Source organism: Microcoleus sp. B5-D4 (assembly GCF_036705145.1).
Lineage (GTDB): Bacteria > Cyanobacteriota > Cyanobacteriia > Cyanobacteriales > Microcoleaceae > Microcoleus.
In genome coordinates this window covers 1-57,671 of sequence record NZ_JAUBTV010000030.1, presented here as the reverse complement: position 1 = coordinate 57,671, position 57,671 = coordinate 1, and the positions used below count along the sequence as shown (strand labels likewise).

The following is a 57,671-nucleotide window of genomic DNA, read 5'->3' as shown; positions in this document are numbered from 1 at the left end:
TGCGATCGCCCTGCTGCACCGCATTCACCGTTTCAAAACCTTGAATAACGTTGCCAAAAACAGCATAATTACCATCCAAAAATGGCAAATCATCCAAAGCAAAATAAAACTGCGAAGAAGCCGAATTCAAAGCATTAGAACGAGCCATTGCCACAGCCCCGCGAGTGTGCGGCAACTGCGGCGTCTGGGTTACAACTTGGTTGTAAACAGGTTGCGCGGCCCCTTGTGGCTTAATTTCCAAAGGAATAAAACGCCCCTGATTGGTATCCGGGTCAATAAAATTACCCGTTCCCAATTGACTGGCTGGAATTGTCGTATCTCTGCTGCGCGGATCGCCTCCTTGCACCACAAAAGGCTCTGGCTGGCGCACAACTCGGTGAAACATCACCCCGTCGTAAATGCCACGTTCCACTAAGTCAACAAAATTTCCCCCAGTAATCGGGGCATTAGTGCCGTCTACTTCGATCGTAACGGGTTGACCGTTAATTACCTGGACTACTATAGCTTTGCCTGTTAACGGGAGTGCAGCGCTCATGGGTAAATTGCTATTTGAGTGAGTGATCTGTGGGTTTTAGAAGCAATCCGCGAATTGCCCCTACCCATTTAATCAGAAAACTGTAAACTTGTCTTAAGTACAGTTCTACTTCTAAATTTATGATGTCCCGTCGCAAGTTTTTTAGCACTTTATTGGCAATTTGTCTAGTTTTTCTAAGTTTCAATTTTGCCACACCTGCATTTGCCCTCGGTGGCAAGCTTCCGACGGTAAATCAACCAGCGCCGGATTTTAGTTTGCCGACAAACAGCGGCGACGGACAAGTCTCCCTGTCGGATTATCGCGGTAAGTGGCTGGTAGTCTATTTTTATCCGAAAGACTTTACATCGGGATGTACGATCGAAGCGCGGAGATTTCAGCAAGACTTGCCGAAATACTTGGCAAAGAATACTCAAATTATCGGCATTAGCGCTGATGATGTCGATTCCCACGCGGAATTTTGCGATTCCGAGGGTTTGAAGTTTCCGCTGTTAGCTGATACCGACGGTAAAGTGAGTAAAGCTTACGGTTCTTGGATGAGTTTTATTTCGGCGCGGCACAGTTTTATTATTGACCCTGAAGGAATTTTGCGGGAAACTTTTGTGAAGATTAATCCGGCGATTCATTCTAAAGAAGTGTTGGCTCGTTTGGGGGAATTGCAGGCTAACGGGTAATACCCTTTTAGATTTTAGATTTTAGATTTTAGATTTGAATAACTGGCAATGACTGATGAAGCTTGTATTTGTAGTGAGGACTAAAATCCTCTGAAAATGCAGAGAATTTTAGTCTTAACTACAAACGTTATCAGGTTAATTTTACTGGAAATGATGGCTGGTAACGTAACAAGCAATATCAGAGTAAATCTAAAATCTAAAATCTAAAATCGCCAGTCCCGCCATCCTCAATGAGAATTAAACGTGCTATTGATTGCAACAGAATCGGAAGAAGATTCCTGCTCGTAAATTTTTCTCTTTCTGCTAGCAAGGCGGCGTTCCGGGTCAATTCCCTCGAAGGTTGGTGGCAACCAAACTCGGACTACCAACAACACTCCCAAAACCAGCAAAAATGCGCCTGTTGATAATATTTGAACCCAGGGAGTTTCCAGCACTCCCCGCACGATAACTTCTCGCAAAACAGATACTATACAAACTTCCACAGCTACGCCTATCGAAACTCTTTTTTCTTGCAAGTAAATAATTAGCAGCCGAAATAATTCCACTAAAACTAATAAAAATAGAATGTCTGCCGTCACTTGCTGAAAATTCAAAGGAGGCAGCAGCGAGAAAAACATTTCTCGCAGTTCGAGTACCATGAAACAAAACAAACCAATACATAGAGAAATTACAATTAAATCTTGGACTGTTTCCAGAGCGGTGACGATTAATTGCAGATTCAACCATTGAGGGGGGTGACTAGACGAGTTGTTTAAACGCTTTTCCATTGACACATCCTGCAACTTGTTTGACTTTCTTACAGCTTAATTGAACTTAGGTTAATCTTTGACAATTTACAGGTTTAATCTATTTATCAGTCTCATAAAATTTCGAGCGGTTGACAATTTCACACACACTTTTATTTGTCTCCCAGGTAGCTTGACATTTAGTGATACTTTATGCTATTTGAAGCCGGCAATAAGTAGCTTTGATATCTAAAAAATAGAAGTCTGAATCCTAAAATGCTGCAACTGCTATAAAATAGGAAAATTGTAAAGAATTATTTACCACAGCTTGATAAACTCAAGCTAGTGACTCTCGGCTTTAATCATACAAAAGCCACCAAGTCAACCGAAAAACCCAAAGTAATCCAGAGAGGATTGAACACCATGGCATTTGAACTTGCACCATTACCCTTCGCCGCTGACGCCCTAGAACCAGCTCATATGTCGGCCAACACTTTTTCATTCCACCACGACAAGCACCACGCTGCTTACGTGACCAATCTGAATAAACTGATTGAAGGAACGGAAATGGCGAGCAAATCCCTTGAAGAAATTGTCAAGGAATCTGCTAAAGACCCATCCAAAGCCGGCATTTTCAACAATGCAGGTCAAGTTTGGAACCACAATTTTTTCTGGAATTCCCTCGCACCGGGCGGCGGTGGCACTCCGACAGGAGCTTTAGCTGACAAAATCAACGCCGACTTCGGCAGCTTCGACAAATTCAAAGAAGAGTTCAAGACTGCTGCGACAACTCAGTTCGGTAGCGGCTGGGCTTGGCTGGTTGTGGACAACGGCACTTTGAAAGTTACCAAAACAGCTAACGCTGACACCCCGGTAGCACACGGCCAAACTCCGTTGCTGACTTTGGATGTGTGGGAACACGCTTATTATTTGGATTTCCAAAACCGCCGTCCCGACTACATTACTAATTTCTTGGATAATTTGGCTAACTGGGATTTCGCAGCAGCAAATTTGGCTGCGGCTTAGTAGCATCTGAGTTTGAGGACTAAAGTCCTCACTACAAACTTTATAGGTTTGTAGTGAGGACTTTAGTTGTGATGAATGAGAATTATTTAACCCAACTTGCTATTAGCAAACAAAAACAGCTTTCAACATTCCTTCGCCTCGGTCTGGTTGGAGTTCAAATCCTAGTTTTTTACAGAGGCTCTGCATCTGGTAGTTGCTATTGAGAATGTAGCCAACGATCGCCTCTAATTTCTCTTCCTGACCAATTTGCAGCATCCGCCTCAATAATTCTGTTCCCAAACCGCGCTGCTGATAGCTATCGCTAACGATCAGCGCAAATTCGGCTTGGTTTGTGCCGTGGAGTTTGCTCAGACGCGCTACTCCCAAAATCCGGTGTTCTGAGGTTTCCGGGTCTTGACGATCGGCTACTAACACCATTTCCCGATCGTAGTCAATAAAACAAATCCGGGTCAAACGTTCGTGAGCGATGCGGTGCTTTAACTTTACCATGTGAGCGTAGCGCAAATACACGCTCTCTTCCGAAAGTTCTTCGTGGAAGAGCACCATCAGTGGCTCATCTTCAGGACGAATCGGACGGATGGTGATGGGACGATCGCCCTCCGTTGACCAGGTTTGAACGTATTGCGTAGGATAGGGGCGAATCGCGGGTGAAATGGGGTTTTCCGTTGTTTGCAGAACAACGCGGGCATCAAGAGCGATCGCACCTTCAGGAGAAACCAACAGTGGATTAATATCAATCTCGGCAATTTGAGGTTGCTCTACAATCAGTTGACTAAAACGAACTAATAACTGTTCGAGTTGTACCAGGTCAATTGCCGATCGACCGCGCACTCCTTGCAAAGCTTTATAGATGCGCGTTTGCTCCATCATCCGGCGCGCTAGGGTAGTATTTAAAGGCGGAAGTGCGAGCGAGCGATCTTGAAAGACTTCCACTAATTGTCCGCCGGAACCAAACAGCATCACCGGCCCAAATTGTGGGTCAATACTGCTACCCAAAATTAGTTCATAGCCTTCCAAATGCACCATCGGCTGCACTGTCACGCCGAGAAACGCTGCAGGATCAATCGCCCGTACCCGCTGGGCGATCGCCTCAAAGGCACTAATTACAGCGTTAGCATCGCCTAAATTTAGTTTTACGCCCCCCACATCGGTTTTGTGAGTAATCGTCTCAGAATGCAGTTTTAGCACCACTGGATAACCCAGGCGATCGGCAATTTCCACAGCTTCGGCCGCACTTGCTGCAATTTCTGTCGCTACGGTGGGAATGCCGTAAGCTGCTAGCAACTGTTTTGATTCGTACTCGGTTAATAGAGTGCGATTGTTTTGGCCCGCGGCAGTCAAAATCTTCGCAGCAGTCGCACACCCGGAAGTCTCGATTTCGCACTCAGCGGGGAGAGAAGGCGTTTCGTAGATAGCGCGCAGGTTGTATGTGTACCGCCACATATAGTTGAATAACCTGACGGCGGTATCGGGATAGGGAAAAGTCGGAATATTTGCCTGATTGAGAATTTGCGTTCCCGCTGACACTTCCACACCGCCCATCCAGCTTGCTAATAAGGGCTTTCCGAGTTGGCTGTAAGACTTGAGTTTTTCTGCGGTTTGGGTGGGATTTGTCATCGCTTGTGGCGTCAGGATGACCAGCAATCCGTCACTATTGGGATCGGGAGCGACAACTTCTAGAGTTTTGGCGTAAAGATCGCTACTAGCATCGCCCAAAATATCGATCGGGTTGTGATGACTCCACTGAGGTGGCAAAAACTCATCAAGCCGCTGCAGCGTCTCCGGTGCCAAATCTGCCAGGGCACCGCCGTCGCTAATTAAGGCATCAGTGGCGATCGCCCCTGGGCCTCCTGCATTGGTGACGATCGATAGGCGGTTGCCCTGCGGTCGCGGTTGCTTGGCCAGAATTTCTGCCATGTCGAACAAATCGGAAATCGTATGTACGCGCAACGCGCCACAGCGGCGGAAAGCAGCGTTAAGCACGTCATCGCTACCGGTCAAAGCCCCCGTATGGGAAGCGGCGGCTTGGGCGGCGGCAGCGGTACGTCCTACCTTGAGAATGATGATCGGTTTGTCGATCGCCACTGGGCGGGCGGCGGACAGGAACGAACGAGCATCACCCATAGATTCCATGTACAAAACGATACTGTGGGTATGGGGATCGTCCCCGAAATACTCGATCAGATCGCCCCAACCGACATCGAGCATAGAGCCGATCGATACAAAGGCGCTAAAACCGACATTTTCCCCCAAACTCCAGTCGAGAATCGAAGTACAGAGGGCGCCGCTTTGACTGATGAAGGCGACATTACCCGGACGGGCGATCGTACCTGCAAAAGTAGCATTGAGCCCAAGCACAGGATTCATTACGCCGAGGCAATTTGGGCCGATAATCCGCATTCCGCCCAGACGCGCCTCGGCCATAACTTGCTGTTCTAAAGCCTCCCCAGCCGCACCAATCTCTTTAAACCCAGCAGAAACAATAATTGCCCCTTTCACCCCAGCAGCGATACATTCGCGGATCACTTGTGGCACCCCAGCAGCAGGCGTAGCAATCACCGCCAGATCCACTACTTCCGGGACGCTAGCAATGTCAGGATAAGACTTGAGTCCCAAGACGCTGTGGCGCTGCGGATTCACTGGAAAAACTGTTCCGCCAAACGGATTCCGAATCAAGTTCCACAGGAGAGTTCGTCCGACGCTTCCTTCTCTCTCTGTTGCGCCGATTACAGCCACGGAGCGAGGCCGAAAAATCCGATCGAGCGGATGACGCTGTTCTTTCCAAATATCGTGAGCCCGATCGCTCGCAGTGCTTTGATTCATTGAATTTATCTGCATAGTACCTACTTCAATTAATCAGCAATTAATATTGCTCTGCTTTCGATAACAATCACCGAATCAAATCCGAACTCTTTTTCTGCTTTTTTTCTGCTTTTTCTTCATCTTCTTCGGGTGTTCGCGGTTCCTGAAAAAAAAAATCTCATTGCCCGTTTCCGACACGCCCGCCCTTAAACAACATTTGGGTTGTCTAAGTGTTAGTTCGGGAACCCCTTTGGTCAGAGCTTCCTCAACAATTCACGAGGATGCTCTGCCTACTATCTATCTTAATTCTTCCCCCCGAATTAGCAAGTCAACTTTTGTAACAAATAGCGAACAGGATCTTTAAAATAGTGAGATTAAATATATACTAGATGTAGTGGTCGAAGCAGAAAAGATCGATCGCTAATAAAAAATTGAGGTGAAAGCAAGCTATGTTTGCAGAATGGCACGGCTTTACTGAAGGCAACTGGACAAACGAAGTCAACGTCAGAGACTTCATCCAAAAGAATTACACCCCCTACGAAGGGAATGCAGAATTTCTCACAGCACCAACCGAAAAAACCCAGCAGCTTTGGCAAAAAGTTCTGGAATTAATGAAGCAAGAGCGCGAAAAAGGTGTATTGGATGTTGATACAAAAGTTCCCACATCCATCACGGCTCATGCAGCAGGATACATCGACCGCGACTTAGAACAAATAGTAGGTTTGCAAACCGATCGACCTTTGAAACGCGCGATTATGCCCTTGGGCGGGATTCGCGTTGTCAAGGCAGGTTTAGAAGCTTACGGCTATCAGCTCGATCGGCAAACAGAAGAAATATTTACGAAATATCGCAAAACTCATAACGATGGTGTATTCGATGTTTACACGCGCTCGATGCGTCTGGCAAGACGTTCTGGTATCATCACAGGTTTGCCAGATGCCTATGGACGCGGGCGGATAATTGGTGACTATCGGCGCGTTGCTTTGTACGGTGTCGATCGCCTAATTGAGGATAAAAAAACACAGCAAGAATCACTCGAACTAGACACGATGGACGAGGCAACAATTCGCTTGCGCGAAGAGTTATCCGAGCAAATTCGGGCATTGTTTGAGTTAAAAGAAATGGCGGCTAGCTACGGCTTTGATATTAGCCGTCCGGCAGCAAACGCACGAGAAGCTGTCCAGTGGCTGTATTTTGGCTACTTGGGAGCAGTGAAAGAACAAAACGGGGCAGCGATGTCTCTCGGCCGCGTATCGACGTTTTTAGACATTTATTTCGAGCGCGATTTACAAAGTGGCGCGAGTTCCGAAGTGGAATTGCAAGAACTGATCGACCATTTTGTAATGAAACTCCGCATGGTGCGGTTTTTGCGGACTCCCGACTATAACGCTCTGTTTTCTGGCGATCCAACTTGGGTAACAGAGGCGATCGGCGGTATCAGCGATGACGGTAGAACATTGGTAACTCGTAACAGTTTCCGATTCTTGCACACCCTGTCAAACCTCGGTACTGCACCCGAACCAAATCTCACCGTTTTGTGGTCGGAAAACTTGCCGGAAAACTTCAAAGAATTCTGTGCGAAGGTATCCAGCGACACAAGTTCTATTCAGTACGAAAACGACGACTTGATGCGTCCTCAATACGGCGATGATTACGCGATCGCCTGTTGTGTTTCCGCCATGCGAATTGGCAAGCAAATGCAGTTTTTCGGCGCGCGAGTTAACTTAGCTAAGACTTTGCTCTATGCGATTAACGGCGGTAAAGATGAGAAGTCCGGCGACCAAATCGCGCCCCAGTTCCCACCGATTACTACCGAATATCTCGATTATGACGAGGTAAGAGCGCGGTTCCACGACATGATGGCGTGGTTGGCAAAAACGTATATCAATACGTTGAATGTCATTCACTATATGCACGACAAATACTGCTACGAACGGCTGGAAATGGCATTGCACGATCGCGATGTTTACCGGACAATGGCCTGCGGAATTGCCGGATTGTCGGTGGTGGCAGATTCCCTGTCGGCGATTAAACACGCTAAAGTTAAGGTGCTTCGCAACGAGCAAGGTTTGGCAGTAGATTACTCGATCGAAGGAGAATATCCAAAATACGGCAATAATGACGATCGCGTAGACAGTGTGGCGATCGAACTTGTGCAAAGCTTCATGAACGAAATTCGCCAGCACAAAACCTACCGCGGCGCTGTAGCGACTCAATCGGTACTCACAATTACCTCTAACGTAGTTTACGGCAAAAAAACTGGTAGCACTCCCGACGGACGTAAAGCAGGCGAACCCTTTGCTCCTGGCGCTAACCCGATGCACGGCCGAGATTCCTGTGGGGCGATCGCATCCTTATCTTCTGTAGCGAAACTGCCTTACAGTGATTGTCAAGATGGCATATCGAATACTTTTTCGATTGTACCGCAGGCCTTGGGCAGAATGGAGAGCGATCGGACTAATAACCTAGTTGGTCTGTTAGACGGTTACTTCCACGATGGCGGCCATCACATCAATGTTAACGCGCTCGATCGGCAAACATTACTAGATGCGATGGAACATCCAGAAAACTATCCCCAGCTAACAATTCGCGTCTCCGGTTATGCGGTTAATTTCATCAAACTTACCCGCGAACAGCAATTAGATGTGATTAAACGCACATTCCACGAACGCGTGTAAATTCCATTGGAATCGGCGGTTGAAACCGGGAGCATCTCATATTTGTAAAAACACTTCTTCTGGCTCCTTCCTTCTTCCTTCTTCCTTCTTCCTCTTTTCTCCTGGCTCCTGACTCCTGACTCCTAACTCGAATTTCTAGCGGAGGGCGGCTTTCATTGAGATGATCTCGTTGAAACCGCTCCTTGTCAAACGAAGTCCGAGCAGAGGGGGACTCAAGAAGCGCCTACATAATTGGTTCTGCATAAGTCTTTTTTCTTCTAGTTTCGCTGTTGAACCATGAGGTCAGATCCCCCCTAACCCCCCTTAAGAAGGGGGGAACAAGAGTATTCTTGAATTCCCCCGACTATCTGGGGATTCAAGGGGAACCGTCCACTTCTCAAAGCCAACCCCTACTCCCCTTCTTAAGGGGGATTTAGGGGGATCGAGCCTCAGCAACCCAACGAAAAATCCGCAAGTTTCCAGGCTTAAGTTAACACCGAGATTCCCCCATTCCTAATCTCGAAACATCACCAACAAACAGCAAAATCAATGTCTGGAATTGGACGCATTCACTCAATCGAAACTTTTGGTACCGTAGACGGCCCCGGAATCCGGTTTATCGTCTTCACCCAAGGCTGTCCGTTACGCTGTCTGTACTGTCACAATCCCGACTGTCGCAATTCCCACGATGGTAAAGAAGTAACCGTCGATTATTTAATCGAGCAAATTACAAAATGTAAATCCTACCTACGGAAAGGAGGCGTTACCGTCAGCGGCGGCGAACCGTTGATGCAGCCGGATTTTGTCAAAGAAATCTTTACCCGCTGTCATCAAATGGGTTTGCATACAGCGCTGGACACATCAGGCTTCTGTGTTTTAGACGTTGCTAAACCGGTTCTGGAAATGACCGATCTGGTTTTGTTGGACATCAAATCCTACATTCCCGAACTCTATTACAAAGTCACCAATGTTTCCATCGAGCCTACTTTAGCAATGGCCAAATATCTCAGCGAAATTGGCAAACCGACGTGGATTCGCTTCGTTCTAGTTCCTCACCTCACCGATCACATCGAAAACGTAGAAAAATTAGCGGAGTTTATTGCCAATCTGAACAATGTGGAAAAAGTAGAAGTATTACCATTTCATAAAATGGGAGAATACAAATGGGAACAATTAAAATTGGATTACGAACTCAAGGATACACCTCCAGCTTCACCGGAACTCGTGCAACAAACTGTTGATATTTTTCGCAGTCGCGGGCTAAATGCGATCGGAGCTAGCGGTATATAATAATTAAAAGGCCACGTTCACAAGTCACCCACAATCTTGAAATTATCTGCGTCGATCTGCAGGTTCCCTACCAATCAAAGATTGAGGCAATAATTTTTCCGAAATCCACATCACGAAAAATCACATGAAAGTTACCAATTTAGAAGAATTAGAAGTCCTAATTCAAAAAGTGAAAGCAGCCCAAGCTGAATTTGCCACCTACACTCAAGAACAGGTCGATCGCATATTCAAGCAAGCAGCTTTAGCCGCTAATGCCGCCCGCATTCCCTTAGCCAAAGCAGCAGTCAAAGAATCGGGAATGGGAGTCATCGAAGATAAGGCAATCAAAAATCATTTTGCCTCGGAAATGATTTACAACAAATATAAAAACGACAAGACTTGCGGTATCATCGAGTCCGATCGGCATTTTGGCTACGAACGCATTGCCGAGCCCGTGGGATTGCTAGCGGGAATCGTTCCTGTAACTAACCCGACTTCCACCACCATCTTTAAGTCATTAATCGTGCTCAAGACGAGAAATGGCATTATATTTTCGCCCCATCCCCGCGCCAAATCCTGCACGGCTGCGGCGGCAAAAATCCTCCTCGATGCTGCTGTAGCAGCCGGCGCACCACCGGATATTATTGGGTGGATTGATGAGCCAACTGTGCCACTTTCCCAAGCTTTGATGCAGCACCCCGATATCAAACTAATTTTGGCAACTGGCGGGCCGGGAATGGTAAAAGCTGCCTACTCTTCAGGACATCCCTCCCTCGGTGTCGGCGCTGGAAATACTCCCGCCATCATCGATGAAACCGCTCACATCCAAATGGCTGTCAGCTCAATTTTGCTCAGCAAAACTTTCGACAACGGCACGATTTGTGCTTCGGAACAATCGGTAGTTGTTGTGGATGAGGTGTACGATGCCGTGCAACTGGAATTTATCAAGCGCGGTGCTTATTTCCTGAATGCTGAAGAACGGGACAAAGTGCGCCAGGTAATCTTAATTGATGGTCGATTGAATGCCGAAATAGTCGGACAATCGGTGCAAAAGGTGGCGCAGATTGCTGGTTTTGTAGTGCCGTCAAACATCAGGGTTTTGATTGGAGAAGTGGAGGCGGTTGGTAAAGAAGAACCCTTTGCTTGTGAAAAACTTTCGCCGATTCTCGCCATGTACCGCGCCAAGGACTTTACTGAAGCAGTAGACAAAGCTGAAGCGCTGATAATTTTTGGCGGACACGGACATACTTCTGTACTCTACACGGCTCCGCACAATCAGAAGCACATTCGTTATTTTGAAAGCAAACTAGAGACTTCGCGGGTGCTGATTAATACGCCTTCTTCTCAAGGTGCGATCGGCGATTTGTACAATTTCCGCCTCGATCCCTCCCTTACCCTCGGTTGCGGTAGCTGGGGCGATAATTCGATTTCTGTCAACGTGACACCCCATCACCTGCTCAATATCAAAACCGTAGCAGAACGGCGCGAGAATATGCTCTGGTTCCGCATTCCTCCCAAGATTTATTTTAAGTCGGGTTGTCTTCCTGTAGCTTTGAGGGATCTTGCAGGTAAGAAACGTGCTTTGATCGTCACGGATAAACCTTTGTTTGAATTGGGATTGACTAAGGAAGTCACAGATAGTTTGGAAGAAATCGGCATCGATCACTACACATTTTACGATGTGGAACCCGATCCTTCGCTGGCTACTGTTCGCAAAGGTTTAGAAATCTGCAATAGTTTCCATCCAGATGCGATTATTGCCTTTGGTGGTGGCTCGCCGATGGATGCTGCTAAAGTAATGTGGCTGATGTACGAGCATCCAGAAATTGAGTTTGAAGGATTGGCGATGCGGTTTATGGATATCCGCAAGCGGGTATACGAACTGCCGCCTTTGGGTTCAAAGGCAATTATGGTGGCAATTCCAACTACTTCGGGAACGGGTTCGGAAGTCACGCCTTTTGCGGTTGTTACGGATGAACGATCGGGGATTAAGTATCCGCTTGCAGATTATGCTCTGACTCCGAGTATGGCGATCGTCGATCCAGAACTTACGCTGAATATGCCCCGGAAACTGACTGCTTACGGTGGCATTGATGCGCTAACCCACGCTTTAGAAGCTTATGTTTCTGTGTTGGCTTCTGAGTATACAAATGGTTTGGCTTTAGAATCGATTCGTTTGCTGTTTAAATACCTGCCCAGCGCTTACAAAAATGGTGCTAACGATCCGAAAGCGCGGGAGAAAGTACATTATGCTGCTACGATGGCCGGGATGGCATTTGCCAACTCTTTTCTGGGGGTTTGTCACTCAGTAGCTCACCAATTAGGTGCAACTTGCCACGTCCCTCACGGTTTAGCGAATGCGCTGATGATTTCCCATGTAATTCGCTACAATGCAACGGATGTTCCGTTCAAACAAGCGATTTTTTCTCAAAACAAGTATCCTAACAGCAAGTGGCGTTATGCTCGAATTGCGGACTATCTGAATTTGGGCGGCGATACAGAAGATGAGAAAGTTGAGAAGTTGATCGAAGCGGTGGAAGCTCTCAAGCGTGAGGTAGAGCTTCCTAGCACGATTCAGGAGGCGATCGCCAGTCAGGGAATGAGTGATGATTTCTTTTTTGCTCGCGTTGAGGAAATGGCCGATCATGCTTTTGACGATCAGTGTACCGGAGCGAACCCCCGTTATCCGCTGATTGAAGATTTAAAGCAACTTCTGGTGCAAGCGTACTCTCACAGCGGCGACACTTCTGAGGTCGATCGAGTGTTAACTGTAGTTTAATCGGCGCGGTGCAAGAGATTTCTCCTCAAAAGCCTGTCAATGGGGGGTAGGATGCCTAACCCCTACTCCCCACAATTTCTGGAGAAATCTAACGCCGGGCCCGGTGGTGCAAATAAACCCCGAAGCGGATCAAAATACCAAGTAGGGGTTGAAAAATTTTGAAATAGTGTTACAATTTTAGAGGTAACTATTTTACAAATCTTGTAGTTTCAGTGGCTGTTCGCGCGATGACCTCTTCACCAACCATAGCACCCGTTCGATCGAGTCAAGTTACCCGCAAACCTTATCCCAACTATCGGGTAATAGTCCTCAACGACGATTTCAACACATTTCAGCACGTTGTGGAATGTTTGACCAAATACATTCCAGGGATGACGAGCGATCAAGCTTGGAAACTCGCCAACCAAATCCACCACGAAGGCCAGGCCACTGTCTGGGTTGGCCCGCAAGAGCAAGCAGAACTTTATCATATGCAATTGAGCCGTGCAGGACTGACAATGGCTCCGCTAGAGTCAGCTTAACATTTTTTAACTGCCAGTTATAATCACTTACAATACTTACTTTGAAACTTGCCAAAATGGCAACATCACTTCATCCTCTTGATTTAGATTATGTGTCAATACACCTAATCTGTTACTCAAGTAGGACAATTTTATGAATCATCCTTTTGATCTAGATATTGCTGATCTGGAAGCAATTGATTTGGATTTTGAAGAGACGCTAACTGATGAACAGGCCACCCGCATCGGAGGTGGATTAATGGCTACCACTCTAGCCATAGGTGAAGAAGGTGGTGGTGGGATACAGTGTATCTCAGCTCCCTGTCCGGGAAGTGAAGGAGGAGGAGGAGCATTTCCTCCCCAGCCTATTCCCATTGACCCTCCGCTGACCACTCTGGCTCTAGGTGAAGAGGGTGGAGGATATTACACAAAAGCTTGGTTTGAAGGCGGTGGAGGCCCTCTTGATTGGTAATCTCATTCGTGCAGACAATGATAGAGATTCTGCCTAATTCCTGAACTATTCCGATTTTTTCTGTAATAAGACTTTCCAACATTCACCCTCATTCGAGGCTTTTTTCTCAATATATAAAAAGTTGCAACACTCTCAAAAAAAGTGATGCGACTTTTAATATTTGTAGTTGATTTTAGCACATTTTTAATTTTCAAATTTCCCATGAACATTTTAATTCTGGGTAATGATTCAGATGCTCATGCTGCTCATATAAAAGATGCTCTCACCCAAGCCGGTGCAGAAGTAGATTACTTAGATACCTATCTGTTTCCCAGACAGTTACGTCTGTCTTGGCAACCTGATACCCTGGTAGGGTGTTTGACGCTACCCGGAGGTCGCCAGTTGAATTTTCAAGATATTCACAGTGTATTTTGGCGCAATTTTTCCGGTGTTGGCGTTGCACCTTTAAAAGATGCAAATCAACAGCAAGTTGCATTGAACGATTCCATGAGTACAGTGCGATCGCTAATGCAAGCTTGTCCGGCTCGCTGGATTAATTCCTGGCAGGCATACCAGTTTCATAAAGAAAAACCCCTACAACTGAGCAAAGCTAAGCAAATAGGAGTGACAATTCCTGCAACTTTAATCAGTAACAATCCAGAGCAAGTTAGGGAATTTGTCGAACCTCATGAAAAAGCAATTTTTAAGCCCGTTTATGGCGGCGCTCATACCAAGTTGATGACAGAGGCGCATTTAGAACCTAATCGGCTGGGCTTGGCTTTGAGTATTTCACCAATCACAATACAAGAGTATATTCCTGGGACAAACATTCGCAGTTATGTCATTGGTGAATCAGTCTATTCTGCAGAAATTCGTAGTCAAGCTTTGGATTTTCGGGAAGATTTAGAGGCAGAGCTAATTCCGATAGATTTGCCAGAATCAGTTAAAAAACAATGCTTAGCAATATCAAAGGCATTTATGCTAGATTGGACTGCTATTGATTGGCGTGTCAAGCCAACGGGTGAGTATGTATTTTTAGAGGCAAATCCTAGTCCGATGTTTATACACTTTGAGCGTCAGACTGGTTTTCCGATTACACAAAAATTAGTCAATCTGTTAATGTATTAACTGGGATTTAAGAGGCGATCCTCTTCGAGGGCTTCGCTAACGTAATTTTGCCAATCATCCCCGCTTCCGTATGTCCGGCTACCGTACAGCGCAGGTTGTAGGTTCCCGATTTCATCGGCACAAACACCCATTCTGCCATAGCACCCGGTTTAAGTTCCAGTTCGTGAATACTTCCTTTAATTTCCACTTTACCAGCTTCAACTTTTTGAGTCCAACTCGCATCAGCAAAGTTTTTAGCAGTGAAATAATGTTTCTGCGAACTGGGATTTTTTAGCACTAATTTATAGCGCTTGCCCGATTCAAATTCTAGCAGATTGGGAAAAAATTTGAGTTCCCCAGCTTCGTTACCTAAACTAACAGTAATTTCGGTGACAGGTTGCCGAGACAAATCACCGACAGCACTAGCAATTGCCGCCGGCATCAAGATTGTGCTCAAACATAAAATTACTCCCAAAATAACCTTGAAAGTTTTTTGTAACCGCTGGCTGCGGTAGAATTTGCCTAATTGCCAACCGAGTAAATTGATCATGGCGGTTCTGACTACTGTTAACTATAGCAATCCTAAATCATTTGCATAATTGTTGTAGGGGCAATCCCACGCCCGGTTGTTCGATAGATAGGGGGTAGGCAAAGAAAGGCACTACCCCTACAAATTTATCTGAATCATTTAGGATTGCTATATTAACTGACTAATGACTAATGACTAATGACTAATGACTACTGACTACTGACTACTGACTACTGACTACTGACTAATGACTACTGACTTAATTCGATCGCCAAACTTCATCCCAAGGCCCGCCCCCTACTTCCAAACCCGATAAAGAGCTTTGAGCCTCTAAGATAATTCTAGAATGCTGCTTGCCATTTTTTTCCACATTTCCCCCCAACAACTCTCGCAGTTGCAAGCGCAATTCACCGTGCGTCGTATCCCGGCAGCAAAAAGCCATGCCTTTTTCGGTAGGAGTTCGCACATAAGTACCAGGACTGTTTGTAGTGCCAATCAACTCTACTTCAAACTGACTGTTTCTAGCCTGCATTTTCCAGCTTCCCCAAGGTTGAATAGTCCAACTAACTTGCGAATTCCAAGGCACAAATTCGTAAAACTTGCCTCGGTAATGCAGACAAATCATTGCTACCGATTCCATCCACCACAGCACGCCCCGCTTGCCGCCGCCCGCAGTTAAAGCTAAATCCTTTTCGCCTTGAAAACAATTGCAATTAATCCAAAACCACTTTTGGGGAAAAGCACCGCCCCAGTTTTTTTCGCTGTAAGCGGGAGCATCTTTAAATTCGTAGCGTTCGCCATTCCAATCAATCCAGCCCGTGGCTAAACCGTGAGCCATTAAAATTTGCCATCCAGGCTCAAATATGGGTAGAAAAGATACTATTCCCGCCGTAGATTTCTGGATTTCATCAGAGTTTCCCCAGCCATAAATAGGTTTAATTTCGTACTGCCAAAAACAGTGGCTGCCGCTTCCTGGCTCGTGCAGATAACCTTGATTTAAAGTAGCAGTAGCTTGATAGCCTTCTTCGACGCTGCTGTCGAATACTTGCGGCTCTAAATATTGGGGTTTAATTTGTAAATCTGTTTTGCCCCAATGTCCGAAACCTAAGCTTTCTCGGTGCGCCCAAAACTTATTTACATCTGGAAAGGTGCGACACAAATAGCTATCTTTCGGGCCGAGAATTTGAGCTGCACCGCCACTGTAAGGTTGACCGCCTCTGGGGTCTTCGATGGAATACATGAATGCAAAGGATTGTCCGTGAATCGGTAATGTTATTCGGTAGTACCAGCCTTCAAAAAAGCGGCGGGAACTGCCGTCCCAGTGGTATCCGCTGTGGGGAGTTTCAATAGTTTTGAGTTTTGAGAGTGAATTTGACATAGAATTACCAATAGCAGAAAGAAGAGTCAGTAGTCATTAGTCAGTAGTCATTAGTCATTAGTCATTAGTTAACGGTTAACAGTTAACAGTCAACAGTCAACGGTTAACAATGCCCAATGCCCTGTTTGGCCCATGCCTCATGACTAATGACTAATATGATAGGTTATTAATTATGTCTTTAGCACTTTGGCGATCGCCCTTAGCTCGTGCCCTCCACCGCAACCGCAGTCTTGCTTTTGCCCGTTACTTGCAGCTAGCAACTGTTCGGGCCACCGGGCGTCCGGCTAACCGCACTGTGGTGTTTCGAGGCTTTTTAGCCGATACTAATCAGTTAAAGTTTATTACAGATATTCGCAGTCAAAAGGCAGAGGAGATTAACCTCTATCCTTGGGGGGAAATTTGCTGGTATTTCCCGAAAACTCGCGAACAATTTCGGATTGCGGGAAAGCTAGTTTTGGTAGGGGCAGATGATCCAGAGGCCCAGTTGTGCTCATCGCGCCGCACAACTTGGCAGGAGCTTTCTGAGGCGGCTAGAGCGCAGTTTGCTTGGCCTCATCCGGGGGATGACAAAGCCGAGGCTAGTGCTTTTGATTCTGCTTCCCCAGATGCGATCGAGCCGCTGCCTAATTTTTGCTTGCTGTTGCTGGAACCGGAAACGGTGGATATGTTGGAGTTGCGGGGGGAACCGCAAAACCGATCGCTTTATCGGCGCGACGGGGAGGGAAATTGGTCTGTGCGATCGGTTAATCCTTGAAAAAGAAGTCAACCGATTTTAGATTTTAGATTTTAGATTTTAGATTGAAGAAAGCGACTCCACTGATAAATCTGGGTAGTCATTAGTCAGTGATTATTGGTTATTGGTTATTTGTTACCAATAACCTTCCAGGCCCAATTGCCAATTCCCTGTTTGGCCAATTCCCTGTTTGGCCAATTCAAATTTTAGATGCCGCTGCCGTCTAAAAATTCTTGAATTGCTTTATCTTTTAACTTGCAGCTAGGGGTTGTAACTAGCTGTGTTTTTTCGGCTAAGGCTACATTGCTGGCTTGGTTTAAAGCTTCTGATACTGAGTGGAAATTGTGGGAAGTGGGATCAGAAGTTAAGGAGACAGATGGTTGAGGAACCAAACTTTTTACTTGCTGTTCGAGGGATTCGATACGATCGAGCAAAGAGCGAATTACCACAGCTTCCGAATCCGGCAAACTGCCGTGTTCTAGGGGATTGACGCGCACTCCCGATCGATAGACGATGCGGCCGGGAATCCCTACCACTGTACAGTCAGATGGTACGTCGCGGAGCACGACGGAACCGGCGCCGATGCGGACGTTATTGCCAATTTGCAGATTGCCGAGTACCTTGGCGCCGGCACCGACAACTACGTTTTCGCCGACGGTAGGGTGACGCTTGCCGCTTTGTTTGCCCGTACCGCCAAGGGTGACACCTTGGTAAATTAGGGCAAAATCGCCGATAATCGCTGTTTCGCCGATCACAACCCCCATACCGTGGTCGATGAATACGCTTTTGCCGATGGTTGCCCCTGGGTGGATTTCAATTCCGGTCAAAAAACGAGCAATGTGGGAAATCAAGCGGGGGATGAAGGGAAGTCCCAACACATAAAGCCAGTGTGCGAGGCGGTGCAACACTAGGGCCTGAAGACCGGGGTAGCAAAACAAAACTTCCAGCCAGTTGCGAGCGGCAGGGTCGCGATCAAAAATTATACTGAAGTCAGCTCTAAGAGTCTTTAGCACTTTCGGAGTTACCTATTTTGGTTAAACACGCCACTTTCGATTTTACATTTTACTGGATGGGGAAGTGAGCGGTCGATCGGGAGATTGGGTAGTGGGAGATTAAGAGAGTGGGAGATTGGGGAAATTGGGGCATGGGGAATTGGGAATTGGGCATGGGGCATTGGGAATTGGGCATGGGGCATGGGGCATGGGGCATTGGAACTGACAACAAATAACCAATAACAAATAACCAATAACTACTGACTACTGACTACTGACTACTGACTACTGACTACTGACTATTCCTGTACTGAGATTGTATAGTTAGACTTGACTCCGGGTTCGAGAGTACCTACCCAAATCCTGTAAGAGCCTGCTTGCCAGTCTGAATCAAGTATGCCAGCATCTTTATTCTGACCTATATCGTCTCCGCAGCGCACCGCATTACCGGGGCCTTGTACGAGTAAGGTCGTGTCCTTGCCTCCGCTGTTGATCTGGAGTGTGAGTTTTGAAAAGTTTTGTTGCAAGACTATGATGTGGTCGGGAGTTGGGGTGGCAAAACCCAAACATTTGTTTTTGTGGCGATCAGCGTTGGCTATGGCAGATAGAGAGTACGATCCGCCTGTGGAACCTCTCAAAACTGCTGTTGGGGCTGCAAAACCTCGCGATAAAGTTAAAGTGCCGAAATTGGCTGTTTCTGCTAAAACTGGTAGGGCTGCGATCGCGGCGATCGCACCCAAGAGCGCACAGTTTTTGAAATTGGCTCCCTGATTAAACAACATGGCAATACTCCGGGCGTCACAACTTAACATCACAACTCAGAATTTACCCATCGCAGCCCCTCGAATACAAACTATGGAGGAAGAATAATTTTTTTTAAATTAGTTCAAAACCTCTTGGCTTCTCTTCCTTATGTCTATCAGGACAATCCCTGTAAGATCGCGCTCGCTTGTGCCACTCGGATTTCTGCCACAGGCGATCGACTCATATCCGAAATTGTACGGTGTCAAGATGATAAATTTGATACTTCTAGCCTTGCTGTTGGCGATCGGTTCCCTATTGACACAGGCCTTGGTATTGTTACCTATAGGTCTATCTGGCTGGCTCCACCTCCCTAATTGGCTGAGCCTGGCCTTGATTTTTCTGGCTATTTCTTGGTGCTTGGGGGATTAGTGAGCAGCCAACACTCAGCATTCATGAGTGATGAGTTATTAATGATTAGTCAAAAGTTAATTATCCATTCCGCTTCCCCCAAGGGTCAAGGCCCGATCGGCCCCGGTTTGATGATGTATACTTCACAATTGACAATTCAAGAATCTAAAATCTAGGATTTGACATCTACCTATAGAATGATGCAACGACAAGTTTATTCAATCTCAGCATTTCACTCTTCTGACAAAACCCTGGGGGAAACTCCTAAGAAACAGGATCGTCCGATACATCGGGCGATCGTGTTAATGCTAGTGGCAACAGGTTTGCTGGGCCTGCATGCTAGTCGGCTGGTGGAATTGCAACTGATACAAGGGAAGCAACACCGGGAACGAGCCGAAAACAATCGCGTTCGCCTAGTGCCCATGCCTGCGAATCGCGGACACATTATCGATCGCCAAGGCAAGTTGCTAGCGGCAAACAATTTAGCTCGATCGGTATATTTGTGGCCGAAAGAACAAACGCCGGAACAGTGGAAAGCGACAGCAGAAAAGTTGAGTCCGCTGGTTAAAATCCCTGTCGAAGAAATTTTAAAAAAAATAAAAGAGGTCGATCCTCAATCCTATAGACCGGTGCGGCTCAAGCAAGCAATGCCGCCAGAGGTGTTTGTGCCACTAGCAGAAGAGGTGGGACAAATGCGGGGAGTGGAAGTGCGGCCAGAAGCGAACCGCTACTATCCCGAAGGCAGTTTGGCGGCTCACGTTATCGGATATATCGGCGAAGCTACCGCAGCAGACTTGGAAGCTCATCCCGAATATCCGATGGGGATGATTGTCGGTCAAATGGGCATAGAAGCGAGCTCTAACCAGAAGATTGCCGGAGTTTGGGGCGATCGGCTGATCGAGGTAAATGCCCAAAATCAAGAATTGCGGCTGATGGGAGAGACACCGCCCAAACCCGGTGAGGCGGTGCAGCTAACCATAGACTTGTCCATGCAAAAAGCAGCCGAAAAAGCCTTGGGGCAGCGCCGGGGAGCAGTAGTGGCGCTGGATGTCAAAACCGGGGCGGTATTAGTTATGGCCAGCCACCCGACTTTTGACCCCAATCTGTTTACGCGAAAAATCACTAAGGATGAGTGGAAAACTCTTCAAGACCCGGAAAATCCATTTTTGAATCGGGCCATGCAAGGCTATCCCCCCGGCAGCACCTTTAAAATTGTGACTTCCGTGGCGGGCCTGGAGTCGGGCAAATTTTCGCCGGACTCAATTCTGGGTACTTCGTCTTACATTACTGTGGGGGGAATTGATTTTAACGAACACAGTGGCGGTTTCGGCGACATCGGCTTTCGGGATGCTTTGGCTTTCAGCAGCAATACGTTTTTTTATCAAGTGGGGATTAGTACGGGCCCGGAGCAAATTGCTAAGTGGGGACACCGCCTGGGAATTGGCAAGGAGACGGATTTGAATCTTTTGGGGCTAGGCGGCGGCGATCACGGTCAAGCCCCGACGCCGGCCGAGAAGGAGAAAATATATAAAGAACCTTGGTATGCGGGTGATACGGTAACGATGTCGATCGGGCAGGGGTTGGTGTTGATGACTCCTTTGGAGGGGGCGGTGATGGTGGGTTCGATCGCTAATGGGGGCTATCGCGTGAAGCCTCATCTTTTGACTTCTATGACCGGCACAGCGGAGACTCAACGGGTACATACGGGGATGAAACCTTCAACAGTTCAGGTGGTTAAGGAAGGACTGATCGCGGTAGTTGCCCAGGGTACGGGACAGGGATTGAATGACGGTACGATTCCACTAACAGCGGGCAAAACAGGGACTTCGGAGGTCATCGGACAGCAGGATCACTCTTTGTATGTGGCTTTCGGGCCCGCTGAGAAGCCGGAAATTGCGATCGCCGTGGTTGTGGAAAATGGCGGTTATGGTTCTGTTGCCGCAGCCCCGATCGCCAAAGAGGTATTTCAAGCTTATTTTGGGCAACCGAAAAAGGTGAAGCAGCCAGTAGTTATTAGTCCTTAGTCCTTAGTCCTTAGTCAGTAGTCATTAGTCCTTAGTCCTTAGTTATTGGGAATGGGGAATTGGGCATAGTGTCTTGTTTTTCTTCTTCCTTCTGACTAATGACTACTGACTAATGACTACTGACTAATGACTTCTAACTAATTGAGCCGCATAAATATAGTAGCTTTGCGAATTCCTGTTATTTCTCCCGTACTGGTGACAGTGAGCGATCGCAAGTGGTCGAACAATGGTCTTGCCGAAAGTTCAATTAACCTCAACAGCGGGATTTGTTTTTCCCAAATTGCCCTGCTGGAGGGCCAGTCTAAATAAAAATAGCCGTCGTTAGATGGCGGTAGCGGTTCAATACTGGTTTGAAAATCTTGATTGGCAACTAAAGAGCCTGTTTCTGCTGCTTCTAGTGCTGCGTCCATTGCTTCTACTGAAGTGGTGAAAATTTCGTATTTGCCGACGGTGGCTCGGACTCCTTTTGCCTCGGTTTCGATCGCACTTTTTATATTATTTTCTTTACCATAATTGGGGCTGGTTGTCAACTGCGTCCAAGCGGTAATTTTCTGGTTTCTCAGAGTAAAGCTGCCGATGCTGTATTCTTTGCTGCGGGCAATTTCATCGAGTTTGTCGAGATCCTTTTGGGAATTAGCAGATTTTTCGGCTGCAAAAATCCAGTCAGCACTATTTGACGAATTCGGAAGCACTGCTAAAGCGTATTCTCCTTGTACCCAGTCAAATATATCCTGCGGCAGGTTGACGCCCCAAACTTGCTGAATATCTCCCAGGGTGCGATCGACTAAATTTGAGACTTCAGCGTTAGTAGAAACCGCCGATGACAAATCAGCCCAAAAATTCCTTAAATCGGTGCTGGCGACCGCGAAAGGACTGGCTGAGGGAATGTATTGCAAGGCTTGCACAGGTTCGGAGAGTGTGGGAGAAGCTGTGTTTTCTCGCGATGTCACTAAAGCAGTTTGAGCCAGCAATCCCCGTCGGTTGACTCCGACAGCAACTGCGAGGGAATTAAGAGAAACTTGGGGATTTTGTTCGGTTGCTGATTGCGGGAGATTGACAAATGCTAAAGCGATTCTGCCTTGAGTTAGCTGCTGCAAAGCTTTTTGATATTCCGGGGTATTGTTGAGATTTAGGTTTGCTGTTTCAAGGTTATTAATTGCATCTCGAATCACAATCGGGCTATTGGAAAATAAAACAAAACTTTGGTTATTCCCAGAATTAAAATTACCGCCGATGGCTGCTGTTGCGAAGCTGGATGGCAACTTGGAAGTCGGCAGAGAAAACGGATTAAAAGGCGAAAGCGAAGCAGATTTTTTCTGGGATCTTGGTGCTTGTTTATAATTAATTCTCACGCCTTTATATATTTCCGACTGCACTGTTTTATCGCCACGAGATTGTTGGCGCCAGTAGGAGTCGAGAAATTGTTGACTGCGATCGACCTTTTGGGAGGAAACCGCCAGCAAAAACCCGGCTTGTTTGCCGTTGCTGCTGTCGCCATCGAAATCTGGCGTTGTGACGGCGAGGGTTATTTCGTCACCTATCCAAGGTTGGATATCTCGACTGTAATCCAGGCCTGTATTGCCGAGGAAACTTTTTTTGATTTGCTCAAATTCCGCGTGCGATCGACTTCTTTCTTCGGGAGTGGCAAAAACTTGTCGCAATGCTTCGAGGCGATCGGGATTTACCAGCATTGAAGCTAACAAAGGTGCTTGTTTCGAGACAAACACAGCCGCAGCCGGAGTAGTTGTCGGCCCGCCAGCGAGCAAATTCAGGGGAGTGTGAGTTGTCAGCCAGTAAAAACCACCGGCACTCAAGCCTAAGAGTGCCAAGACGCCAGCAATGAGGAAAGAAAAGAACGATCGCAATTTCATCGGCAAATGACAAATTACCACAGTCTCTGATTATACACCCAGAACCCGGACTTGTTTAAGAAGTCGGGGTTCTCGCCACATTGTTAGTTTTCAAGTGTATCGGGTAATCTAGCTATCAGATTTTCCAGCGATAATTGAGGCAATTCTGACAGCAGTAATGATAAATTTTCTGGGGATAAGCTGAGCAAATTGGGGATGAGATTAACCGGGCGTTCTTCTTGTCCTGATTGGGTGAAGCGGTTGTTCAAAATACTTTCCGCTAGCAAAGTTTGGACTTGTTGGCGATCGATTTGTGCGATCGGCAGCATAGACAATTGCACTAACAACCTCGTAAACTCGGCAGTAGGTAGAGCCGATACCGGGCGCAAAAAGGTGACAGTTAGCGGGTCTAACTCCCCAAATCTGACCTGCAATAAACTCTCTAAAATCAACCGCTGTCCTTGTTCTCTTCCTTGTTCTCTTCCTTGTTCTCTTCCTTGCTCAATTCCTTGTTCAATTCCTTGTTCTCTTCCTTGCTCAAGACCTTGTACAATACCTTGTACAAGACCTTGTTCTCGTGCTTCTTGTAACTTTTGTTGAAAAAGGGGTACGATCGCCATAACTAACTCCTGATCTTCATCATCCATTGTGGGATTAGTTGGTGTATTCGCTTGCAAATTTTCCTGCAAGATGTAAAGTAATTGTAGCGCATTAGCTCGAATTGAAGCATCAATGGGAAATGCAGTTAATTCCGCGATCGCCCCTTGCTGCACTCGACCCCTACCCAACATCCGCAACCATATCGTCTCTGGAGTCCTCGGTAGCTGGTGAATAGCGATTAACCCAACTCTCCAAACCTCCGATAAAAAATAAACTCCCCTCCCCCAGCCCTCAGACTCTTCGGGAGTCCGAAAACCAAAACTGCTTAATAAAGCCTCCGAAGCAGTAGGAGTGAGAATCCACAACATCAACATCGGCAATTGTCTTTCATCGAAACGTTGATTTTCTCGATTAGCCCGCCGCCCCAGCTCTGCTCTACTATTTAATAACTTAACGACACAGCTAAAAATTCCCTCAGCAGTCACAGGATTGCGAAACGGTTCAATTATCGCCGCCGTTGCAGCCATTTTACCTAACAAACCCAAACTTTGGACATATTCGCCCTCAAAAGAAGTTGGTTGAAACCAAACATCAATTTCTCTAACTTCAGCAGTGACGTTTTTGCTCGTTTCTACTTCTCCAAGAGGTGACAATAACTCTTGCAGGTATTCTTTTGCAAACTGATCGTGGGGAAACTTAGTCATCCGATTTTAGATTTGAGATTTGAGATTTTAGATTTTAGAAGCAGGTTGTCTACCACGGCACTCCTCGCGCATCGGAAAAATCGGCATCTAGAACCGCCCCCGGATCGAATACAGCATCAGTTAAATCAGCTTTTCTAAACGACGTTATCGATAATTTTTCTATTTCTTCAACAGCGATAAAAAAGCCGATCGCAGTTAACCCCAGAATTACCCCAGAAACCAAAAATAAGACAATTCCCCTGAGAGTATCTCCGCCCAAAAATGTCACAATACCGCTAGCCCCGATCGCAGCAGCAGCCCCAGCCACAGCCCCCGCCACAATCCCAGCCTCGCACCGAGTCGCAGCAATCGCCGTCGCAGCGGTTCCAGCCACAGCCACAGCCCCCGCATCCGCCCCGGCTATCAGTCCCGTCAAAGCCCCAGCAGCCGTCACTGTCACCGCTGTCACCCCAGCCCTAGCAATCAAATTTCTCACCCGCCTGCGGCTTTGTCCGGTTCTGACACCCTGAAAATTTGCCCCCCTCAAAATCGCCCCGGTGAAATTGCAGCCTCGAATGTCGCAACCGCTGAAATTCGCCCCTGACAAGTCAAGCCCTTTAAAAGAACGGTTCCGCAAGTTTTGGTTAGCAAAATTGAGATTTCGAGGTAAAGTCATTCGATTTTAGATTTTAGATTTTAGATTTTAGATTAACCAAGCAAATGCCTGGGATTTTAGATTTTAGATTATAGATTTTAGATTAAGCAACCGCAGGGCATTTAGAATAAAGCCTGTGGTTTATAACGAGTTTCCATGTCTCCCATCTCCGAATCCCCATTTTCCCCCGAACAAATTGCCGGTGAAAGACTCACACCTGAAGAATATGAAGAAATCGTTCAGCGTCTTGGCCGCCATCCTAATAAAGCTGAATTGGGAATGTTCGGCGTCATGTGGAGCGAACACTGCTGTTACAAAAATTCGCGGCCACTATTAAAACAGTTTCCCACAGAGGGCGATCGAATTCTCGTCGGGCCCGGAGAAAATGCCGGCGTCGTAGACTTGGGAGACGGCTTGCAACTCGCCTTCAAAATTGAATCCCACAACCACCCGTCAGCAGTCGAACCTTTCCAAGGTGCAGCAACCGGTGTCGGGGGGATTCTCCGCGATATCTTCACAATGGGTGCTCGCCCGATCGCACTTTTAAATTCCCTGCGTTTTGGCAACTTAGACGATGCTAAAACTCAGAGGTTATTCAAAGGCGTAGTATCGGGAATTTCCCATTATGGAAATTGCATCGGCGTGCCCACAGTTGGCGGCGAAGTTTACTTCGATCCTGCTTATTCTGGCAACCCGCTAGTTAACGTCATGGCCTTGGGTTTAATGGAAACTCAAGAAATCGTCAAATCCGGCGCTTCGGGAATCGGAAATCCCGTGCTTTACGTCGGTTCAACTACGGGGCGAGATGGCATGGGAGGAGCAAGTTTTGCCAGTGCAGAATTGACCGACAAATCAATGGACGATCGCCCCGCAGTCCAAGTAGGAGATCCATTTTTAGAAAAATCCTTAATTGAAGCTTGTTTAGAAGCATTCAAAACCGGTGCAGTCGTCGCCGCCCAAGACATGGGTGCGGCAGGAATCACCTGTTCCACATCAGAAATGGCAGCCAAAGGCGGGGTCGGCATTGAATTCGATTTAGACAAAGTTCCCGTTCGAGAAAGTGGCATGATTCCCTACGAATACCTGCTTTCAGAATCCCAAGAACGGATGTTATTTGTTGCCCAAAAAGGACGGGAACAGGAATTAATTGATATTTTCCATCGCTGGGGATTGCACGCGGTTGTAGCGGGTACAGTGATTGAAGAGCCGATCGTCCGAATTCTCTTTAAAGGCGAAATCGCGGCCGAAATTACCGCGACTGCTTTGGCAGATAACACCCCAATTTATCACCGAGAACTATTGACAGAGCCGCCAGAATATGCTAAAAAAGCATGGGAGTGGACAGCGGATTCCCTACCACAATCCACAGTTACAGGTATCGAAATTAACGGCAATTTCCAAACTTGGACTCAGATTTTGCTAACGCTTTTAGATACTCCCACCATCGCTTCTAAACGCTGGGTTTATCGCCAATACGACCATCAAGTGCAAAACAATACTGTTGTTTTACCGGGAGGCGCTGATGCTGCGGTTGTTAGATTGCGTCCTCTAGAACCTTGCCACTCCTCCCTTGGTAAAGGGCTGGAAGAACCCCCCCAACCCCCCCTTGCTAAGGGGGGGCTAAAGAGAGAAGATGCTGTTTCTGAAGTTTCTGAAAGCAAACAGGAAGAAGAGGTAATTCCTCTATTTACAAAGGCACAAGGTAGGGAAACTCCAAAACTTTCTCCCCCCCTTAGCAAGAAGGAAGTGCCGCAGCAAGGGGTTATTCCCGGAGTTGCTGCAACGGTTGATTGCAATTCTCGTTATGTTTATCTCGATCCTTATGAAGGTGCAAAAGCAGTCGTAGCGGAAGCAGCGAGAAATTTAAGTTGTGTGGGCGCTGAACCTCTGGCAGTTACTGATAATTTGAATTTTGGCAGTCCCGAAAAGCCGATCGGATATTGGCAGTTAGCCTCAGCTTGTCGCGGGATTGCTGATGCTTGTCGGGAGTTGGGAACGCCTGTGACTGGGGGGAATGTTTCTCTTTACAATGAAACTGTTGATGCTGAGGGGAATCCTCAACCAATTTATCCGACTCCGGTAATCGGAATGGTGGGGTTAATTCCCGATTTGAAGAAGATTTGCGGCCAAGCTTGGCTAAAGAAAGGTGATTTAATTTATGTGCTGGGAATGGGGCGGCACGACACGGATGATGACACGGATACACGGATGGATTTGGGTGAATCTTTGCTATCTGAAAATTCCCAAGCGCACGACACGGAGAATGACACGGATACACGGATGGATTTGGGTGAATCTTCGCTATCTGAAAGCTCAAAAATCGAAACTTCTCCTACTTTGGGAGGTTCGGAATATTTAGCGGCAATTCACGGGATTGTAGCTGGGAAACCGCCAAGGATAGATTTTGAGTTGGAAAGAAAAGTGCAATCGGTTTGTCGTGATGGAATTCGGCAAGGTTGGGTAGGTTCTGCCCATGATTGTGCGGAAGGTGGAATTGCGATCGCCCTCGCCGAATCCTGTATCTCTGCTAAAATGGGTGCAGAAATTCATCTCAGTTGTAATTCGGCAAATGTCGGCCGCTGGGATGAAATTTTGTTTGGTGAAATGGGCAACTGCATTGTAGTTTCAGTCGCACCGAAAAATCAAGGAATTTGGGAAGCTTACCTGCAAGAACATTTGACCAATATGTGGCAGAAAATTGGTGTAGTTTGCTGTGCTGAATCACCTTTGCGGGTTGTGAGTGCTGACAATCAAGTGTTAATTGAGGTTGCGATGGGTGAGATGGGCGATCGGTTCTATAATGCGATCGAGCGTCGGATTGCATCTGCCTGACAACCTGAAGTTTCGATCCCCCTAAATCCCCCTTAAAAAGGGGAGTAGGGGCTGACTTTGAATACTCTTGTCCCCCCCTTCTTAAGGGGGGCTAGGGGGATCTCCGGTTTTAAAACACGCCCAATAACCCCAAATTCTTACAAAATTCACGATTCTTAGAAAAACCTATAACAGAAGTCCGGGTTCTTAGACACTATACAATATAAACAGTATCATTCATAAAATAAATGATTTGCTGTATCAATCCCGACTGCGCCAATCCTCAAAACCCCGACGGGCAAACATATTGTATCAGTTGTGGCCTTAAACTCGTACCCATCCTGCGAAGCCGTTACCGCCCCATCGGATTCCTCGGCAAAGGTGGCTTCGGCAGAACTTATTTAGCAGAAGATATTGATAGACTAAATCAACCCTGTGTCGTTAAACAATTAGCACCAAATTTCCAGGGGACTTGGGAGAGTAGCAAAGCGAGAGAATTATTTCAGCAAGAAGCCAGACAACTGCAACAGCTAGGACAACATCCGCAAATCCCATCACTAGATGCCTATTTTGAACAAGACAAATATTTGTATCTCGTACAGCAGTTTGTCGATGGTGATAATTTGTTAAACCTTTTGCAAAATCAGGGGATTTGGCAAGAAAGCCAAATTAAGCAACTATTACTCGAACTTCTACCTGTTCTCAAGTTTATTCACGAACAAAAAATCATTCATCGAGATATCAAGCCTGAGAATATTATGCGCCGTCGCAGCGACGGTTTGTTAGTGCTGATTGATTTCGGAGTTTCCAAACAGTTGTCGGGAACAGTGATGTCGAGACTGGGAACGCGAATTGGTTCGGATGGTTATGCACCATTTGAACAAATGAAATCGGGTGAAGCTTATCCAGCCAGTGATTTGTTTAGCTTGGGGGCGACGGCTTTTCATCTACTGACGGGGATACATCCTTCTGATTTGTCGGTGGAACAGGGTTATAGTTGGACTGGAAATTGGCAGCAACATTTGAAAAGTCCCATAGACAAGGGATTGGAATTGATTTTATCTAAGTTGTTGGCAAAAGATATCCAGCAGCGCTATCAATCAGCAGAGGAAGTTTTAATAGATTTTCAACGTCAGTCAACGCCCAAAAATAGCATAAATTTACAAAAAATAGACTTTGAAGTGGTGACAGTTGATGTGCGGGGTAATATAACTAACCGCCAACAGCGTCAAGCACAATTTTTCAGCGAAAATTTAGGTAGCGGTGCAATCTTAGACATGGTAGCAATTCCTGGCGGCCGTTTCGTGATGGGTTCCCCCAGTACAGAAGCAGGGCGAAGTAACAATGAAGGGCCGCAGCGTACTGTTAATATCTCTCCTTTTTTTATGGGTAAATATCCCATTACTCAAGAACAGTGGGAAGTAGTGATGGGGAATAACCCTTCTGATATCAAAGGTTTGAAACGTCCTGTAGAACAAGTAAGCTGGAATAATGCTCTGGAATTCTGCCAGAAAATTTCTCAAAAAACAGGGAAGACTTATCGCTTACCATCGGAAGCGGAATGGGAATATGCTTGTCGCGCGGGAACTACAACACCGTTCTATTTTGGCGAGACAATTACCCCGGATTTAGTTAATTATGATGGCAATTATCCCTACAATGCTGCGCCGAAGGGACTTTACCGCAAACAAACAACGGATGTGGGGAGTTTTCCGCCGAATCCGTTTGGTTTGTATGATATGCAGGGGAATGTTTGGGAATGGTGCAGCGATAAATGGCACGATAATTATAGTGGCGCACCGACTGACGGAAGTTCTTGGGAAACTGCAACGGATAATAAGCGGGTGCTGCGTGGTGGTTCATGGAACAACCATGCGCTCTATTCCCGTAGTGCCGATCGTGACAGGAATTCGGCGGGCTACAAGTTGAGGAACTGGGGTTTTCGTGTGGCGGTAGCTTCGGTTTCTTCCTCGTCCTAGTTTCCGCGTAGTAGTGGTAGGGTGCGTCGCATCAAAAATCTGTAAGGAAGATCGACAATTTCACAGCGACGCACCACACAATAGTAAGGTGCGTCGCATTAAAAATCTGCAAATTGCCTAGAAAATTTCACAGCGACGCACCCTACAAATTAGGATAATTTTTTCAATCGCCCTATCAATCGTCGATTCAATCGCCCAGTCAATCTATACAATATAAACAATATCATTCCTAAAATAAATGATTTGCTGTATCAATCCCGACTGCCCCAATCCTCAAAACCCTGACGGGCAAACATATTGCATCAGTTGTGGCCTTCAACTCGTACCCATCCTGCGAAATCGCTTCCGCATGATCAAACTCCTCGGTCAAGGTGGCTTCGGTCGAACCTATTTAGCAGAAGATATTGATAGACTAAATCAACCCTGTGTCGTTAAACAATTAGCACCCGATGTCCAGGGAACTTGGGCGATTAACAAAGCGGTAGAATTATTTCAGCTAGAAGCTAGACAACTGCAACAGCTAGGACAACATCCCCAAATTCCATCCCTTGATGCCTACTTTGAAGACAACAAATATTTGTATCTCGTACAGCAGTTTGTTGATGGGGAGAATTTGTTGACGCTTTTCCACAATCAGGGAATGTGGCAAGAAAGCCAAGTTAAGCAACTATTACTCGAACTTCTACCTGTTCTCAAATTTGTTCACGAACAAAAAATTGTTCACCGAGATATCAAGCCTGAGAATATTATGTGCCGTCGCAGCGACGGTGTGTTAGTGCTGATTGATTTCGGAGTTTCCAAACAGTTGTCGGGAACAGTGATATCGCGACAGGGAACGCAAATTGGTTCGCATGGTTATGCACCGCTTGAACAAATGCAAGGGGGTGAAGCTTATGCAGCAAGCGATTTGTTTAGCTTGGGGGCGACGGCTTTTCATCTACTGACGGGGGTACATCCTTATGGTTTGTGGACGGAACACGGTTATAGCTGGACTGGAAATTGGCAGCAACATTTGAAGAGTCCCATAGACAAGGAATTGGAATTGATTTTATCTAAGTTGTTGGCAAAAGATATCCAGCAGCGCTATCAATCAGCAGAGGAAGTTTTAAGAGATTTTCACGGTCAGTCAAGACAATCTCCCGCACCGACACCAATTCCCACAATTCCTGTGATTCCACAGCACTCTTTGCCGTTACGAACTAACACAACAAGGCGAGGTTTCTTGCAATTAGCGGGTTTTGCTGGGGGAGGCTTTGCATTAGCTGTGCTGGGTCAAAGTTTGTTGAACAACAAAACTTCTTCATCTTCACCAAATCTTCCACCTTCATCCAACAAGGCGGCCCCATCTCCTAAATCCTCAGCTCAAAAATCATCTCCAAAAACTACAGCCAAAAGTTCATCGCCAAAACCATCTCCACAATCTGTAGCAGAAAGTCCATCGCCAAAACCCTCTCCAAAACCATCTCCAAAACCCGCACCAGAAACTCCAAAACCTACGCCATCTTCCAATGCTTTAAAAAGCTTTACTTTTGAAACAGTGACAGTCAACTCAACGGGGCAAATTGCCAACCGCCGTCAAGGAAAAGCACAGGCTTTTATAGAAAATATTGGCAATGCTATTACTCTAGAGATGGTAGCACTTCCTGGCGGCAGTTTCTTGATGGGTTCGCCCGATACGGAAGCCGGACGAAGTAGTTATGAAGGGCCGCAGCGTACCGTGAATATCCCTGCTTTTTTTATTGGTAAATATGAGATAACTCAAGAACAATACCAAGCGGTGATGGGAAATAACCCTTCTGAGTTCAAAGGTGCGAAACTTCCTGTCGAAAAAGTAAGCTGGAATGACGCTGTGGAATTCTGCAAGCGGCTTTCTAAAAAAACAGGCAAGACTTATCGCTTACCTTCACAAGCGGAATGGGAATATGCTTGCCGCGCCGGAACTAAAACACCTTTCTATTTTGGCGAAACTATTACCCCAGATTTAGTTAATTATAATGGCAATAATCCCTACGCTGGGGCATCGAAGGGACTTTACCGCAAACAAACAACTGATGTCGGGAATTTTTCACCCAATGCTTTTGGACTTTATGATATGCACGGAAATGTTTGGGAATGGTGCAGTCATCTCGACAACGATCGAAGCGATCGCCGGGTGCGGTGTGGCGGTTCCTGGAAGGACACTGCGGTGAATTGTCGCAGTGCGTATCGTCTTAGCAATTTGGCGGGCGATCGTTACTCAGACATCGGTTTTCGCGTGGCTTTGGTTTCCGCGTAGTCTCCGGTTTTCGCTTCTGTACAGTAGTCTCCCGCGAGGACTTTTCTTTTAAGACTCGGCGGTTTCAACCTGGTTGATAAATATAGTCCTTGACGCATCAAAACCTTCATAACCGGGTTTTTTGGGGTTTTTGCGGTCTGTAGCGCGTCTTCTGGGCAAAAAAACCCGGTTTCTGACCACCCGTGCATAAGTCCTATAATAGTTAAAATATGCCAAGGTCACACATCAGGAAGGATAAAAAATATGACCCTCAATCTTCCTCTTCCCGATTCAATTGAAAATTTTATTAACGAACAAGTGGCAATCGGAGGCTACAGTAATGCAGCGGAATACATCTTGCACCTAATTCGCCAAGAACAAGCAAGACTCGCGCGGGTTGAGTCGTTATTGTTGGCTGGTTTGGATAGTGGCAATTCGATAGAGATTACCGATGATTGGTGGGAGCAAAAACGCGCTCAGTTGGTGCAGAAACTTGACCGACAGCAGCAATGACTAAACGGATTGTCATTACACCAAGAGCAAGTCAAGATTTAGACGAAAATTTTGCTTATATTGCTCAAAATAATCTTGATGCTGCATTGCGTTTTTTTGATGCAGCACGTCAGACATTTGCGAGATTGGCTCAAATGTCGGGAATGGGTCGCCTGTATCCGGTTCAAAATCCACGGTTGGAGGGTTTGCGAAGATTGTCAGTTAGGGGGTTTGAGAATTATCTGATTTTCTAAGTAGGTCGGCGCAAAAAAACCGAACTATGTTAAGATAAGTAAACAAAAAGAATATATCTACTGAGGTAACTCAATATATGGGCGCTAGATTAAGGGTATTCCTGACTCAAGAGCAAGACAAAACTCTATTAAAACTGAGAACTGCTGCTGTACCACAAAAAGTCAAAGATAGAGCAGAAGTAATTAGATTAAATGCACATGGCTGGTACGTTGAAAAAATAGCTGCTCATTTTAACTGGACTCCACAAACAGTGAGAGAGGTTTTACATAAATGGTCTAATCTAGGCATGGAAGGGCTTTGGGAGTTGCCTGGTCGAGGGGCAAAGCAAACGTGGAAAGAGGAAGATATAGAGTTTTTAAAAGAATGCCTCAAAAACGAATCACGTACATATAACAGTCTTCAATTAGTCCAGAAATTAGAAAAAGAACGTTCTGTTAAATTAAGTGCCGATCGATTAAGACGGATACTTAAAAAAAAAAGGTTTATTTGGAAACGAGCGAGAAAAAGTCACAAAAAAAAACAAGACCCGATAGTACAAGAAACGAAGCAATCTGACTTAGATATGTTGCAATTAGAGGCAGATGCGGGAGGAATTGACTTAAAGTATCTAGATGAATCAGGGTTTTGTATGTGGAGTGAGCCCGGTTATACTTATTACCCAATAGGTGAGCAAAAACGGTTAGAACAAACGAAACGGCGTGGTCGTAGACTAAGTATTATCGGACTTCTTCAACCTGACATAAGTTTTGTCTACGGTTTAGTAATTGGGGGTGTCGATCGAAAAGCTTATATCAAAATGATGGAACGAGAAGCCCAGGAAGCTGCTGAAATTGGACGACCGAGAGTAATCGTACAAGACAATGGCCCAATACACCGATGCAAAGAAGTCCAAGAGTTATGGCCGCATTGGGAAAAGCAAGGTTTATATATCTTCTTTTTGCCCAAGTATTGTTCGGAAATGAACCCCATTGAATTGGAGTGGCAACACATTAAGAAAGATGAGTTAGCAGGACAAATGTTTGATGATGAATTAGAACTAGCCTATGCCGTAATTCATGGAGTAGAAGTTAGAGGACAAAGGGGAAATTACACTACGCAACGTCTTAAGTTTAACTCCAATTAGGTAACTTAATATTTTGTTACATAGATTGGTTTTTTCCCGCCTACCTACTTATCTGTCTTTTGATAACTATATTGAGGTAGTGAGAATTCTGCACGCAGCGAGAGATTTAGAGGAAGTTTTGTCAGGAGATGAAGCTGATTGACTTTGTAGAGTAGGAAAATTTTTCAGGCTGCCAAATCTCCATCCCACGGTTAACTCCTGTCGACATTACTTAATACTCGATCGCGCCCAAAATAGACTTTACATGACCGCACAGATTCCCATGATAATATAGTATGTCAATCTCACAGAAAAGTCAAGCTCGATCGCCGTTAAATCCTAATATTTCAAAAAGCCCGTGAAGCAATTTTATAATTTATTTGCCATTGCACGATCGCCTGTCTCTTCGTTCCCCTCTGTTGGGACGAGAGTTTGACTCTTAAGCGATTTCAAGAGACTGCTGGCGAATTTAAAAATGGTTTCACCCCTCACCCCTAAAAATAGTGGCTCAGGACTAAATATTTAATTAACCATATAGCTATTAACTACCAATAGCGAACCCAAATGCTGCATTCCAGATGCGAGGGGTAACGCCCTCGGCGAATTAGCCAACAGTCTCTTTCAATCGCCGAATCTCTCGCCGAATCCCTCGCCCACAATTAATCAAGGTTAATATAGGATTTGGCGGCGATCGATACTACAATGCCATTAAACGCCGCATCGCTTCTGTCTGAAATGCTACACGAGTTGGAAATAATGACAGATCCGTGGCAAGATTAAGGGAATGTTAAGTTATGCGACGCTTTCGCAAACAAGATTTCCCGCTGAAACTGTCCCCCTAACCCACCTTCCCCATTAGGAACCCACCCATCTATGATTCCCAACCATTCCTTCGCGGCTGACGAGCATTCTAGCAAACCCGACAAGCCCGAGGAAGCTTGTGGCGTTTTCGGTATCTACGCACCGGGTGAAGATGTCGCCAAGTTGACCTACTTCGGTTTGTATGCCTTGCAGCACCGGGGTCAGGAATCCGCAGGGATTGCCACCTTTGACGGTGAAAAAGTCCACCTGCACAAAGATATGGGACTGGTTTCCCAAGTCTTCAACGAATCGAGTTTAGGTCACTTGCCCGGTAACTTAGCCGTAGGGCACACTCGCTACTCTACTACCGGCTCGTCGCGCGTGGTCAACGCTCAGCCTGTGGTTGTCGAAACTCGTTTGGGAAGTCTGGCATTAGCACATAACGGGAATCTTGTCAATACCAAAGAATTGCGGGAAGAATTGCTGTCTCGGAAGTGCGAGTTTGTCAGCACGACGGATTCAGAGGCGATCGCAGTGGCGATCGGTTCCGAGGTAGACAAGGGCAAAGACTGGCTGGAAGCAGCGATCAGTGCGTTTGCTATGTGCCAAGGAGCCTTTAGTTTGACGATCGCCACCCCCAAAGGCGTGATGGGAGTCCGCGACCCCCAGGGCGTCCGCCCGCTGGTAATTGGCATCCTCCCCACAACTCCGGTACGATACGTTTTAGCATCGGAAACTTGTGGCTTGGATATTATCGGTGCTGAATTTTTGCGGGACGTAGAACCGGGGGAATTAGTTTGGATTACAGAGGAAGGTATGGCTTCCTTCCACTGGAGTCAGCAGCAGAAGCGCAAACTTTGCATCTTTGAAATGATCTATTTTGCTCGCCCCGATAGCCAAATGGAAGGTGAAAGTTTGTACAGCTACCGCCTGCGGATCGGGCGTTTGTTGGCTGCAGAATCTCCGGCTGATGCGGATATAGTCATCGGCGTTCCCGATTCTGGAATCCCGGCGGCGATCGGCTTTTCTCAAGCTTCCGGCATTCCTTACGCCGAAGGATTGATTAAAAATCGCTACGTCGGGCGCACTTTTATTCAACCGACTCAGACAATGCGGGAGTCAGGAATCCGCATGAAACTCAACCCTCTCAAAGATGTGTTGGAAGGAAAGCGGGTAATTATTATCGATGATTCGATCGTGCGCGGTACTACCAGCCGCAAAATCGTCAAAGCCTTGCGGGATGCTGGCGCAACCGCAGTTCACATGAGAATTTCCTCGCCACCGGTGACTCATCCGTGTTTCTACGGGATCGACACCGACAATCAAGATCAGTTGATTGCTGCTACTAAGTCAGTCGCAGAAATCGGCGCCCAAATTGGAGTAGATTCTTTGGCTTTCTTGAGTTGGGATGGAATGCTGAAGGCGACTAACGAAGACCCGATGAGTTTTTGTTCGGCGTGTTTCACCGGCGATTATCCGATCGACGTTCCAGAAATGGTAAAACGGTCTAAGCTCATATTAGAAAAAGCTGGAACCTAGAAAATCAACAAGCGGGAAAGTGATCGCCCGTCACTTTCCGCAATTTATGGATTTTCAAGTTTTTCTGGTAAGTCATTGCCAGAATGTGTGTAGAAATGTTACATTAACTTAGCTTTAGCAATTCTTGCAGAATTGGTGAACTGTAGTGAACAGTCGCTTGGGTATCACTTGTGTGAAACCCAACCCTCGGATTGGAGATTTGAGATTGGAGATTTGAGATTTGTGCTTGAATCTAAAATCGCCAATCTAAAATAGATGGTTTTTCCTTACACTCTCGTTCACAATTCCTGCTCGAAACGCTGTATGCTACCTGCAGACTGGAGGTAGTTCCTCCAGATGTACACTCTCAGATTGAAGTCGCATTTCGCACCAACAACGGGCACATGAGATTTTTTCAGATAACAGGGTCGATCGCACTAAATTTTCCCACACAAGTATTCCACAAGCCAACTTGCTTGAGAATCGCGGACGGGCTGTTCATGCGAACTAAAGAACTTTAGAAACCCTTGCAGAGTAAAAAATATGGCTCCTTGCAGTTTGAATGTTACCTCACCTGCATAGGCGATACAAGCCCCCCACATGAGTCGGGGAGAGCCAAAAAATTTAGATATTAGTTAAGCCCCCAGATTCATCTGTGGAGTGAATCTAAAATCTAAAATCTAAAATCTAAAATCGATTGACTGTTAAAAGAAGGCGGAATGCGGTTTCTCAAGTCAGCTTAAATCGGAAACTTCGTGCAATCAAATACTGTTCTCAATCAGCCGAGCAATCAAGGCTCATCCTCTCGTACAGCAGAGTTACCTTTTACTCTTCAAGATATCAAGGCAGCCATTCCAGCCCACTGTTTTGAGCCCTCGGCATGGAAATCTCTGGCTTATTTCTTTTTAGATATTGGCATCATCGCAGGTTTGTATGCGATCGCCTACACCCTCGATTCCTGGCTCTTTTATCCAATCTTTTGGTTGATGCAAGGAACCATGTTTTGGGCATTGTTTGTAGTGGGCCACGACTGCGGACACGGTTCATTTTCTAAGAGCAAATGGCTCAACAACCTGATCGGACACCTCTCCCACGCTCCAATTCTCGTGCCCTTCCACGGTTGGCGGATTAGTCACAGAACCCACCACGCAAATACAGGCAGCTTAGATAACGATGAAAGCTGGTATCCGGTATCGGAGAGCAAATACAATCAAATGCCTTGGTACGAAAAGCTGGGACGCTTTTATTTGATGTTATTTGCCTATCCAATTTATCTATTTCGCCGATCGCCCGATCGGGTAGGTTCTCACTTCATGCCCGGTAGCCCGATTTTCCGTCCGTCCGAAAAATGGGATGTGTTGACAAGTTCCGCATCCTTGGTACTGATGGTAGGCTTTTTAGGCGCGCTAACCTATCAGTTTGGTTGGCTGTTTTTACTCAAGTTCTACTTGGTTCCCTATGTAGTGTTCGTGATGTGGCTGGATTTGGTAACATTCCTGCACCACACAGAAGCCGATATTCCTTGGTATCGCGGTAATGATTGGTCTTTCTTGAAAGGTGCATTGTCTACGATCGATCGCGACTACGGAATCATCAATTCCATCCATCACGATATCGGCACTCACGTAGCCCACCACATTTTCTCGACAATGCCCCACTATCACTTGAAGGAAGCAACGGAAGCAATTAAACCAGTGTTGGGCGATTATTATCGCAAGTCAACCGATCCAATTTGGAAGAGCTTTATTCGCTCTTACTGGGATTGTCATTTTGTCTCCGATACAGGTTCTGGAGTTTACTACGAATCACCTAACAGTCGGCGATCGGCTGAAGTTAAGTAGCTTCAATAAACAATAGAATACGTAAAAACCCGGCTTCTTAAAGAAACCGGGTTTTTCATTATTTTTGCGCGTGTTTCATCAGATGTTTCATATCGTTTCCGGTTGTATCGGAATGATTTAACCGCAGAGGGCGCAGAGAACGCAGAGGGAGAGAATACAGAGATGAATACAGGACGATGCTACCGGATTTGATATCACATCTGGAGGGGTGACAAACCGCCCCAAACCCAGAGTTCTCTTCTTTGTGGAACAGGCCGGAAAGCCTGTTACTGACAATAGTACAACCTCTCAGCTTTATAGACCTCTTTGTCACCCCCCCAGCTAGCTGCATCGAGGTTTTCAGCCTTCATTGTCCCGAAAAAATATATCAGCCACTACTTTTTACCCCAAACATCCGGGATAGCCAACAGTTTTTAAATTTAAGGCTGCGATTTTTCCAAAGCTTGTATTACTACTTCAGCCTTTGCAGTCCAACCAATAATACCGCCTTGGGCGCGAATCATATCGATCGCACTCTGTTTAAACTCTGGAAAGTAACTGGCAGTAGCATCCTCAACAAGTAAACATTCAAACCCCCGATCGTTAGCCTCACGCATAGTTGTTTGAACGCAAACCTCAGTCGTGACTCCAGTAAAAATTAGGTGAGTAATCGCTTTTTCACGAAGAATTAATTCCAAATTAGTGTGATAAAAAGCGCCCTTACCTGGTTTATTAATTACTATCTCATCAGGCCTAGGTGTCAATTCTGAGATAATTGAATTCCCCGGCTCACCCAAAATTAAAATTCGTCCCATCGGGCCTCGATCGCCAATTTTCAGTTTACTTTGACCCCGCTTTTGCTTAGATGGAGGACAATCAGAAAGGTCAGGTTGATGACCTTCAATAGTGTGAACAATAGGGAGATGGCGATCGCGAAATACCTCTAACAACTGCTTTACCGTTGGTACGATCGCCTGTAGTTGGCTGACATCATTGCCTAAAGCTTCACCAAATCCCCCAAGCTCCAAAAAATCTCGCTGCATATCGATGATAACCAAAGCCACCCCGCCAGAGACTGGCAGTTCATAATCATAAGGTTGGGCAGATATTAAGACCATATTGATATAGGTTTTTCCCAAATTACTAGGACTATGCAGCCAGCTTGGCTGACAACACTGTGATTACTGTTAGGCGGGTTAATCACAAAAGTTCCGGCTTGGTGTTCGCCATTCTGGTCAGTTTGCGATCCAGTTAGTACATAAATATGTTCAAAACCAGTATGCGTGTGCCTTGGGACACTTGCTCCCGGCTGATACCGCAATAGAGCCGCAGCCGATCCACTTTCGTTGTCACCATAAAGTCGGTAGATTTCCACCCCATCACGGAATGGTTGCCAAGCCAACTCATTCTGCCACGTCGCGATATTAGGTAAATCCTTAAGGAGCAAAGTTTGGTTCAGTAGTTCAGTCATAGGTATTCCCAAATTGATTAGTGTCCTGCCATACTCTTACCTATCTGAACAAAATCTGCATCTGCGATCGTACTTTCATAAGTAAAATTCCCGCCACTAATTACCAAAACCCGATCGGACAACTTCAGCAGTTCATCTAAATCTTCGCTCACCAATAACACAGCTACACCTCGGTTGCGAGCCTCAATAATCTGACCGTGAATATACTCCACAGCAGCAAAATCAAGACCAAAGCAAGGATTCGCGGCAATTAGTAACTTAATATGTTCGGCAGAGAGTTCCCGCGCTAACACTGTGCGCTGTACATTTCCCCCCGACAGATTGCCGATAGGCGTATCTGGCGAAGGCGTTTTAATTTTGAAAGTATTAATTAAGCTCTTAGCCGCCTGCCTAATTTCTTTCAGGATGAGTAAGATACTTGCTTTAGCTTGGGGAGGGCGATCAAACGTCCGCAGCGCTAAATTTTCTGCCACACTCATGTGTGGCACACAAGCATTATGAAGGGGTTCTTCTGGTAGGGCGAAGACCTGATGTTTAAACATCTCGGCTCGTGTTGCTGTATAAACTTCGCCATTGACCAACACATCTCCACTTGTAGCAGAACGCTGACCAGCCAACACCTCCACCAATTCCCGCTGACCATTGCCAGAGATACCTGCAATCCCAACAACTTCGCCGCTGTGAACTGTGAGATTTACTCCTGTCAATACCTCCATACCGTTGTCTTTATTGGCATGAAGGTCTTTAACTTCAAGGACAGGAATAGTCGTTGGCGGGGCTGTCTTTTCAACTTGTGTTGGCTCACGCCTTTCACCCATCATCATTTCAGACATATCCGAGACAGTCAGATCCTTTACCAAACCCTGACCTGCAAACTTCCCTTTACGCAGCACCGTGATGCTATCGCAAAACGCCATCACTTCCCGGAATTTGTGGCTGATAATTAAGACGCTTAATCTTCCGGCAGTAACTTCTGCGCGCAGTAAACCTAAAACCTCATCCGCTTCCTGCGGAGTCAGCACCGAAGTAGGTTCATCCAGAATCAAGATCCGACTCTGAAGATATATCTGTTTAAGAATTTCTAGCTTTTGTTTTTCCCCAGCAGCTAATTGAAAGACCGGGGTATCTAGAGGAACTCGGAAAGGAGCAGTTTTCATAAAAGCCTTTAACTGCTCGTACTCTGCTTTCCAGTTAATCAAATTAGGGCTATCAAAGCGGGACAAAACCAGATTTTCCGCTACAGTCATCGCAGGCACAGAGGTGAAGTGCTGGTAAACCATGCCAATGCCGTACTTATGAGCATCGCGAGGGCTTGCGATCGCAGTTTCCTGCTTATCAATCAAAACTTGGCCTGAAGTAGGAGTATAGAAACCCATCACACATTTAACAAGGGTACTTTTGCCGGCTCCGTTCTCGCCCAGCAAAGCATGAAACGTCCCTGGTTTTAGCGTCATTGAGAAGTTATCAAGTGCAGTCATCGTGCCAAACCGCTTAGTCATGTTAACCACCTCTAGTTCTGGTGGTTGAATAAAGTTTTGAGTTGTGAAGTTTGAGTCTTGACTGTCTAGATAATTTTGAGTATTTAGTGCTGAGTTTTTGGCTAGAGAGTCTTTCACTTCTGTCATGTTTTTATCTCCTGTAAAGTTTTCAGTTTATCGGCTATTTATGAGATTTGATTCTTTAGTTAGATGGCTGGATTCATTTCAATGCTTGAAGTATTTACTTTTTGTTTCCTCAAAATTAAACACTTAAAGCTTTGATAAATGCTTCTGAATCAGCAACAGTTCCAAACACTCCTCCCTGCATCTGAATCATCTTAAGTGCCGCCAAATGGTTGCCATAATCTGTTGCGCCCGTACAGTCAGATAAGAGCAAACATTCATAACCGCGATCGTTTGCATCTCGCATTGTGGTATGGACGCAGACATCGGTTGTAATGCCAGCCAAAACAATATTTTGAATGCCTTTGCGTTTCAGTAGCAGATCTAAATCCGTGGCATAGAAGGAGCCTTTTCCAGGCTTGTCAATCACCGCTTCACCAGGCAAAGGCGCGAGTTCTGGAATGATTTCCCACCCTGCTTCACCTCGAACGAGAATTCTACCGCAGGGGCCGGGATCGCCAATTCCGGCGTTAATTTGGCGCGATCGCCACTGCTTGTTTTCTGGTAAATCTGCTAAGTCGGGGCGGTGTCCTTCGCGGGTGTGCATGATATGGAAGTGCTTCGCCCGTGCCACTTCTAAGACTTGCTTGATTGGCTCAATAGGAGCGCGAGTCAGTGACAAGTCGTAGCCCATCTTGTCAACATATCCACCAATGCCGCAGAAATCAATTTGCATATCAATTATCAGCAGCACCGTATTTTCTGGCCGCAAATCGCCATTGTAAGGATAAGGATATGGTTCAGCTTCTACAAAACGTCCCATGTTTTCTTCCTTGCGATAAATTCCTGTTTTACGTGCTAGTTCCTAAAGATCCAGGCGCGCCGGTCAAAGTTCGTTTTGGCGAACAAGTAATAATCATGATCGCCAGCGTCAGGATGTAGGGTGAAGCATTGAATAAGTAGTAATAGGAATCCACCCCTACTGATTGCAAAGCGGGGCCGATCGCCTGTGCTCCCCCAAATAGCAACGAGGCGTATAAGCACTGAACTGGATTCCAACGGGCGAAAATTACCAGCGCTACCGCCATTAGTCCTTGACCGCTAGAGATGCGTTCTGTCCAGCTACCGGGATAGTAAAGGGATAAATAAGCACCACCAATTCCAGCTAAGAAACTGCCTGCGATAATGCAGAGCATACGAACTTTATTAATGGAGATTCCCATTGCTTTTGCAGCATCGGGACTATCCCCAACTGCACGAATAAATAACCCCCAGCGAGTTGATTTAAAGAACCACTGCATTAGAGGGGCGATCGCTACACCTAACAAAAATAGGGGACAAATTTGTAGCGCTGATTGCACCGGAGGCAGATGACTCCAAGCACCCAGAGGTAAACTAGGCAACTGGGTGGCACTTGGTTGAATAAAAGGTTTGCCAAAAAAGAAAGCAATGCCGCTACCAAAAATAATCATGGCGATGCCTACGGCAATGTCGTTTACTTTTGGTTGTATGCACAGCCAAGCGTGGATAAAACCTAGTACCATGCCCGCTAGACCAGCGGCTAAAACACCTAACCAAGGCGATCCAGTCTGATAAGAAATAGCATAGGCACTCATCGCACCCGTTAACAGTGTCCCTTCTAACCCCAAATTAATCTTGCCGCTTTTTTCAGTCAGGCATTCGCCCAAACTGACGAACAAAAATGGAGCGCTACCCCGCAAAGTTCCTGCTAAAATACCTAAAGGTACTCCCCACCAACCTAATACTTCTGCTGCCATTGTGGATTCCTCCGATTTGAGATTTTGGCTTAACGTATTGCTTAGACAGTGGCTATTGATGGCTGCTCGCTAGAAGGTGGCTGCTGAGGGCGATCGGTTAACTGTTCTTTGAAAAATGGCAAACGTCCGTAGAGCGATTCGCTATACAGAACTACCAAAAAGACCAACCCTTGGAACACTAAAACCGTTGCATCGGGCAGTCCATGTGCTCGTTGCAAGATGCCGCCACTAGCAAGAATGCCGCCAAGCAGAATTGCCACAATAGTCGCAGCAAGAGGGTTGTGTCGAGCAATGAATGCGACTAAGATACCGCTGTAGCCATAGTTAGCATTAAGTGATTCGTTAGCTCGACCATGCACGGCGGCGACTTCCACCATGCCAGCCAAACCCGCACAAGAGCCAGCTAGGAAACAGATTGCCATTGTCAACTTGCCTACAGGAAGTCCGGCAATTCGAGCAGCACGGATGTTACCTCCTGCGGTTCTAGCTGCAAAGCCAAAGGTAGTACGTTGGATCAGGAAGTAGGCGATCGCACAAGCAACCAACCCATAAATTAGACCGTAGTGAACGCGGGTTCCTGGAATATTTCCTAACATATTCACGTCAGGAATCGGGTAACTAGAAATTTTATTGACACTGCTGGGGTCACGCATCACGCCGCCGACTAAATGATTCAGCAGGGCGATCGCAATATAGTTCAACAACAAGCTGCTAATTGTCTCATTCACAGCCCGGTAATAGCGCAAAGCTCCCACTGCACCAATCCACACACCTCCACAGACAATTCCTGCCAGCGCCATTGCAATTTGCACTAACGTCGGCGGTGCAGAAGATAAAGCCAGTCCAGCGGCGACAGCCCCCAGACCCCCAACTACTAAAGCGCCTTCGTTGCCGATAATCATCAACCCCAAACGGGCAGGCAAAGCCGTACACAGAGAACTCAACATCAACGGTGCAGCCCTGATCAGGGTGTTTTGGAATGAATGCCAACTACCAAATGCTGCTTTGTAGATTGAGGCATAGACAGCAAAGGGATTAGATCCAGCCGCCGCACAAAATATTCCAAACAATACCAATGAGAAGACGATGGCGGCGATCGGGATACAAACCGCTTCCAAAGTTGTACGCCAGTTTTGACGGTTAATCATCATCAGAATACAATATGAATTACTAAGAAAATGATGAGTGTTGAATGAAAAACTTGCTTGTATAGCAGTTGCCGACGGGCGTGAAATACTTTCTTAGGAATGAGAATTAAATAACTTACAATGCGTGATGGTTCTTGTGGGATGGGCGTCCCGCCCGTCCAGAAAGGGCGGGCTATAAGCCCAACCCCTACTCCCCACTTTCAAGAGTGTAAATTATTTAATTCGCGATCCTAATTAACTCGTAACTTTACCGATGACGCCTGATGCCAGCCAATTCATCTTTTCTAGTTCTGCGTCTTGCTGCTTGTAATCCTTACCTTCAGCAATCACAACTTTCCCGGTGTTATCTTTTATTTCCCCCTTATAAATGACCATACTGCCATCAAGAAACTTACTCTTAGCAGCATCAGCATCCTTTTGCGCTTCGGCCGTTACGGCGCTACCGTAGGGCGACAGCTTCAAAAAACCATCCTTCAAACCACCACGTACTAAATGGGGAATGCCTCCGTTCATTAGCGTCTTACCAGCATTAAGCATTTCAGCATACTTAGAATAGACATTCGTCCAGTCCCACTCGGCACCTGTTAAATATCCTTTGGGCGCAAGTTGGGCTTGACTCGCATGGTAGCCAGTACAGAAAATGCCTCGTTTCTCAGCGGTTTCTATCACCACTTTGGGGCTATCTACGTGACAGGTAATTACATCAACACCCTGGTCAGCCATACTATTTGCAGCATCAGCTTCTTTAACAGGCAAAGACCAATCTCCTGTAAAAATCACTTGAGTTGTAACGTCTGGCTTAATGCTACGTGCCCCTAATGTAAAGCTATTGATATTGCGTAATACTTGCGGTATGGGTTTAGCAGCAATAAATCCTAATTTTCCGGTTTTGGAAGCGTGGGCAGCAACAATGCCTGCTATGTACTCACCCTCATCTATGTAGCCAAAATAGCTGCCAACGTTATTTGGATGTTTACCTTCCTGATAAAGTCCACCGCAGTGAAAGAATTGTACCTCCGGGTAATCCTTTGCCAGTTTCAGAATATGCGGGTCAAAGTACCCGAAGGACGTAGGGAACAGAACCGTTGCCCCATCCTGTTCAATCATGTTCCTCATCGTTTCTTGTACCGATGTAGTTTCAGGAACATTTGCTTCCTCTACGGTTTTTACCCAGGCTAATTTTGAAACCCCAGCGTTCCCTTCGGCTTGGGCTTGATTGTAGCCGTAGTCATCTTTGGGGCCAACATAAATAAATCCCATCACAATTGGCTTATCTTTTCCAGCCGAGTTTGCTTGAACCTCTTTAGCAGGAGTACATCCAGTCCAAAGGCGCGAGGTGACTGCAAACGCTGTAGTAGATAAAATCCCACGAATTACTTGACGCCGAGGTATAAACAATGACTTTTGGGTACTCATTCTCTATGTTCTCACTAAAAGTATTTAAGAGGAATTCATAGCTAAGCTGTAACGCTTATACTTGCTGGGAATTGCTAGATAGATTCACGCTACATTTGCCAGCTTTTAGTCGAGCTATTCAGCAATGAGATTAAATGCGTTAATAACTATTTACATTCACATCACATCGTGAATTTAATGAAAAAGATACATGGTAAACCAAAACTAATTCTAATATAAAATTAGTTTTTGCTGGAAAGGTTCTTTTAGGAAAGTCGAATCCCCTAAAATTTAATGATGTTTATCTTATACCAATTACTTTTAGTGGTAAGTTTTTTTATAAAAACTTAATAATATTCGCCAAATTGTCTCCCAAAAAGTTCGCTAGAAACAAAATTAAACAATAATGTTCACCACAAACAAAAAAGAATTTTTGAGTTCTTCTGGCACGTCACTAGCTTTTCAGTCTTGGACGCAACGTAAAAATAAGTCTAGTCTGAATCAAAAACATTAGAAATCGATCTTATAAAATCAGAAAAACTGTCCTTGATTTCTAATAACAGTCAATAAGAGGTATTTTACAGCGTATTCCAGCTTTATGAAGTACACCCCAGAAACCGGGTTTCTTTACAGTTCTCGCATCGTTACTGATTCTGTTCAATAAACCCGGTTTCTCGGGCTCTACATCTACATGGAATATGCTGTATGTCTATGGGAACTCTTTTGGGGTAGCCTTCTAGCCCGCCCCAAAGGTAAAAACTAAATGCAGTACAGCTTAGTTAGGACTTCAGTCCGAGCAAGTTTTATGAGGACTTCAGTCCTCACTACCAACTTTATAACGGTGTACCGGACATAATATTACAGATTGCCTTTAAGCCTGATCGCCGTAACAATAGTCCACGCATCTACCAACAGCAACAGCAGCGTACATCCCAGCAAAATAAGATACATCCAAGGCTGCGACAAAGGGCGAACATCTCTAGTATCAATACCTGTTTTTGCTTCCACCAAACCGACTAATTTACCAAATCCAGCCACTCGCATTGGCAACAAATAACCTTCACCCGAATGACTCAAAAAATAGTAAACTAAACCTCCTTGACCGGTCGATCGAGGTTTGAGAGCTTTTACCTCAGTCCAAGGTAGCGACCAACCCTTGCGAAAAAAACGCGGAAACCAGTTGGGATATGTGACTTCAATCCCTTCCTCGCTCAAAATTACCCTTTCACTGAGCACGCCGTACAGGCCCACAGCGCCGACAACAATTCCCGCCCAGAGTGCGGCGGGAGGAACGGCTGCTTTCGTTACTTCCGACAAAAAGGGCAAGGGAATTGTCAGGGCTGCGTACAAGCTCAACAGCGTGATTCTAATCAGGGGAGAAAGCCGGAATACCGCCGGCTCAAATACTGGGGCCGAAGATGGGGAAGAGGCAATAGGTTGTGCTGACATGGCTGAAATTCTAGAAGCTGTTTAATGATATTTTTGCACAGCTTCCGGGGCCACCAACAAAACTCAGGGAAATAGGAAAAACTGGACAATCTTTGCAATCGGGAGTTTTGATCTAAAATTCATTTCACAAACTTTGATTCTTAAGTGTTGAGTTTTTAACGCTTTGCTGAAGTTGGAATTTTGAGCGCGGAGTTATCAATTAACTGACAATTTATAACTCAAAACTCACAACTTCAATTAATCAACGGCCGTTAGTGCCGGTACAGTCAAAGGTTCTGAGATTTCTCGGGATTTGGGGCGGCCGGCTATTGCTGTTCGATCGCCCTGAACTGCCTCTGGGGATCTGCTAGGATTGACCTTTGAATAGGGGCCTTCGTTAATCTGCAAGCGATCGCAAGGAATTTTATCCGACAAAATTGCACTAGCCATCATCCCGGTGTGAATTTCCAATGCTGCGGCCGGCATCGCTTCAAACACTAAGCGCTGTCCGGGAAACACCACTCGTTCAAAGTACCAGTTAGGAATGTTGGCGATGCGAGCAATCTGAATCTGACTGGTGGCGTTGACGTAGCAGCACAGAATCTTGCTGTCGGTGTCTGAGGGTACGGGGTCAAGAATTTGAGCCATAACTGCTGAGGGAGCCTTACCTAAAAGTTTTAGTTATCTTCTCAGGCTAACACTAGGTGATCCCGCCTACTGTAAAGCCGACTACCAACTCCCTAATACATGAGAGACCGATCGAACTTAAATTAAAATCTAACCGGATAAATATCTGCTTTTTGACTCCTAGCTGGGATTTTCATTCAAAATACGCTGTATTGACTTAAAAATTAGCTTTTTTCTGCTGCTCTCGCCGATCGACACCAACAAGCTCGGCTTTTAGCCAGTTTAAAAAAATTTAAGAATATTTAATGTCAAATTGCGAAAATTAGACATATTGTAAAGTTATATTAAAAGAATATTAACATAGCTGAAAAAGTTCCACTTTAGGATATGGCAATCATGGAAAACCGAGAAAACCGAGTCCTGTACGTTCGCCTCCCTTGCAATCCGATTTTCCCGATCGGAGTTGTGTATCTTTCGGATCACGTACACAAGCTGTTTCCCGATGTCGAACAGCGCATTTTCGATTTAGGTGCCGTACCCCCCCTGGATTTCGCTAAAGCTTTAGATGCCAGCATAGACGAGTTTAAGCCGACTCTGCTGGTTTTCTCTTGGCGCGACATTCAAATTTACGCGCCCGTCGGCGGCAGGGGCGGCAACCCGTTGCAAAATGCCTTCGAGTTTTACTACGCCAAAAATCCGCTGATCAAGTTCCGGGGAGCACTCGGAGGACTGCGTTTAGCCGCGTCTTACTACACCGAACTCTGGCGCAATTTGGGACTGATTAAGCGCGGATTGAAGCGGGCCCGGAAATACCGCCCCGAAGCTCGTGCAGTAGTCGGCGGCGGTGCTGTGAGCGTGTTTTACGAGCAGTTGGGCCGCAGTTTGCCCACGGGAACTGTGGTTTCGGTGGGGGAAGGCGAAGCTTTGCTGGAGAAGTTGATTAAGGGCGAAGATTTGGCCGAGGAAAGGTGTTATGTGGTGGGGGAAACTGTGCCGCGCGCGAAGCTAATTCACGAAAAACCAGCCAACATCGAGAAAAGTGCTTGCGATTACAATTACATCGAAACGATTTGGCCGGAGTTTTCCTATTATCTACAGGATATGGACTTCTACGTCGGAGTCCAAACCAAGCGCGGCTGTCCTCATAATTGCTGTTACTGCATTTATACCGTGATTGAAGGGAAACAAGTGCGGATCAATCCGGCGGATGAGGTGGTGGCGGAGATTCGGCAATTGTACGATCGAGGTATCCGCAATTTCTGGTTTACCGACGCTCAATTTATCCCAGCACGCAAATTCATCGACGATGCAGTTGAATTATTGCAAAAAATCATCGCCGCCGGCATGACTGACATACACTGGGCGGCTTACATCCGTGCGGACAATCTCACACCCGAATTGTGCGATTTGATGGTAAAAACGGGGATGAATTACTTTGAAATCGGCATCACCAGCGGTTCCCAGGAACTGGTTCGCAAAATGCGGATGGGCTACAACTTGCGAGTAGTTTTGGAAAATTGTCGCGATTTAAAAGCCGCCGGTTACAACGATGTGGTTTCCGTTAATTACTCGTTTAACGTCATTGACGAAACCTTTGAAACTATCCGGCAAACTATTGCTTATCACCGAGAATTAGAGCGAATTTTCGGAGCCGATAAAGTAGAACCCGCGATTTTCTTTATCGGGTTGCAGCCACACACAATTTTGGAAGAATACGCCTTTAAAAAGGAGATTCTGCAACCTGGTTACGATCCCATGAGTTTGATGCCTTGGACAGCGCGCAAGTTGCTGTGGAATCCCGAACCTTTGGGTTCGTTTTTCGGGCAAATTTGTTTAGAAGCTTGGCAGCGAAATTCCAATGATTTCGGTCGCGAAGTGATGGCAATTCTGGAGGAAAAACTCGGCTGTGCGGCTTTGGAAGAGGCATTAACCGCACCTGTGGAAATCAAAGATAAACAGTTGGCAGCAGTTAATTAATTACCAGGTTCGCAGTCAGGACGACGGTTATTTAAAAAATGGGAAATGGGAGGAAAAATGTATCTTCTGTTTCCCTTTTTATTATTCACTAAATAGCTAAGCGCCCATAAACAATTACTGTGTAACTGAGTCAGTTCGCGATCGCATGGGAGGCGAGAAACCCGGTTTCAATGAAAATCAAAGGTTTAGTAACGAGAAATATATAGCCTTTCTCAGAAAGATGAGGTACGACTGGCCTCCGTGGCCTCCGTGGCCTCCGTGGCCTCCGTGGCCTCCGTGGCCTCCGTGGCCTCCGTGGGCATACCTCACTTTTTTGAGAACCGCTATATGAAGAAATCCGGTTTCTCAGCTCAGCGTGAACAAGTCATAAAATCTTAAAAATGTCATAAATGCAAGAGATTGCTTTCCTTCGATCGCATTGACATACTTATGTATTTTCACTGGCGTAGGGTGCACAGTTCGCACCTTACTTAAACGGACAGTGTACCGTATTCATGCACCTTTCACCTCTGATATTAAATATTATTAATATCCAGCAAAGATAGCTTAAGATGTAATTATATAGTTAAAACCAGGAGTGACAAGATGTTTGATAAAGATAGAGTTAAGGGCATTAAAGGAGTAGTTCTAGTTATGGCAGGCATTAGTGCGATCTGCTTTTTGACAGCCTCAGCAAAAGCAACTGCACTAAATCAACCGATTGCCAAATTTGGGGCGATCGCACCCAACACTTTGGGCAATAATCCACCGCTGCAAATTGCTCAAGTTGAGGGATGTCCGAGGGCCGAAATGGTGCAATTTTTCGCAACGCCCAACTTTTCTATATACATTTGCAAAACCCAGGAAGGCGATATTTTTTACCGCGGCCTCAGTAAAATAAATGGCAGTCAAATCAATGTCATGCAAGTAACGACAGGTGACGACGGAAGTTATGAAGCGACTAACGGCAATATTATCTATTCGATTAACCCCCAACGCCTGCAAGTCCGGCAGAATGGTAAGGTAATCTTGACCGAAGCTGTTATCAAGTAGCACTAATTGTGATTCAACGATCGCTCCTCTAAATTTAGGGTGTATTTTATTTAAAAAGTGAAAATTAAATACCAGCAAAAATATATTGATTCCTTAATAATCAAAGAGAATCAGTGGTAACGGTTATAAAATTGACTAACTTTTATTCAAATACCTCTCAATCAGGACGATCGCCACAATATCGTCCACTGGCTTCGGTGGCGTCCGCATTCCCTCGGGAATCAAGCGCGAAAGTCCCGTCGGAGGGTACATTTGCCAGTAGCGTTCCCTCGCTTCTAAGCTGCTGTACCTCTCGTCAACCTGAACAATTTTGAGCGCAGGCGACAAACTCTGCGTCAATTTTTGTTTCCAACTCTTAGAAGTCGTTTGATCTCCGAGTACCAATAACTCAATGGGAAACTGTTCGCACAAAGATTGAATAGTAGATATCGCTGCTTCCGACAGCACAACTTGATGGTAGCAGACCTTCTTATCTCTACCCATTACAGCTATGCCGCATTTGTCTTTACCTGGATCGAAACCTAAAATCATAGCCTGTTACCCATTATTAATTACCAAATTTATTTTTTAACTTTCAAATCTCCTTGGCCTTGTGTTTGTTGTCCGGTGCGGAAAACAACGACTCCGTTTTCAAGAGCCACTAAATCTATTTTAAGCGGGCCGGCGATGTAAGTGACATCTGTGGCGATCGCTTGAACGTCCAGCGGTTTCTCGTACTGCTGCAATCGCTCGATAAAACCAGCTAAAGTTTCAATCTGACTGTCGGCCACTTGAACTCTACCGCCGACAACGCCGATCAGGCGAGCGCGAAATTGACAAGCTTCTATCAATTGCAGCAACTGCTGCCGCACCTGTTCGTCAGTCAAAGTCACCGGATCGACAGCAACCCCTGCAATCACATCTCCAGCGCGGAACACAACTCGATTGATTTCTGCTTCTGCAAATACCTTAATTAGCTTTTCTTCCCGCAGGTAATTAGCGCCGGCAACAATTCGCACCACGTAGTCTTGACCGTCTTTAATCTGACTAATTAGTTGATCGATTTCTGCTTTAGTAATTTGAATAACCTGGTCTCTAACCTTCTTATTTTCCGGCTGCATCAGTCCGACGGTGGTTTTATTTGCTTCTTGCAAAAGTCGATCGATCGCGCGACTCGCCATACCGGGTTCAATAATGCGAACCACGCCAGCAGCTAAAATTTGACCGCGCCTGATGGCAACTGTACCCTCGCGGATTGCCTGAAAATCGCGTTCCAAAATTTGCACTTGCTGCTGCAAGACAGTTTGTTGCTGTTCGAGTTGAGCTTGTTGCTGTGCCAAGGTTTCTAGGAGTGCTTCCCTCTCGGCAATTACTTTGTCGCGCTCGATAATGGTTCGATCGCGCTCGGCCAGATTTTGCACCCGCTGAGCAATTTCCTTGTCTCGCTGGGCAATTAGTTCGTTGCGATCGACAATTTCTGCGTCTCGTCTGGCAATTTCTCTCTCTCGCTTGGCAATTTCTCGATCGCGCTGGGCAATTTGAGTTTTTACCTGCTCGATTAACTGTTGGCGTTCCTCTTGCAGTTGGGCGATTTCCGCTCCTAAAGTCGTTTTTTGACCAGAAACTGTTTTCAATTGGTTCTCGGTGCGATCGAGCTGAGCTTGTGTAGTCGATCGAATCGTTTCCACCAGTTTCAATTGTTCTTCGGTGCGGGATTTAGCTGCTTCCACGCTGCTGAGCTGTTCTTCTGTCTTAGATTTAGCCGCTTCTACCTGACTTAACTGCTCTTCAGTTTTAGACTTGGCTGCTTGCACGCTGTTGAGCTGGGCCCGCAGCGAGTTTAATTTTGTTTGCGTCCGAGCTTGCTCAGCATTAGCGGCTTGGAGGGATTGATTAATTTGCTCTAAATTGGCTCTAGCTTGCGCTTGAGCGGCTCTGGCTTGAGCTAATTCACTTTCAACTCGATTTTTTTCTTGAGTGGCCTGGTTGATTTCTCTGCGGGCGTTGTTGAGCCTTTTTTGAATCTCGTCTATTCTAAAAACTCCCGTTCGCAGCGGCTTGCTAGTAGCAAACAAAATGCCCAGAGTAAGTGCTGACAGGATGCTGCCGGCCATCACTGTCACAACAACAGCAGTATCGCGGGGGCGAAGTTTGAATAAACTCAATCTTGCCTTGCCGACTTTCGTCCCAAGGCGATCGCTGACAGTGGCGATCACACCCCCCAACACTAAAATTACAAATACCAGGATGTATCCAGCAGTCATTCCGATTTTAGATTTTGGATTTTGGATTTTGGATTGAATCTAAAATCCAAAATCCAAAATCCTATACTTTCTCGGCATCAAGTGAATTGCTGGCTTAGGGCCACCGGGTTGTGGACTGTGATCTTTTTCTTGTGGATCGAGATCATGGTTTCTTGCCTGAGATCGCCGAGCAAACGAGTCACCGTTACCCGCGTCGAGCCGATCGCTTCGGCGATCGCTTGGTGGGACAGCTTCAAATCTATCGTAATCCCCTCTGTACCGGGCACGCCAAAATCCCGGCACAGAATCAGCAAAAAGCTGACGAGTCTCGATCCCATATCTCGGTGGGCCAGCGTTTCGATCATCATCTCGGTTTGCAAAATCCGAGACGACAGTCCCCGCAGCATCACCATCGATAATTCCGGGTCTTCCTTAAGCGCTTTCTCGACTTGTTCGATCGGCAGCGAGATCAATTCCACCGGCGTAAAGGCTACCGCGTGGTAAAACCTGTCCGATCGGTGTCCCGTAATCAGAGACAGCACCCCAAATACGCTATTTTCGCGCAGGAGGGCGACTGTAATTTCTTCCCCTGCTTCGTAGACCCTGGAGAGCTTCACAGCACCTCTAATGAGAACGTAGACGCGCTCAGCCGGGTCTCCAGGGAAAAAAATTGTCTTGCCCCGTTCAAAGGTTTCCACAATGGGTGGAAACGCTCCGCCGCTGATTTGGCGGAACACGGCTGCTAGCGGTCTATCATGCGTCACGACTAGATCCTTTGTACTAATCAATACTTTATAACTTGCCGATTAACCTTATTGAGTAAATATACTGCCCAACCTCCAATATCTAGGGATTCTGTTACTTCCATCTAATGTTAAGGTAAACACGCACTGTATGATTAAATCTAGCCCTTCTCTTAACTTTTTCAATTCCGCCCCCATCTAGCTCCACAGCAAAATTAATATCAATTGTGTCTCAATTGTGTCTGAATCAGTTAAATCTGAATCAGTTGTGTCTAAACTGGCGGGGTTGTCAGATATAGCCAACGAGAACGGTGCAAGTTGCTTTTAGATAAACTACAGATGATAGATTTGACCGGAAAAAATGCTCTTGTTACGGGCATTGCCAACAATCGCTCGATCGCCTGGGGCATCGCTCAGCAGCTCCACAAAGCTGGGGCCAACCTCGGCATAACTTATTTGAAGGACGAGAAAGGCAAGCACGAGCGTAAAGTCGCTGAACTGGTGGAACCGCTCAATCCCAGTCTGTATTTGCCCTGCAATGTCCAAGACGAGAGCGAAATTGAGTCTACTTTTCAAACCATCGCCGACAAGTGGGGCAAGTTAGATGTCCTGATTCACTGTCTGGCTTTTGCCGGCAAGGACGAACTTTCGGGGGACTTCACCAACACTTCGCGCCAAGGTTTCTCCAATGCTTTGGATATTAGCGCTTATTCGCTGGTGCGGCTTTGTGCTGCTGCTAAACCGCTGATGGCCGAGGGTGGCAGTATTGTGACCCTGACTTACTTGGGCGGCGTCCGGGTAGTTCCTAATTATAATGTGATGGGAATTGCTAAAGCAGCTTTGGAAATGAATGTTCGTTATCTGGCGGCTGAACTGGGCCCGTTAAATATTCGGGTAAATGCGATTTCTTCGGGCCCGATTCGGACTCTGGCTTCGTCAGCAGTTGGCGGTATTCTGGACATGATCCACCACGTTGAGGAAGTGGCCCCGCTGCGGCGGACGGTGACTCAGCAGGAAGTGGGAAATGCTGCGGCTTTTCTGTGCAGCAATCTCGCTAGCGGGATTACGGGTCAAGTTTTGTATGTCGATGCCGGTTACGAAATCATGGGAATGTAACAGCTTGCAAACAGTTGACAGTTGACAGTTGACAGTTGACAGTGAAGCGTGAGGTTTTTTGACAGTTGATAGTTGACCCTTCGACAACGCTTGCGGGCGACGCAGCGAGGTTTTTAGACTCTCGAAAAAACTGTCCCCTGTTCGATTTCAACTGTCTGCTGGAAGAGTGCTAATCCCAAATTACTAATTAATTACTAATGAATGACCAATTGCGAATTATGGAAATAATCGATCGCCCTTCTCTTCCTCCTGCAAGTTCAGTTCAACCAGCTAGGGCCGCCTTAGTGAAACGCACGACACTGGAAACGGATGTCACTGCTAGCCTCAATCTCGACGGTGTGGGAACTTGCAAGGCGTCTACGGGGATTCCGTTTTTAGACCATATGTTGCATCAGATTGCTTCTCACGGATTGATCGATTTGGACGTGCAGGCGATCGGGGATTTGGAGATTGACGACCACCACACGAACGAAGATGTGGGAATTACTTTAGGCCAAGCGCTAGCAAAAGCTGTCGGGGATCGATCGGGCATTTCTCGCTTCGGGCATTTCATCGCACCTTTGGATGAAGCTTTAATTGAAGTAGTGCTAGACTTTTCGGGACGCCCTCACTTAAGTTACAGCTTGGAAATTCCCAACCAGCGGATCGGCACTTACGATACTGAATTAGTGAGAGAGTTTTTTTCGGCGGTGGTGAACCACACTCAAATGACACTGCACATTCGACAGTTGCAGGGCGGGAATTCTCATCACATTGTGGAAGCGGCATTTAAAGCATTTGCGCGAGCTCTGCGGATGGCGGTAGAAATCGATCCGCGGCGCGCCAGTGGGATTCCGAGTTCTAAAGGAGTTTTGTAGTTCGGGGTTTGCAGTAGCGTTTGGGCGCTACTACAAACTTGTAAATCAAAATATATCTGCTATATAGTTAAAAACACCTTGACTTCCCTCGCCGTACTTTCCGATAAATTCAGCGATTAGTCGATCGCTACACATTTCTATAGCTTCATCAATAGAACTTTGTGCTAAAACTTGACTAGCCGACTGACGCAAAACTTCAAACAGATTCACAGTATAGCGAGTATCTTCACTGACAAAATCCCACAGTTCTCGACCTATTAAAGTGATCATTTCCGAATTGGGCAAAATTTGCTTCAGCAAACCAAGTGTTACAGTTTTATTAGTTCTTTTACCGTAAGCTATACCAATATAAGCGCGATCGCCCTCCTGAATTTTTTCCTCAATTTTGGCAGCCCAATATACTATCTGGTCTTTATCCATATCATTCGGGCCGCTTTTTACCTGTATCCAGCATTTCTCGCCATCACTGGTAGTTTTAATTGCGTCCCATCCAGACTCTTCCGGTGCAATTTCTGCACTTTCAGAGCAAGATATCAATAGTTTTTGAATAAACAATCCCATTGAAGTGACAATAGACCTAGTAGCAGTCATATAAACATTGAGCCTGACAACTTCTTCGGGAGTGTCCAGATTTAACGCCCTAATTAAAAATGGGTTGGGATGAATTTTCCCTAAAGTCAGATTTTCAACCATAACTAGCTGTCGCCCAGTAAAATCTCGACAAATGCTGGCTAAAAAATTTTCAGCGATAGTAAGTTGCAGCGACAGTTGGCCTGAAGATATAAATGCTAAAATGCGTTCAATCTCATCGGGAGTAAATCTCAGCGCTCTTTTGCCCGATATGCTGCTGATGCCGTTTCTAAGTGTTTCTGCTTCTAAGTTAATAAATTCTTCTAACTCCGCAAAGTGACCGGCTAAAGATTGAGACTTTCTGGCCGGCAGTCCTACTTCTTTTTCTAAAACAAATGCTAATAATTCATGAAGTTGCTCTGACACTTTTATTTCTCCTCAACTCTTTTATATATTAGTTAACTGAAAAGAGAAAGCTGAAGAAACTCATACTTTACTAAAATCCAAAAGCAAGAGCATCAAGCATATGCTTACCCTTCTCCCGCCCAACTTCTTGATATATATCCAAAAGTTCTTCATAGGCAGTCTCTCCCCCTATAATATTCCAAAACTCATGTCCCATAATGACAGCTTGCTCAAAGGGCGTGTACTTCCTTGCCACTGACCATTTATAATCTGAACGATTTGGCCCGTAAGGATTGTAAGCCATAGCATAATAAGATTGAGCATCGGGGCGAGACTCTCCGCACAGTAAATGATATCTCAGCAGGCGTTGAATTACCTCCAAGCATTGTCCTTTGTTGGGTTTTGACCCTTTAATTTCAAATAAAAATTTCCTCCCGTCACGGGATAGCACGTACAAATCTGCTTTGACCGATCGCCTAACTAAATGGTTCGTTTTTTGAGCCACAAGAACAGCTTCTATCATTTCTTCAAAACCAGGTTTAGTTGCATTCTTGTCTGCTGACTGCTCGAATAGCGCTATCTGACGCTCAATTTCATTGACAGCCTCTATGCTAACTTCTCCAGAAAGTTCATAGCTTCTGCTTGCTTCTTGGTGATGTTCCAAAGCAATGAGTTTTGCACATTCTTCATAAGTTGTGCCCAAGCTGCTGCTGAAACCTCTTTCAAACTCGTTAATCCGCAGCAATTCTGAGGGCATAATAGCAGCCTGAAACGGTTTCAGTTGACCTTTAGAGGATTTGCATGATAAATATGCTGCTGGAATATCAAGTTTCGGTATTAGCCGTCCTCTGTATTCATTGACAAGATTTTCGATGAAAACTTCTAAGTATGCTTTGATGATGGCGCGTGTAATTGAGCTAATAGCTGACATTATTTTACTGCAAATATTCAGTTTACTTGACTTTTTGGAAAAGTGGAATAGGTTTGTAGTAAGGACTTTAGTCCTTAGTGATGAGTTGGCAAAAAAAGGACTGAAGTCCTTACTACAAACAAGTTAATCAAGACTTGTATTAAGGAATGAGAATTAAATAACTTCCACTCTTGAACGTGGGATGGGCGTCCCCCCCGTCTTTTTTGGACGGGCGGGACGC

The 57,671-nt window shown here is 46.0% G+C and carries 48 protein-coding genes (1 of these 48 running past the window's edge); 24 read left to right on the top strand and 24 right to left on the bottom strand.

Features of this window, described 5'->3' with window-relative positions; all coding sequences use genetic code 11:
• Positions 1–535: the start of a peptidylprolyl isomerase gene (locus QUB10_RS16200; protein ID WP_333203610.1), read on the bottom strand. 803 nt of this gene lie to the left of the window's left edge; the window shows 535 of its 1,338 coding nt (coding positions 1–535); its start codon is at positions 533–535; its stop codon lies off the left edge, out of view.
• A gap of 119 nt (positions 536–654) precedes the next feature.
• Here QUB10_RS16200 and QUB10_RS16195 point away from each other — a divergent pair, with 119 nt between their 5' ends.
• Positions 655–1,206 (top strand): peroxiredoxin, encoded by a 552-nt coding sequence (locus tag QUB10_RS16195; protein WP_333203608.1) that lies wholly within the window; start codon positions 655–657, stop codon positions 1,204–1,206.
• Between the two features lie 227 nt (positions 1,207–1,433).
• On the opposite strand, the gene QUB10_RS16190 is transcribed toward QUB10_RS16195, so the two are convergent.
• Complete coding sequence (locus QUB10_RS16190; protein WP_333203606.1) at positions 1,434–1,973, bottom strand: phosphate-starvation-inducible PsiE family protein; 540 nt, start codon at positions 1,971–1,973, stop codon at positions 1,434–1,436.
• 381 nt (positions 1,974–2,354) lie between these two features.
• Here QUB10_RS16190 and QUB10_RS16185 point away from each other — a divergent pair, with 381 nt between their 5' ends.
• A complete protein-coding gene (locus QUB10_RS16185) occupies positions 2,355–2,957 on the top strand; it encodes a superoxide dismutase (RefSeq protein ID WP_333203604.1) in 603 nt (200 codons plus the stop codon).
• A gap of 102 nt (positions 2,958–3,059) precedes the next feature.
• On the opposite strand, the gene QUB10_RS16180 is transcribed toward QUB10_RS16185, so the two are convergent.
• Entirely contained in the window at positions 3,060–5,780 is a 2,721-nt protein-coding gene (locus tag QUB10_RS16180) for a bifunctional acetate--CoA ligase family protein/GNAT family N-acetyltransferase (RefSeq protein ID WP_333203602.1), read from the bottom strand.
• Between the two features lie 428 nt (positions 5,781–6,208).
• On the opposite strand from QUB10_RS16180, the gene pflB reads away from it, so the two are divergent.
• The 6 genes from pflB (at position 6,209) to QUB10_RS16150 (ending at position 14,543) form a co-directional block, all read left to right on the top strand.
• A complete protein-coding gene (pflB, locus tag QUB10_RS16175; RefSeq protein ID WP_333203600.1) occupies positions 6,209–8,437 on the top strand; it encodes a formate C-acetyltransferase in 2,229 nt (742 codons plus the stop codon).
• Between the two features lie 528 nt (positions 8,438–8,965).
• The gene (gene pflA, locus QUB10_RS16170) at positions 8,966–9,706 is read left to right on the top strand and encodes a pyruvate formate-lyase-activating protein (protein ID WP_333203598.1); all 741 of its coding nucleotides are present in this window, start codon (positions 8,966–8,968) and stop codon (positions 9,704–9,706) included.
• Positions 9,707–9,830: 124 nt separating this feature from the next.
• A complete protein-coding gene (gene adhE / locus QUB10_RS16165) occupies positions 9,831–12,464 on the top strand; it encodes a bifunctional acetaldehyde-CoA/alcohol dehydrogenase (protein ID WP_333203596.1) in 2,634 nt (877 codons plus the stop codon).
• A gap of 227 nt (positions 12,465–12,691) precedes the next feature.
• Positions 12,692–12,985, top strand: a complete 294-nt coding sequence (clpS, locus tag QUB10_RS16160) for an ATP-dependent Clp protease adapter ClpS (RefSeq protein ID WP_190743461.1) — start codon at positions 12,692–12,694, stop codon at positions 12,983–12,985.
• A gap of 133 nt (positions 12,986–13,118) precedes the next feature.
• Positions 13,119–13,436 carry a hypothetical protein gene (locus QUB10_RS16155; RefSeq protein WP_333203594.1) on the top strand — a complete coding sequence of 106 codons (318 nt, stop codon included), beginning with the start codon at positions 13,119–13,121 and terminating at the stop codon, positions 13,434–13,436.
• 201 nt (positions 13,437–13,637) lie between these two features.
• Positions 13,638–14,543: a hypothetical protein gene (locus QUB10_RS16150; RefSeq protein WP_333203592.1), complete on the top strand. Its 906-nt coding sequence runs from the start codon at positions 13,638–13,640 to the stop codon at positions 14,541–14,543.
• Between the two features lie 7 nt (positions 14,544–14,550).
• On the opposite strand, the gene QUB10_RS16145 is transcribed toward QUB10_RS16150, so the two are convergent.
• A complete protein-coding gene (locus tag QUB10_RS16145) occupies positions 14,551–15,072 on the bottom strand; it encodes a plastocyanin/azurin family copper-binding protein (RefSeq protein ID WP_333203590.1) in 522 nt (173 codons plus the stop codon).
• A 238-nt stretch (positions 15,073–15,310) separates the two neighbouring features.
• Positions 15,311–16,429 (bottom strand): tocopherol cyclase family protein, encoded by a 1,119-nt coding sequence (locus QUB10_RS16140; RefSeq protein WP_333203588.1) that lies wholly within the window; start codon positions 16,427–16,429, stop codon positions 15,311–15,313.
• 172 nt (positions 16,430–16,601) lie between these two features.
• On the opposite strand from QUB10_RS16140, the gene QUB10_RS16135 reads away from it, so the two are divergent.
• Positions 16,602–17,183, top strand: a complete 582-nt coding sequence (locus QUB10_RS16135; protein WP_333203586.1) for an Npun_F5749 family FMN-dependent PPOX-type flavoprotein — start codon at positions 16,602–16,604, stop codon at positions 17,181–17,183.
• A 185-nt stretch (positions 17,184–17,368) separates the two neighbouring features.
• On the opposite strand, the gene cysE is transcribed toward QUB10_RS16135, so the two are convergent.
• Together cysE and QUB10_RS16125 are read right to left on the bottom strand one after the other, a co-directional pair.
• Positions 17,369–18,175 carry a serine O-acetyltransferase gene (gene cysE, locus QUB10_RS16130; RefSeq protein ID WP_333203584.1) on the bottom strand — a complete coding sequence of 269 codons (807 nt, stop codon included), beginning with the start codon at positions 18,173–18,175 and terminating at the stop codon, positions 17,369–17,371.
• Between the two features lie 278 nt (positions 18,176–18,453).
• Complete coding sequence (locus QUB10_RS16125) at positions 18,454–18,936, bottom strand: hypothetical protein (protein WP_333203582.1); 483 nt, start codon at positions 18,934–18,936, stop codon at positions 18,454–18,456.
• A gap of 114 nt (positions 18,937–19,050) precedes the next feature.
• On the opposite strand from QUB10_RS16125, the gene QUB10_RS16120 reads away from it, so the two are divergent.
• The 3 genes from QUB10_RS16120 (at position 19,051) to mrdA (ending at position 21,330) form a co-directional block, all read left to right on the top strand.
• Positions 19,051–19,272: a hypothetical protein gene (locus QUB10_RS16120; RefSeq protein WP_333203580.1), complete on the top strand. Its 222-nt coding sequence runs from the start codon at positions 19,051–19,053 to the stop codon at positions 19,270–19,272.
• Positions 19,273–19,350: 78 nt separating this feature from the next.
• The gene (locus QUB10_RS16115) at positions 19,351–19,482 is read left to right on the top strand and encodes a hypothetical protein (RefSeq protein ID WP_333203578.1); all 132 of its coding nucleotides are present in this window, start codon (positions 19,351–19,353) and stop codon (positions 19,480–19,482) included.
• Between the two features lie 21 nt (positions 19,483–19,503).
• Positions 19,504–21,330, top strand: a complete 1,827-nt coding sequence (gene mrdA, locus QUB10_RS16110; protein ID WP_333203576.1) for a penicillin-binding protein 2 — start codon at positions 19,504–19,506, stop codon at positions 21,328–21,330.
• A gap of 137 nt (positions 21,331–21,467) precedes the next feature.
• On the opposite strand, the gene QUB10_RS16105 is transcribed toward mrdA, so the two are convergent.
• The 3 genes from QUB10_RS16105 to QUB10_RS16095 all read right to left on the bottom strand — a co-directional run bounded on the left by QUB10_RS16105 (position 21,468) and on the right by QUB10_RS16095 (position 25,139).
• Entirely contained in the window at positions 21,468–23,222 is a 1,755-nt protein-coding gene (locus QUB10_RS16105) for a DUF3352 domain-containing protein (RefSeq protein WP_333203574.1), read from the bottom strand.
• Positions 23,223–23,284: 62 nt separating this feature from the next.
• On the bottom strand, positions 23,285–24,484 hold the full coding sequence (locus QUB10_RS16100; RefSeq protein WP_333203572.1) for a flagellar assembly protein H: 1,200 nt from the start codon (positions 24,482–24,484) through the stop codon (positions 23,285–23,287).
• Positions 24,485–24,533: 49 nt separating this feature from the next.
• A complete protein-coding gene (locus tag QUB10_RS16095) occupies positions 24,534–25,139 on the bottom strand; it encodes a pentapeptide repeat-containing protein (protein ID WP_333203570.1) in 606 nt (201 codons plus the stop codon).
• Between the two features lie 135 nt (positions 25,140–25,274).
• Here QUB10_RS16095 and purL point away from each other — a divergent pair, with 135 nt between their 5' ends.
• The 8 genes from purL (at position 25,275) to QUB10_RS16055 (ending at position 38,171) form a co-directional block, all read left to right on the top strand.
• Positions 25,275–27,950: a phosphoribosylformylglycinamidine synthase subunit PurL gene (gene purL / locus QUB10_RS16090; protein ID WP_333203568.1), complete on the top strand. Its 2,676-nt coding sequence runs from the start codon at positions 25,275–25,277 to the stop codon at positions 27,948–27,950.
• A gap of 227 nt (positions 27,951–28,177) precedes the next feature.
• Entirely contained in the window at positions 28,178–29,908 is a 1,731-nt protein-coding gene (locus QUB10_RS16085; protein ID WP_333203566.1) for a bifunctional serine/threonine-protein kinase/formylglycine-generating enzyme family protein, read from the top strand.
• A gap of 238 nt (positions 29,909–30,146) precedes the next feature.
• Positions 30,147–32,183, top strand: a complete 2,037-nt coding sequence (locus tag QUB10_RS16080; RefSeq protein WP_333203564.1) for a bifunctional serine/threonine-protein kinase/formylglycine-generating enzyme family protein — start codon at positions 30,147–30,149, stop codon at positions 32,181–32,183.
• A gap of 243 nt (positions 32,184–32,426) precedes the next feature.
• Positions 32,427–32,675 (top strand): type II toxin-antitoxin system ParD family antitoxin, encoded by a 249-nt coding sequence (locus QUB10_RS16075; RefSeq protein ID WP_333203562.1) that lies wholly within the window; start codon positions 32,427–32,429, stop codon positions 32,673–32,675.
• Entirely contained in the window at positions 32,672–32,908 is a 237-nt protein-coding gene (locus tag QUB10_RS16070) for a type II toxin-antitoxin system RelE/ParE family toxin (RefSeq protein ID WP_333203560.1), read from the top strand. The genes QUB10_RS16075 and QUB10_RS16070 overlap by 4 nt, the downstream gene beginning before the upstream one ends.
• A gap of 77 nt (positions 32,909–32,985) precedes the next feature.
• On the top strand, positions 32,986–34,032 hold the full coding sequence (locus QUB10_RS16065; protein WP_333203558.1) for an IS630 family transposase: 1,047 nt from the start codon (positions 32,986–32,988) through the stop codon (positions 34,030–34,032).
• An 852-nt stretch (positions 34,033–34,884) separates the two neighbouring features.
• Positions 34,885–36,351 carry an amidophosphoribosyltransferase gene (gene purF / locus QUB10_RS16060; RefSeq protein WP_333203556.1) on the top strand — a complete coding sequence of 489 codons (1,467 nt, stop codon included), beginning with the start codon at positions 34,885–34,887 and terminating at the stop codon, positions 36,349–36,351.
• A gap of 734 nt (positions 36,352–37,085) precedes the next feature.
• Entirely contained in the window at positions 37,086–38,171 is a 1,086-nt protein-coding gene (locus QUB10_RS16055) for a DUF3474 domain-containing protein (RefSeq protein ID WP_333203554.1), read from the top strand.
• A 419-nt stretch (positions 38,172–38,590) separates the two neighbouring features.
• Here QUB10_RS16055 and QUB10_RS16050 read toward each other — a convergent pair whose 3' ends face one another.
• The 9 genes from QUB10_RS16050 to QUB10_RS16010 all read right to left on the bottom strand — a co-directional run bounded on the left by QUB10_RS16050 (position 38,591) and on the right by QUB10_RS16010 (position 47,619).
• Entirely contained in the window at positions 38,591–39,268 is a 678-nt protein-coding gene (locus tag QUB10_RS16050; protein WP_333203552.1) for a cysteine hydrolase, read from the bottom strand.
• Entirely contained in the window at positions 39,259–39,621 is a 363-nt protein-coding gene (locus QUB10_RS16045) for a cupin domain-containing protein (protein ID WP_333203550.1), read from the bottom strand. The genes QUB10_RS16050 and QUB10_RS16045 overlap by 10 nt, the downstream gene beginning before the upstream one ends.
• A gap of 17 nt (positions 39,622–39,638) precedes the next feature.
• Entirely contained in the window at positions 39,639–41,246 is a 1,608-nt protein-coding gene (locus tag QUB10_RS16040; RefSeq protein ID WP_333203548.1) for an ABC transporter ATP-binding protein, read from the bottom strand.
• A 115-nt stretch (positions 41,247–41,361) separates the two neighbouring features.
• Positions 41,362–42,045: a biuret amidohydrolase gene (gene biuH / locus QUB10_RS16035; RefSeq protein WP_333203546.1), complete on the bottom strand. Its 684-nt coding sequence runs from the start codon at positions 42,043–42,045 to the stop codon at positions 41,362–41,364.
• 28 nt (positions 42,046–42,073) lie between these two features.
• The gene (locus tag QUB10_RS16030) at positions 42,074–43,000 is read right to left on the bottom strand and encodes an ABC transporter permease (protein WP_333203544.1); all 927 of its coding nucleotides are present in this window, start codon (positions 42,998–43,000) and stop codon (positions 42,074–42,076) included.
• A gap of 41 nt (positions 43,001–43,041) precedes the next feature.
• Positions 43,042–44,151 carry an ABC transporter permease gene (locus QUB10_RS16025; protein ID WP_333203542.1) on the bottom strand — a complete coding sequence of 370 codons (1,110 nt, stop codon included), beginning with the start codon at positions 44,149–44,151 and terminating at the stop codon, positions 43,042–43,044.
• A 231-nt stretch (positions 44,152–44,382) separates the two neighbouring features.
• Complete coding sequence (locus tag QUB10_RS16020; RefSeq protein ID WP_333203541.1) at positions 44,383–45,564, bottom strand: BMP family ABC transporter substrate-binding protein; 1,182 nt, start codon at positions 45,562–45,564, stop codon at positions 44,383–44,385.
• Positions 45,565–46,401: 837 nt separating this feature from the next.
• Positions 46,402–46,992: a hypothetical protein gene (locus QUB10_RS16015; protein WP_333203539.1), complete on the bottom strand. Its 591-nt coding sequence runs from the start codon at positions 46,990–46,992 to the stop codon at positions 46,402–46,404.
• A 237-nt stretch (positions 46,993–47,229) separates the two neighbouring features.
• Complete coding sequence (locus tag QUB10_RS16010; protein ID WP_333203537.1) at positions 47,230–47,619, bottom strand: DUF1830 domain-containing protein; 390 nt, start codon at positions 47,617–47,619, stop codon at positions 47,230–47,232.
• Between the two features lie 375 nt (positions 47,620–47,994).
• Here QUB10_RS16010 and QUB10_RS16005 point away from each other — a divergent pair, with 375 nt between their 5' ends.
• Both QUB10_RS16005 and QUB10_RS16000 read left to right on the top strand, forming a co-directional pair.
• Positions 47,995–49,575, top strand: a complete 1,581-nt coding sequence (locus QUB10_RS16005) for a photosystem II high light acclimation radical SAM protein (RefSeq protein WP_333203535.1) — start codon at positions 47,995–47,997, stop codon at positions 49,573–49,575.
• Positions 49,576–50,160: 585 nt separating this feature from the next.
• Complete coding sequence (locus tag QUB10_RS16000) at positions 50,161–50,607, top strand: hypothetical protein (RefSeq protein WP_333203533.1); 447 nt, start codon at positions 50,161–50,163, stop codon at positions 50,605–50,607.
• A gap of 135 nt (positions 50,608–50,742) precedes the next feature.
• On the opposite strand, the gene QUB10_RS15995 is transcribed toward QUB10_RS16000, so the two are convergent.
• From QUB10_RS15995 to ntcA, 3 genes are all read right to left on the bottom strand, one after another.
• Positions 50,743–51,138 (bottom strand): pre-16S rRNA-processing nuclease YqgF, encoded by a 396-nt coding sequence (locus tag QUB10_RS15995; protein ID WP_333203531.1) that lies wholly within the window; start codon positions 51,136–51,138, stop codon positions 50,743–50,745.
• 29 nt (positions 51,139–51,167) lie between these two features.
• A complete protein-coding gene (locus QUB10_RS15990; RefSeq protein WP_333203529.1) occupies positions 51,168–52,850 on the bottom strand; it encodes a DUF3084 domain-containing protein in 1,683 nt (560 codons plus the stop codon).
• A gap of 77 nt (positions 52,851–52,927) precedes the next feature.
• Positions 52,928–53,593, bottom strand: a complete 666-nt coding sequence (gene ntcA, locus QUB10_RS15985) for a global nitrogen regulator NtcA (protein WP_006634020.1) — start codon at positions 53,591–53,593, stop codon at positions 52,928–52,930.
• A gap of 318 nt (positions 53,594–53,911) precedes the next feature.
• Here ntcA and fabI point away from each other — a divergent pair, with 318 nt between their 5' ends.
• Entirely contained in the window at positions 53,912–54,688 is a 777-nt protein-coding gene (gene fabI, locus QUB10_RS15980) for an enoyl-ACP reductase FabI (protein WP_006634022.1), read from the top strand.
• 218 nt (positions 54,689–54,906) lie between these two features.
• Positions 54,907–55,545 carry an imidazoleglycerol-phosphate dehydratase HisB gene (gene hisB, locus QUB10_RS15975; RefSeq protein ID WP_333203640.1) on the top strand — a complete coding sequence of 213 codons (639 nt, stop codon included), beginning with the start codon at positions 54,907–54,909 and terminating at the stop codon, positions 55,543–55,545.
• Positions 55,546–55,590: 45 nt separating this feature from the next.
• Here hisB and QUB10_RS15970 read toward each other — a convergent pair whose 3' ends face one another.
• Both QUB10_RS15970 and QUB10_RS15965 read right to left on the bottom strand, forming a co-directional pair.
• Complete coding sequence (locus QUB10_RS15970) at positions 55,591–56,541, bottom strand: PmeII family type II restriction endonuclease (RefSeq protein ID WP_333203526.1); 951 nt, start codon at positions 56,539–56,541, stop codon at positions 55,591–55,593.
• A 70-nt stretch (positions 56,542–56,611) separates the two neighbouring features.
• Complete coding sequence (locus QUB10_RS15965; RefSeq protein ID WP_333203524.1) at positions 56,612–57,451, bottom strand: TdeIII family type II restriction endonuclease; 840 nt, start codon at positions 57,449–57,451, stop codon at positions 56,612–56,614.
• Between the last annotated feature and the right edge of the window lie 220 nt (positions 57,452–57,671).

Excerpts from the sequence above, each read along its gene's own strand:
- QUB10_RS16195 (WP_333203608.1), top strand. The coding sequence starts at position 655 with ATGATGTCCCGTCGCAAGTTTTTTAGCACTTTATTGGCAATTTGTCTA.
- QUB10_RS16190 (WP_333203606.1), bottom strand. The coding sequence starts at position 1,973 with ATGGAAAAGCGTTTAAACAACTCGTCTAGTCACCCCCCTCAATGGTTG.
- QUB10_RS16185 (WP_333203604.1), top strand. The coding sequence starts at position 2,355 with ATGGCATTTGAACTTGCACCATTACCCTTCGCCGCTGACGCCCTAGAA.
- QUB10_RS16180 (WP_333203602.1), bottom strand. The coding sequence starts at position 5,780 with ATGAATCAAAGCACTGCGAGCGATCGGGCTCACGATATTTGGAAAGAA.
- pflB (WP_333203600.1), top strand. The coding sequence starts at position 6,209 with ATGTTTGCAGAATGGCACGGCTTTACTGAAGGCAACTGGACAAACGAA.
- pflA (WP_333203598.1), top strand. The coding sequence starts at position 8,966 with ATGTCTGGAATTGGACGCATTCACTCAATCGAAACTTTTGGTACCGTA.
- adhE (WP_333203596.1), top strand. The coding sequence starts at position 9,831 with ATGAAAGTTACCAATTTAGAAGAATTAGAAGTCCTAATTCAAAAAGTG.
- clpS (WP_190743461.1), top strand. The coding sequence starts at position 12,692 with ATGACCTCTTCACCAACCATAGCACCCGTTCGATCGAGTCAAGTTACC.
- QUB10_RS16155 (WP_333203594.1), top strand. The coding sequence starts at position 13,119 with ATGAATCATCCTTTTGATCTAGATATTGCTGATCTGGAAGCAATTGAT.
- QUB10_RS16150 (WP_333203592.1), top strand. The coding sequence starts at position 13,638 with ATGAACATTTTAATTCTGGGTAATGATTCAGATGCTCATGCTGCTCAT.
- QUB10_RS16145 (WP_333203590.1), bottom strand. The coding sequence starts at position 15,072 with ATGATCAATTTACTCGGTTGGCAATTAGGCAAATTCTACCGCAGCCAG.
- QUB10_RS16140 (WP_333203588.1), bottom strand. The coding sequence starts at position 16,429 with ATGTCAAATTCACTCTCAAAACTCAAAACTATTGAAACTCCCCACAGC.
- QUB10_RS16135 (WP_333203586.1), top strand. The coding sequence starts at position 16,602 with ATGTCTTTAGCACTTTGGCGATCGCCCTTAGCTCGTGCCCTCCACCGC.
- QUB10_RS16125 (WP_333203582.1), bottom strand. The coding sequence starts at position 18,936 with ATGTTGTTTAATCAGGGAGCCAATTTCAAAAACTGTGCGCTCTTGGGT.
- QUB10_RS16115 (WP_333203578.1), top strand. The coding sequence starts at position 19,351 with ATGAGTGATGAGTTATTAATGATTAGTCAAAAGTTAATTATCCATTCC.
- mrdA (WP_333203576.1), top strand. The coding sequence starts at position 19,504 with ATGATGCAACGACAAGTTTATTCAATCTCAGCATTTCACTCTTCTGAC.
- QUB10_RS16100 (WP_333203572.1), bottom strand. The coding sequence starts at position 24,484 with ATGACTAAGTTTCCCCACGATCAGTTTGCAAAAGAATACCTGCAAGAG.
- QUB10_RS16095 (WP_333203570.1), bottom strand. The coding sequence starts at position 25,139 with ATGACTTTACCTCGAAATCTCAATTTTGCTAACCAAAACTTGCGGAAC.
- purL (WP_333203568.1), top strand. The coding sequence starts at position 25,275 with ATGTCTCCCATCTCCGAATCCCCATTTTCCCCCGAACAAATTGCCGGT.
- QUB10_RS16085 (WP_333203566.1), top strand. The coding sequence starts at position 28,178 with ATGATTTGCTGTATCAATCCCGACTGCGCCAATCCTCAAAACCCCGAC.
- QUB10_RS16080 (WP_333203564.1), top strand. The coding sequence starts at position 30,147 with ATGATTTGCTGTATCAATCCCGACTGCCCCAATCCTCAAAACCCTGAC.
- QUB10_RS16075 (WP_333203562.1), top strand. The coding sequence starts at position 32,427 with ATGACCCTCAATCTTCCTCTTCCCGATTCAATTGAAAATTTTATTAAC.
- QUB10_RS16070 (WP_333203560.1), top strand. The coding sequence starts at position 32,672 with ATGACTAAACGGATTGTCATTACACCAAGAGCAAGTCAAGATTTAGAC.
- QUB10_RS16065 (WP_333203558.1), top strand. The coding sequence starts at position 32,986 with ATGGGCGCTAGATTAAGGGTATTCCTGACTCAAGAGCAAGACAAAACT.
- purF (WP_333203556.1), top strand. The coding sequence starts at position 34,885 with ATGATTCCCAACCATTCCTTCGCGGCTGACGAGCATTCTAGCAAACCC.
- QUB10_RS16050 (WP_333203552.1), bottom strand. The coding sequence starts at position 39,268 with ATGGTCTTAATATCTGCCCAACCTTATGATTATGAACTGCCAGTCTCT.
- QUB10_RS16045 (WP_333203550.1), bottom strand. The coding sequence starts at position 39,621 with ATGACTGAACTACTGAACCAAACTTTGCTCCTTAAGGATTTACCTAAT.
- QUB10_RS16040 (WP_333203548.1), bottom strand. The coding sequence starts at position 41,246 with ATGACAGAAGTGAAAGACTCTCTAGCCAAAAACTCAGCACTAAATACT.
- biuH (WP_333203546.1), bottom strand. The coding sequence starts at position 42,045 with ATGGGACGTTTTGTAGAAGCTGAACCATATCCTTATCCTTACAATGGC.
- QUB10_RS16030 (WP_333203544.1), bottom strand. The coding sequence starts at position 43,000 with ATGGCAGCAGAAGTATTAGGTTGGTGGGGAGTACCTTTAGGTATTTTA.
- QUB10_RS16025 (WP_333203542.1), bottom strand. The coding sequence starts at position 44,151 with ATGATGATTAACCGTCAAAACTGGCGTACAACTTTGGAAGCGGTTTGT.
- QUB10_RS16020 (WP_333203541.1), bottom strand. The coding sequence starts at position 45,564 with ATGAGTACCCAAAAGTCATTGTTTATACCTCGGCGTCAAGTAATTCGT.
- QUB10_RS16015 (WP_333203539.1), bottom strand. The coding sequence starts at position 46,992 with ATGTCAGCACAACCTATTGCCTCTTCCCCATCTTCGGCCCCAGTATTT.
- QUB10_RS16010 (WP_333203537.1), bottom strand. The coding sequence starts at position 47,619 with ATGGCTCAAATTCTTGACCCCGTACCCTCAGACACCGACAGCAAGATT.
- QUB10_RS16005 (WP_333203535.1), top strand. The coding sequence starts at position 47,995 with ATGGAAAACCGAGAAAACCGAGTCCTGTACGTTCGCCTCCCTTGCAAT.
- QUB10_RS16000 (WP_333203533.1), top strand. The coding sequence starts at position 50,161 with ATGTTTGATAAAGATAGAGTTAAGGGCATTAAAGGAGTAGTTCTAGTT.
- QUB10_RS15995 (WP_333203531.1), bottom strand. The coding sequence starts at position 51,138 with ATGATTTTAGGTTTCGATCCAGGTAAAGACAAATGCGGCATAGCTGTA.
- QUB10_RS15990 (WP_333203529.1), bottom strand. The coding sequence starts at position 52,850 with ATGACTGCTGGATACATCCTGGTATTTGTAATTTTAGTGTTGGGGGGT.
- fabI (WP_006634022.1), top strand. The coding sequence starts at position 53,912 with ATGATAGATTTGACCGGAAAAAATGCTCTTGTTACGGGCATTGCCAAC.
- hisB (WP_333203640.1), top strand. The coding sequence starts at position 54,907 with ATGGAAATAATCGATCGCCCTTCTCTTCCTCCTGCAAGTTCAGTTCAA.
- QUB10_RS15965 (WP_333203524.1), bottom strand. The coding sequence starts at position 57,451 with ATGTCAGCTATTAGCTCAATTACACGCGCCATCATCAAAGCATACTTA.